This is a genomic window from Streptomyces pseudoechinosporeus (assembly GCF_054783935.1).
The window spans coordinates 1-44,631 of the sequence record NZ_BAAGPS010000026.1; the positions used below are offsets into that span (position 1 = coordinate 1).

Annotated in this window: 41 protein-coding genes; 12 read left to right on the forward strand and 29 right to left on the reverse strand. The window is 67.2% G+C overall.

The features are described from left to right. Positions 1–285: 285 nt before the first annotated feature. The 7 genes from ACYVO6_RS27560 to ACYVO6_RS27590 form a co-directional block, all read right to left on the reverse strand. A complete protein-coding gene (locus tag ACYVO6_RS27560) occupies positions 286–1,344 on the reverse strand; it encodes a hypothetical protein (protein WP_461065696.1) in 1,059 nt (352 codons plus the stop codon). Positions 1,345–1,530: 186 nt separating this feature from the next. Further along, entirely contained in the window at positions 1,531–2,073 is a 543-nt protein-coding gene (locus ACYVO6_RS27565; RefSeq protein ID WP_461065698.1) for a hypothetical protein, read from the reverse strand. Between the two features lie 65 nt (positions 2,074–2,138). Further along, positions 2,139–2,792: a hypothetical protein gene (locus tag ACYVO6_RS27570; protein WP_461065700.1), complete on the reverse strand. Its 654-nt coding sequence runs from the start codon at positions 2,790–2,792 to the stop codon at positions 2,139–2,141. A gap of 57 nt (positions 2,793–2,849) precedes the next feature. After that, the gene (locus tag ACYVO6_RS27575) at positions 2,850–3,443 is read right to left on the reverse strand and encodes a hypothetical protein (protein ID WP_461065702.1); all 594 of its coding nucleotides are present in this window, start codon (positions 3,441–3,443) and stop codon (positions 2,850–2,852) included. 1 nt (position 3,444) lies between these two features. Continuing rightward, positions 3,445–4,044 carry a hypothetical protein gene (locus ACYVO6_RS27580; RefSeq protein WP_461065704.1) on the reverse strand — a complete coding sequence of 200 codons (600 nt, stop codon included), beginning with the start codon at positions 4,042–4,044 and terminating at the stop codon, positions 3,445–3,447. Continuing rightward, positions 4,041–8,579: a DUF6531 domain-containing protein gene (locus ACYVO6_RS27585; protein ID WP_461065706.1), complete on the reverse strand. Its 4,539-nt coding sequence runs from the start codon at positions 8,577–8,579 to the stop codon at positions 4,041–4,043. Before ACYVO6_RS27585 ends, ACYVO6_RS27580 begins: the two co-directional genes overlap by 4 nt. A gap of 130 nt (positions 8,580–8,709) precedes the next feature. Beyond that, positions 8,710–9,357, reverse strand: coding sequence for a hypothetical protein (locus ACYVO6_RS27590; RefSeq protein WP_461065708.1), 648 nt, complete (start codon positions 9,355–9,357; stop codon positions 8,710–8,712). An 86-nt stretch (positions 9,358–9,443) separates the two neighbouring features. Between ACYVO6_RS27590 and ACYVO6_RS27595 the strand changes: the two genes are divergently transcribed. Next, entirely contained in the window at positions 9,444–9,758 is a 315-nt protein-coding gene (locus tag ACYVO6_RS27595) for a plasmid mobilization protein (RefSeq protein ID WP_461065710.1), read from the forward strand. Between the two features lie 60 nt (positions 9,759–9,818). Here ACYVO6_RS27595 and ACYVO6_RS27600 read toward each other — a convergent pair whose 3' ends face one another. After that, a complete protein-coding gene (locus tag ACYVO6_RS27600) occupies positions 9,819–10,106 on the reverse strand; it encodes a GntR family transcriptional regulator (RefSeq protein ID WP_461065712.1) in 288 nt (95 codons plus the stop codon). A 163-nt stretch (positions 10,107–10,269) separates the two neighbouring features. Between ACYVO6_RS27600 and ACYVO6_RS27605 the strand changes: the two genes are divergently transcribed. The 5 genes from ACYVO6_RS27605 (at position 10,270) to ACYVO6_RS27625 (ending at position 16,303) form a co-directional block, all read left to right on the forward strand. Then, positions 10,270–10,566, forward strand: a complete 297-nt coding sequence (locus ACYVO6_RS27605; protein ID WP_461065714.1) for a hypothetical protein — start codon at positions 10,270–10,272, stop codon at positions 10,564–10,566. Between the two features lie 588 nt (positions 10,567–11,154). After that, entirely contained in the window at positions 11,155–11,826 is a 672-nt protein-coding gene (locus tag ACYVO6_RS27610; RefSeq protein ID WP_461065716.1) for a hypothetical protein, read from the forward strand. Next, positions 11,823–12,908 carry a hypothetical protein gene (locus tag ACYVO6_RS27615; protein WP_461065718.1) on the forward strand — a complete coding sequence of 362 codons (1,086 nt, stop codon included), beginning with the start codon at positions 11,823–11,825 and terminating at the stop codon, positions 12,906–12,908. The genes ACYVO6_RS27610 and ACYVO6_RS27615 overlap by 4 nt, the downstream gene beginning before the upstream one ends. Positions 12,909–12,936: 28 nt before the next feature. Beyond that, on the forward strand, positions 12,937–15,030 hold the full coding sequence (locus tag ACYVO6_RS27620; protein WP_461065720.1) for a hypothetical protein: 2,094 nt from the start codon (positions 12,937–12,939) through the stop codon (positions 15,028–15,030). Continuing rightward, entirely contained in the window at positions 15,020–16,303 is a 1,284-nt protein-coding gene (locus tag ACYVO6_RS27625) for a PIN domain-containing protein (RefSeq protein WP_461065722.1), read from the forward strand. Before ACYVO6_RS27620 ends, ACYVO6_RS27625 begins: the two co-directional genes overlap by 11 nt. A 15-nt stretch (positions 16,304–16,318) precedes the next feature. On the opposite strand, the gene ACYVO6_RS27630 is transcribed toward ACYVO6_RS27625, so the two are convergent. The 10 genes from ACYVO6_RS27630 to ACYVO6_RS27675 form a co-directional block, all read right to left on the reverse strand. Beyond that, complete coding sequence (locus ACYVO6_RS27630; RefSeq protein WP_461065724.1) at positions 16,319–16,849, reverse strand: Uma2 family endonuclease; 531 nt, start codon at positions 16,847–16,849, stop codon at positions 16,319–16,321. 210 nt (positions 16,850–17,059) lie between these two features. Beyond that, on the reverse strand, positions 17,060–17,404 hold the full coding sequence (locus tag ACYVO6_RS27635; RefSeq protein ID WP_461065726.1) for a PIN domain-containing protein: 345 nt from the start codon (positions 17,402–17,404) through the stop codon (positions 17,060–17,062). 44 nt (positions 17,405–17,448) lie between these two features. Beyond that, positions 17,449–17,730, reverse strand: a complete 282-nt coding sequence (locus ACYVO6_RS27640; RefSeq protein ID WP_461065728.1) for an Arc family DNA-binding protein — start codon at positions 17,728–17,730, stop codon at positions 17,449–17,451. Between the two features lie 50 nt (positions 17,731–17,780). Then, the gene (locus ACYVO6_RS27645; protein WP_461065730.1) at positions 17,781–18,305 is read right to left on the reverse strand and encodes a hypothetical protein; all 525 of its coding nucleotides are present in this window, start codon (positions 18,303–18,305) and stop codon (positions 17,781–17,783) included. A gap of 1,072 nt (positions 18,306–19,377) precedes the next feature. Further along, the gene (locus ACYVO6_RS27650; protein WP_461065732.1) at positions 19,378–19,623 is read right to left on the reverse strand and encodes a hypothetical protein; all 246 of its coding nucleotides are present in this window, start codon (positions 19,621–19,623) and stop codon (positions 19,378–19,380) included. A gap of 309 nt (positions 19,624–19,932) precedes the next feature. Then, entirely contained in the window at positions 19,933–20,553 is a 621-nt protein-coding gene (locus ACYVO6_RS27655; protein ID WP_461065734.1) for a hypothetical protein, read from the reverse strand. A gap of 12 nt (positions 20,554–20,565) precedes the next feature. Then, a complete protein-coding gene (locus ACYVO6_RS27660; RefSeq protein ID WP_461065736.1) occupies positions 20,566–21,240 on the reverse strand; it encodes a hypothetical protein in 675 nt (224 codons plus the stop codon). Then, on the reverse strand, positions 21,240–22,532 hold the full coding sequence (locus tag ACYVO6_RS27665; RefSeq protein WP_461065738.1) for a hypothetical protein: 1,293 nt from the start codon (positions 22,530–22,532) through the stop codon (positions 21,240–21,242). The genes ACYVO6_RS27660 and ACYVO6_RS27665 overlap by 1 nt, the downstream gene beginning before the upstream one ends. Positions 22,533–22,604: 72 nt before the next feature. Next, positions 22,605–22,994, reverse strand: coding sequence for a hypothetical protein (locus tag ACYVO6_RS27670; RefSeq protein ID WP_461065740.1), 390 nt, complete (start codon positions 22,992–22,994; stop codon positions 22,605–22,607). A gap of 41 nt (positions 22,995–23,035) precedes the next feature. Next, positions 23,036–23,341, reverse strand: coding sequence for a WXG100 family type VII secretion target (locus ACYVO6_RS27675; protein ID WP_461065742.1), 306 nt, complete (start codon positions 23,339–23,341; stop codon positions 23,036–23,038). A 257-nt stretch (positions 23,342–23,598) separates the two neighbouring features. On the opposite strand from ACYVO6_RS27675, the gene ACYVO6_RS27680 reads away from it, so the two are divergent. Next, positions 23,599–28,248: an FtsK/SpoIIIE domain-containing protein gene (locus ACYVO6_RS27680; protein ID WP_461065744.1), complete on the forward strand. Its 4,650-nt coding sequence runs from the start codon at positions 23,599–23,601 to the stop codon at positions 28,246–28,248. A gap of 42 nt (positions 28,249–28,290) precedes the next feature. Here ACYVO6_RS27680 and ACYVO6_RS27685 read toward each other — a convergent pair whose 3' ends face one another. Beyond that, on the reverse strand, positions 28,291–30,627 hold the full coding sequence (locus tag ACYVO6_RS27685; RefSeq protein ID WP_461065746.1) for a serine/threonine-protein kinase: 2,337 nt from the start codon (positions 30,625–30,627) through the stop codon (positions 28,291–28,293). Positions 30,628–30,853: 226 nt separating this feature from the next. On the opposite strand from ACYVO6_RS27685, the gene ACYVO6_RS27690 reads away from it, so the two are divergent. Further along, positions 30,854–31,336: a hypothetical protein gene (locus tag ACYVO6_RS27690; protein WP_461065748.1), complete on the forward strand. Its 483-nt coding sequence runs from the start codon at positions 30,854–30,856 to the stop codon at positions 31,334–31,336. Here the strand turns inward: ACYVO6_RS27690 and ACYVO6_RS27695 are convergent. Continuing rightward, positions 31,329–33,092 (reverse strand): serine/threonine-protein kinase, encoded by a 1,764-nt coding sequence (locus ACYVO6_RS27695; RefSeq protein WP_461065750.1) that lies wholly within the window; start codon positions 33,090–33,092, stop codon positions 31,329–31,331. The genes ACYVO6_RS27690 and ACYVO6_RS27695 overlap by 8 nt on opposite strands. 54 nt (positions 33,093–33,146) lie before the next feature. Next, entirely contained in the window at positions 33,147–33,995 is an 849-nt protein-coding gene (locus ACYVO6_RS27700) for a menaquinone biosynthetic enzyme MqnA/MqnD family protein (RefSeq protein ID WP_461065752.1), read from the reverse strand. A gap of 355 nt (positions 33,996–34,350) precedes the next feature. On the opposite strand from ACYVO6_RS27700, the gene ACYVO6_RS27705 reads away from it, so the two are divergent. Next, entirely contained in the window at positions 34,351–34,554 is a 204-nt protein-coding gene (locus ACYVO6_RS27705; protein WP_033319512.1) for a cold-shock protein, read from the forward strand. 235 nt (positions 34,555–34,789) lie between these two features. Here ACYVO6_RS27705 and ACYVO6_RS27710 read toward each other — a convergent pair whose 3' ends face one another. After that, the gene (locus ACYVO6_RS27710) at positions 34,790–36,691 is read right to left on the reverse strand and encodes an AMP-dependent synthetase/ligase (RefSeq protein ID WP_461065754.1); all 1,902 of its coding nucleotides are present in this window, start codon (positions 36,689–36,691) and stop codon (positions 34,790–34,792) included. Positions 36,692–37,018: 327 nt separating this feature from the next. On the opposite strand from ACYVO6_RS27710, the gene ACYVO6_RS27715 reads away from it, so the two are divergent. Then, entirely contained in the window at positions 37,019–37,918 is a 900-nt protein-coding gene (locus ACYVO6_RS27715; protein WP_461065756.1) for a MaoC/PaaZ C-terminal domain-containing protein, read from the forward strand. A 36-nt stretch (positions 37,919–37,954) separates the two neighbouring features. Here ACYVO6_RS27715 and ACYVO6_RS27720 read toward each other — a convergent pair whose 3' ends face one another. The 4 genes from ACYVO6_RS27720 to ACYVO6_RS27735 all read right to left on the reverse strand — a co-directional run bounded on the left by ACYVO6_RS27720 (position 37,955) and on the right by ACYVO6_RS27735 (position 40,346). Beyond that, on the reverse strand, positions 37,955–38,608 hold the full coding sequence (locus tag ACYVO6_RS27720; protein WP_461065758.1) for a TetR/AcrR family transcriptional regulator: 654 nt from the start codon (positions 38,606–38,608) through the stop codon (positions 37,955–37,957). 45 nt (positions 38,609–38,653) lie between these two features. Beyond that, positions 38,654–38,959 carry a DUF4229 domain-containing protein gene (locus ACYVO6_RS27725; RefSeq protein ID WP_461065760.1) on the reverse strand — a complete coding sequence of 102 codons (306 nt, stop codon included), beginning with the start codon at positions 38,957–38,959 and terminating at the stop codon, positions 38,654–38,656. 105 nt (positions 38,960–39,064) lie between these two features. After that, positions 39,065–39,598 carry a GNAT family N-acetyltransferase gene (locus ACYVO6_RS27730; protein WP_461065762.1) on the reverse strand — a complete coding sequence of 178 codons (534 nt, stop codon included), beginning with the start codon at positions 39,596–39,598 and terminating at the stop codon, positions 39,065–39,067. 112 nt (positions 39,599–39,710) lie between these two features. Further along, positions 39,711–40,346: a UdgX family uracil-DNA binding protein gene (locus ACYVO6_RS27735; RefSeq protein WP_461065983.1), complete on the reverse strand. Its 636-nt coding sequence runs from the start codon at positions 40,344–40,346 to the stop codon at positions 39,711–39,713. A 183-nt stretch (positions 40,347–40,529) separates the two neighbouring features. Here ACYVO6_RS27735 and ACYVO6_RS27740 point away from each other — a divergent pair, with 183 nt between their 5' ends. Next, positions 40,530–41,156 (forward strand): Uma2 family endonuclease, encoded by a 627-nt coding sequence (locus ACYVO6_RS27740; protein ID WP_461065764.1) that lies wholly within the window; start codon positions 40,530–40,532, stop codon positions 41,154–41,156. 82 nt (positions 41,157–41,238) lie between these two features. Here the strand turns inward: ACYVO6_RS27740 and mqnE are convergent, their stop codons facing one another. The 3 genes from mqnE to ACYVO6_RS27755 all read right to left on the reverse strand — a co-directional run bounded on the left by mqnE (position 41,239) and on the right by ACYVO6_RS27755 (position 43,699). Beyond that, complete coding sequence (gene mqnE / locus ACYVO6_RS27745; protein WP_461065766.1) at positions 41,239–42,402, reverse strand: aminofutalosine synthase MqnE; 1,164 nt, start codon at positions 42,400–42,402, stop codon at positions 41,239–41,241. A gap of 93 nt (positions 42,403–42,495) precedes the next feature. Next, a complete protein-coding gene (locus tag ACYVO6_RS27750) occupies positions 42,496–42,951 on the reverse strand; it encodes an Lrp/AsnC family transcriptional regulator (RefSeq protein WP_033319506.1) in 456 nt (151 codons plus the stop codon). Positions 42,952–43,027: 76 nt separating this feature from the next. Beyond that, on the reverse strand, positions 43,028–43,699 hold the full coding sequence (locus ACYVO6_RS27755) for a UbiX family flavin prenyltransferase (protein ID WP_461065769.1): 672 nt from the start codon (positions 43,697–43,699) through the stop codon (positions 43,028–43,030). A gap of 268 nt (positions 43,700–43,967) precedes the next feature. On the opposite strand from ACYVO6_RS27755, the gene ACYVO6_RS27760 reads away from it, so the two are divergent. After that, the gene (locus ACYVO6_RS27760) at positions 43,968–44,591 is read left to right on the forward strand and encodes a rhomboid family intramembrane serine protease (RefSeq protein WP_461065771.1); all 624 of its coding nucleotides are present in this window, start codon (positions 43,968–43,970) and stop codon (positions 44,589–44,591) included. Positions 44,592–44,631 lie beyond the last annotated feature (40 nt).

Here is a 44,631-nt window from a genome sequence, read left to right on the forward strand (position 1 = left end):
AACGCCGAGCGCCGGTCGTAGACCGCCTGGGCGAAGTCCATCCGCCGTCCCGCGGCGCGGTAGGCGGGGTCCTCGCGGTGCTCGGACGGGACCTTCCACCTGATGTGGTATCCGCTGCTCATCAGGCCTCCTCGCCCTACGGTAGACGTCGTGCGCGCCCGCCGGAGGCTGCCCGGTCTTTCTCGCTGCCAGCCTTCCAGGTGTTCTCGAATGACGCCGACGATCACGTGGCCGACGCGGCGAGCGTGAGCCGGGCCCAGCGACCAGGGATCGGAGAGCGAGTGCTCAGTCGTGCGGGACTTCCTCGATCACGGTCTCCCCGAAGCGCCACGAGCCCCGGTTACCTGCCGCCTCCGCGCGCAGGCCCATCTCCCAGGCGATCCGGGCGGCCCGGCGCTGCGACACGTCGGGGTAGTCCTCGGGGTGCACCTTGATGTAGCCGCGACGGTCGGCGGGGTACGTGCGCAGGGCCTCGCGGAGCTTCTCCTCCTGCTCGGCCTGCGTGCTGTGGTTGCGGGTGACGGTCTTGTTGTAGACCTTCCGCATCCCGGCCGACGGTTTCCCGTCGTCCCGCCGCCTTGCGGTGTCCGGCCCTCGCCAGGCCATCCAGCCGACACAGCCGAGTGCGGCGAGAGCGAGTGCTCCTGAGCCGAGCAACTCACCGGTGGAGTCCACTTCGCCCGGCGTCCGGGGCTTGAGCCTGCCCTCGGGGTCCTCGATGACCGTGAGCACCTGGCCGACGTCGTATTTATCGGACGTGGTCTCCATCTCTGGGCCCGGGACCCGAGTACCGTCCTGCTGCTCCAGCGTGTAGTGGGAGTGACGGGCCTTGCGCCCCTGAGGCGGATCGAGCCGTTCCTTCGTGACCGTGGCGGTGACTTTCTCGCCCCGCTGCTGAAGCGTGAGGTCCTCGCGGGCCATGCCGGCGACGTACACGGAGAACAGAGAAGTGCACACGATGAACAGCGCCGCGTAGGTGCTGGAGTCCCCGGCAACCCCCAGCTTCCGGATCAGCATGATGAGCAGCGCCGCGTGCACGATCCACAGGGGCACCAGGAGGGCGAGGCCGAAGTCGTCCGCCAGGAAGAACATCCCCACGATCACGGCGAGCACGTAGCAGCCGATGCCGACCGCCAGCGGGATGCGGTACTGCGTGCGCTTCTCCCGCGCCTGGCCCTCCGTATCATAGGAATCACGGGCGCTGACCTGAAGCAACCGCGCACCGTCCGCGGAGAGCGCGCCGGCAAAGTCGATCCGTGGAGCAGGAGACCAGTGCCATGCATCGGCCATCCCCGAAAGCGGCACCACATTGCGAAAGTCGTTCACTACGGCGCGAATGTCCACGATTCCTCCACGCGGCGGCTGCCCACAGGTAGGCGGTTCTACGAACGTTACAGATCCCCTGGAATGTGTAACATTCGCGGCCGATACCCCCTGACCCGGGATGCTGCCAATACCGGGCGAAGTATCACCTTTCGCCACGGACGCCACCAGACCGTTGTCGCACGTGAGTTGTGAACTCTCCGGCCTTTACCACGAAGCGCGAAGCCCTTGGGCCCCCTTCAACTCATGCTCGAGGAGGCGCAGAAAGCCGACTAGGTCGGACGCGACAACCTCGCACGGAAGCGCTCCCTCCGTGTAGACGCCTCCCTCAACACCAGAAGGAGGAAGCCGGTACACGGTCGCCCCATCGGTGGTACTCAGCGCGAAGAACGCGCCCCCGCCATCGGACCCGAAGACGACAACGGAGTCCTCGCGGGCGCCAACGATCCGCGTCGGGAGATCACCACGCATCCCCGCCACCGTCTGGCCCACCGAATGCACAAAGAAGCCGGAACCCACATCCGGGAGACTCACCCGCCCTACCCGCCGATACAAGACAACCAGGTCCTCGGGCACGCCCCCAACACCCACGAGTTCCTTGACCTCTGCCCCTGATACCCCCGAAGCCGATACCACGTAGTTCTCGCCCGGCGGGTAACCGAACGCGAGTTGGAAGCCCTCGATGAAGGCAGAGGTGAGCGCCTCCACGCGCTTCACCCAATCATCGACCCACTCACCGGTAATAGCCACGAGCCCTCATCGATCGTCCGAGGTGCGCACCGGCCATCGATGAATGATCAGTCCCATCCATATCACTACTGGTCCCAGCCGACCAGCTCAGCCACGACTACAGTGGCCGCCTCGAACTCGTCGCGAATGGGCGCGCAAGATTCACGAAGATTTTCGAGGAAATCCCCACCGAGGCCATTTTCCTCTTGATTTAAAATCAAGGTGCGGATCGATTCGACGAAGGAATTTTGGGCACCTTGCTCCAACTGCTGGAGGCGTCCGACTTCCTCGTCCTCGCCTGCCCGAATCACGGCGCCCTCAGCGCCGCCCAGTTTGAAGTCAAAGCTTCCAAGGGTCGTTTCGAGCGTCTGCCCAGACATCTCGGCTCGCGCCGGATTCGGGTTCATGTAAACGGCGATGGCGTTTACGGCCAGCATCGCGGACTGTGCGATAGAAAACCCTTCGCTGCCCGGATCGTCGGCATCCATTGACGCAGTTCTTGTTTCAAATCCCTCGAGAATCTCGATGAGGTCGCCCTCATCGACTTGCCCAGTTGGGGCCTTCCAGGCAGCGTCGAGGGCATAGGAGAGCCACTCTGCATCTGCCGGTTGGGCCAGCGCAGTAAATATTCCACTCCCACGTTCCGCGCAGGCCAGACAAAATCCTGCCATGAAATCAGCAGGGATCTCATGAAGCGCGGAGTAGGCTTCCACATTGCGAGCCAATTCAGTCTCCTCCAAACCGATCCACTCTGGGCCGCCCTGCTGTCGCAAGCCGACCGTGGTCCGTTCCGTCGCTCATCTCACCGAATGATGGTCCAGGAAGGCGGCGAGCACCTCGGGAGGATTGGCGGCCTCGGTGGCTTCCGTCTCCCAGCCCGGGCGGTCCATGTCGAACAGCACGATCGGTACCGGTCGTTCGAGTACCCGGGCGAGGTGGCCGCCAGCTCGCAGGTGGCGGGCCACATCGATGCACACCTCGTCGAATCGGCGGACAAGCTGGTCGTCGCGGGCATCGCACACCTCGTCGGAGAGGCCGTCCTCGTCCTCGTACCAGAGCCCTTCCGCCTGCGCTTCGGCCAGGTGCAGGCGGCTGCCGGCCGGATCCTCGGGAACATGGCCGAGCCTTTCGAACCCTTCCAGCAACCAGTACGAGTACTCCCAACGGGCGGACCCTTCGTACGCACAGCCCTGATCCAGCACCCGGCGGACCTCGCTCTCGGTGTTGTAGCCGATGGCCGCGTAGGGGTAGCGAGGATCCTGGTCGACGCGCCAGACCTCGAACGAGATGACGTAGATCTCGGGACGGAGTACATCCGGGAAGCCGTGCAGGACGCGTTCGGCACCGCGGCACATATGGTCGTGGAAGGCCGACTTCGGCGCATTGTCCACGTCAGAAACCCCAGGGATTCGGGTGCGGCGTGAGGGACGGATCCTCGGACCAGATCAATCGCGCTTCCAAGTCGCTGCCCAGCAGTTCGGTGAGGCGGTCCACCGCCCAACCGTTCCAGTAGACACCGCCACGGAATTCCGGTACCCGGAACGCCGGTAGGTCAGCGGGCAGGGTGTCCGGCCGGAAGACCGCCTTCTTGATCTCACCGTTTCCCTTCTTCGGTTTTGAAGATCTCCGCAGGTCCACGCAGTCGATCACTTGCTCTACGGTGTAGAGAACGTATTCGTCGGTTTCCGAGTCCGTGATACGTACAGGCAGGAAGCTCCCCGCCGCCAGAAGGTCATCCCGTAGAAGACCTGCGATACGACGGCTCATAACAGGCGCACCAGGATAACCGGACGGGAACTCACCCTTTCGGTCTTTCGGGTCACCACCCCACTCCGCGTTCAGTGCCGTGGGTAGATCCTCCGGAGAGTCCGTGCGCAGCCAGCGAATTACTTTCCTGAGCGAGGACCCTTCGAGCATGAGGAGTCGAAATTCTCCCATACTCGGCAGCAATCGGTACACCGAGCGGGGTTCCAGGGAAGGTTCGGACATCATGGATTCACCGTCCAGTAAGCGCCCGGCCCTGGGGCGCCGGTTGCGAGTTCACCCTCGACAGCTCTGCCGACATCTCGCAGCGCCCGTCGCAGCTGGGTCCGGATGGCTCGCGCCCCCATGCCACGGTCGATTCCCTCCTGCACGACTTGCTGGAGGTGCTGGTCGAGCCGCCCCAGGAAGGCATTGCTATGCGTGAAATTGTGGGGCCTTGGGTGCCCCAATGGAATTCCGTTCGCAGCATCATTGATATCAACTCCGTACCTCTGCAACAGAGCGCGCATCTGCGGGGCTCCCCCGCGATTGAAGCCAGAGGGGACAATATGTGCCGCCGCTTGGCCACGTACCTTCGCACGCCCTTCCCGTGCCATGTTCCTTGCCAGTTGCTCGGCATTCTCCTTGCACGTCAGGAGACCCAAATAGTCTACCCACAGCAAAGGGTTAACCACATAAGCCCGTGGATTCGGCCCGGCGTCCATTCCCAGCGGATCCGGGGTGACGTACGTCGCGGTCGCCGGATCGTAGTGCCGGAAGTAGTTGTAGTGGAATTCGGTTTCGGGGTCGTAGTACTGGCCGGGGAAACGCAGAGGTGTGCTGGTATCCGTGCCCGTGCTCCAAGTGGTGAGCCCCCAGAGAGTGGCATCCCCACGCCAGGCGATGTCGCCGTCCTCCGAGACGAGCTCGGTCGGAGTGCCGACCAGGTCGGTGACGATGGAGAAGAAGCGCTCGTCGACGAGGTGTTGCGGGTCGTCGGCAGCCGTGCGGCGTTCTGTCTGGGCGAGAGGCCGTATGCCGTGGCGGTCCCAGGTGAGCGTGACCTCCTCGGGCAACCGATCAGTACGGGTCGTCTGCTCGACGAGGTCCGGACCGTCCCAAGTGAAGCGGGTCTCCTCGACTACGGTCGAGCCGTCGGGGCCGAGACGCTGTTTGGCTGTACGTCGCCTCAGCGGGTCGTAGAGGTAGCGCCAGACCGTTCCATCGGGCGTGATTACCGAGGTGAGGCAGTCCTCCGCGTCCCAGGTGTATCGCCAGATGTCGGGCTTACGAGACAGCCGGGTCTTGCGGCGCAGGACAACGCGGCCCGCGGCGTCGTACTCGTAGTGGATGGAACCGGCGCGCGTCAGACGATTGCCGTCGTAGGCGCGGTCGCCCCGCGCCTCGCGGACCGGCTGCCGACCGGGCCAGTCAGCCCGCGTCTGGTTGCCGGCCGCGTCGTACGTGTAGGACTCGGTCCAGTCCGCGGCCTGGACCCCAGTGACACGGCCCGCGCCGTCGACATCGAATGTCCGGCGCCCGGTCGCATGGTCATCGAGGGCGACGACGCTGCCATCGGCCCGGTAAGTGAAGGTCTCCTGCTTCAGATGCCTGCCCTGAGCGGTCAGCGTCCGTCCGGTGATGCGGTCCTCGGCGTCCCAGGTCTGGGTGAGGGCAGGTCCCTGGCCGCCGAGCCGACGCAGGATCTCCCGTCCTAGAGCGTCGTACGTGGAAACGAGGGAGCGCCCAGCGGAAATCAGCACGGTGCGGTTGCCCGCCGCATCATAGGAGTACGTCGCGATGGCGCCGGTCGGAGTGGAGCGGCGGACGGGCTGGCTCAGGGCGTCGTACGCCGTGGTGAGCACGCGTCCGTCGACGATTTCCGCAGTGATCCGGCCGATCGAATCGTACTGGTAGGCGAGCGTGACGTCCGGACCGGTGGCCGTCAGAAGACGTCCGGCAGAGTCGTGCGCGAACACAGTCGTGCGGCCGTCGACCGTCTTCTCGATCTGGTTGCCCACAATGTCGTACGAGAAGGCCGTCGTCTGTCCCAAGGGATTGGTACGGCTCAGAAGCTGGCCAGCCATGTCGTAGGTATAGGCGAGCGTCCGTCCGTCGAAGTCCGTCTCCGCCGTGAGGCGACCTGCCGCGTCATACGTGTAATCCCAGGTGAGGCCCCGGACGTCCGTTACCTGGACCAGCCTCAGCTCGGTGTCATGCGTGAATGTGTGGCGGACCCCGTCGGGCGTGGTCCGCGTCGTCAACAGGTCGAAGCCGCCATAGGTGAAGCGGGTTACCTGGCCCAACGCGTCCGTATGGCTGAGGCAGTTGCCCTCACCGTCATACGTCCATGCCTCGGTGGTGCCGTCCGGGTTCGTACGCCTTGCCGGGTGCCCCTCAATGGTCCAACTCAGGTGCGTGGTGGCGCCCAATGGGTCGGTGATGGCGGTGTTCCGCCCGAAGGAGTCGTACGCGATGCTCGTCACCGCCCCGAGCGGATCCGTCGCCGAAACCGGCTGACCGGCGGCGTTGTTGACGAAATGCTGCACCGCGCCCGTCGGATCGGTCAGCGAGGCCAGGGCACCGGTCTCATCGCGTGTGAAGACGATGGTCGCGCCCGCGGGGTCCGTCATGGATATGCAGTTCCCCAGCTCGTCCCACTCCTGCCGCAGAACCGTGCCGTCGTAACCGGTCAGTTCTACCGGCAGATTGAGTTCGTTGAAGAGGCCCGAGGATGTGGATCCGTCGGGGAGGTGGACGGCGATCAGGTTGCCGGCCTCATCCCACTCCATTCGGGTGGTTCGCCCCAACGGGTCGGTGCGGGAGAGAAGTTGGTCCCGATGGTTCCATTCCTGGAGGGTGATATTGCCCAGTGGGTCGGTCTCGGCGATCAGCTGATACGCGTCGTTGAACTGGTAGTGGGTGGCGTACCCGAGCGAATCGGTGGCGATTGTGCGGTGCGCGTCATCGTCATAGACGAAGGTGTAGTCCAGCATTCTGTCGATACCGCGACCCGCAACGCAGCGGTCGGCGTCGTCGTACTCGAAGCGATACCAGATGCCGTTGCGGTCCTCCCAACGGGTCATGCGGTGCCGGTCGTCGTAGGAAAACTTCAGTGGCAGGCCGGAGGAGTTGTAGATCTCGGCGAGATCTCCACGCGCGTTGTAGCCGTAACGAACCAACGTGGGTCGCTCGGGATGGCTGCGCAGGTTCAACTCCGTGATTCGACCGTTCTCGCAGGTCACACCCACGCGGTAGCCACCATGGTGGGCTATCTCTTCAGGGGTGCCGTCGGCGGCGTACGTAACCGAGATCGTGTTGTTGTTGCGGTCACTGATGACCGCGAGCGGCAGTTCGGCCGAGGGCCGGTCAGGCAGCGGACGGAAGCGGAGGGTCTGTCCCGTCTCGGGTCGGTGCACGGTGAGTTCGCCCTCGGCCCAGCCGAGCGGCCAGTGCGGGCCCGCCACCGGGAGCACGGGCACGTCGGGCTCAGGCACGGGGCATGTGAGAACCATGCCGTCATCGACCACGAACCGCACACCGGCCTCGTCGAGCAGCAGCCTCTGATCGAGGGTTGAGCTCCAACTCCGGCCCAGGAAGCGCCCGCTGCGGACGCCGGTACGGTAGTGGCGCTCCAACAGCAGAGGAAGCATGCCGTCCAGGGTCACATCGGTGGCCGACATGACCATCTGGCCGGTGGCCATGTCAATGGGATCGCCGCGAGTAAAGAGCTTCTTCATCTGGCGGCCCATGGCACGGGCGCCCTTGCCGAGGCCCTTGACGCCCATGGCCATGCCCTTGAGGCCGGTCTTACCGAAGGCCTTCAGGCCCTTGGCGAGGCCGCCGAGGGTGGTCAGGCCCTTCATGCCCGGGATGCAGTCCAGCGCCGCGAGCCCCACATCCCATAGCGAGGCTTGGCCCTTCGCGTATTTGTTGAGGGTGTCCGCCAGCACCACCAGGGCGGCGACCAGGACGATCGCACCGAGGATCGGCCCGCCGATGATCATCGCGATGATGCCGACAACGGCGACAACGACCTTGCAGACCTCGACGATGGTGTCCCAGTTGTCGGAGACCCAGTCGCCGACCTCCTCGTACCAGGCACGGTTCTGAATGCCCGCGTCCGAGGCCTCCTCCAGCTTGTTCTTCGCCTCCCGGGCGGCGTCCTCGCGCATCTGCCGCGCGTCCGCGGCCATCTTCTTCGCCGCATCCAGCGCGCTCTGCGCCGCGCTGACGTCCGACTGGGCGGCGGTCTGCGCCGACTTGGCGCTGGTCGCATCCCTCGTTGCGGCCCGCACCTTGGACTCATCCGGCTTCGGCACATCCTTGCCCGCCGACCCGGGATCGTCCTGGTACTTGTCGGCCTCCTTGGTCGCCCGGGTCACCCACGAATCGGCCGTCGACAGCCGCGACTTGGCCGACGCCAGATCCGCCTGCGCCTCCCGCCCCCTGACCAGCGCCCGGTCCGCCAGCGCCTGCGCCCGCTCCAGCTTCGGCCAGTACGCCGCCAAGGCGTCCCCGGCCAGGTCGTAGGACTTCTTCAGCTTCTTCAGGTTCTTCGGGACCCCGGAGAACTCCTCCCGGAACACCTCGGCCGTCTTGCCCACCATCGCCAGGACGGCATCCTCGTCCGCCATCCCCTTCACCAGCCGCAGCGCGTCCTGCACATCGTCGGCGAAGGCGTGCAGCTGCCGGGCCAGCGACCGCACCCGCTCCGGATCCCCCGGCGTCGGGTCCTTGTCCAGGTCCAGCACATGCCAGTCCGTCGGCCGATACCCCACCACGCCGCAACCCCCGTCACATCCACCCCGCCAACCACACATACGCACAAGTGAAGTTAGCGGGTACGAGCGTTCGATGTGAAGGCCGCAAATTTACGCAGGGGCAGGCGAAGCCCCCGCACTCGCCCAGGTCCTACTCCGCGAAGCGGAACGTAGACGTGATCGCGTCGAAGATGTCGAAGAACGAGTCCGCGAGGTCGAGCACCTGGCTGCTGCCTGCGATGAGCGCGACCTTGCCCTCCTGGCCGGGCACGGGGATGAACGTTTGCATGAGTACGGCACGAATCGTGCGGTTGAGGCTGTCGCCGGGGACCGGGATGTCCTCGATGCCGTACGTACGCGCCGCCGGCCCGACGCCGGGGATGTCAACGGTCGTGACCTTCCGCCACGCGTCGCCCTCCTTCTTGGCCTCGCGCACGGCGAGTTGGCCCGCCATGAACTGCGGGTCGGTGGAGAGAGGCTCACCGGCCTGCGTACGCCCGCCGACGAGCGAGACGGTGATCGAGCCGGTGATCGGCGTGTCCCCGCCGAAGCTCTCCGCCATGCAACCGCAGTACAGCGCACCCGACTTCCAGGCGTCGGCCGCGGACTTCTGCAGGAAGGCGGTGTACGTGTCCTTGTACTTCTCCAACTCCGGGCGGGCCCGCACTCGTTCGGCCACCATCCTGCGTATGGAGTCGTCCCGCGACTCGGGCCGCACGTCGAACTCCCACCACGACTCCGGCACCTTGATCCGAAAGCCACCGCGCTCGATGGTGAGCGCCTCCATGTAGCGGGCCATGCCGTTCTCCCCCGGTTCTGATACGAGCTGGTGTGCGTCAAGCGTACGAGGGCACGTACTCCTGGTCGCGGCGGCACACTCTTCTCATGGCCAGGACCAAGACCAGGATCACCATCAGCCTTGAGCAGGAGCAGGCCGAGCACATCAGGCGGCACGCGGAGCGGGCAGGCATGGACGTCTCCGCGTACGTCGTGCACGCTGCGACCCGGCAGGTGGCGGAGACCGAAGCCATCGAGGAACAGTTCTCCGGGCTCGATGCCCTCATTGCGAAGGCGGAGGCAGAAGCGGCAGCCCTTCCGCCCGAACCAGGCGTTGCTGCAAGGGAGTTGGCGGAGGAGGAGCGACGAGACGTCGAAGCCGCTCTCAACCTCTTTTACGGTGAAGAGACGTGGCCGTGCTGAACTCGGACGACGTCCTCGTCGAGGCGGTGCGACGGAGGGACGCCGGGGCGGACGACGCCGTTACTCCTGGCTGTCGTCGGCGGGCTCGTTCGCGTCCGGGTACGCGACGAAGGTGCCCTTCGCGGGGAGCGTGATGACGAGGCCGCGGTCGCGGAGTTCGCGGGTGGCGCGGCGGGCGGTCAAGTGCGCGACCCCGTACTCAGCGGCAAGGTCGCGCTCGCCCGGCAGCCGCGCACCAGGTCGCAGCTCCCCCGAAGCGATGCGGGCCGCGATGTGGTCCGCCATCTGCATGTAGACATAGGCAATCTTCGTCGGGTCGATCGGCGACTGCCCTGACTCTCCTGTCATATCGAACAACGTACGACAGCACGTAACTACATGGCTCCTTGGAGTGCGGATAACCGCTATACACCACCCATGTGCACCCTGTACCGTGCCTGTTACTGAAAGAGACCCCGGCGGCGGGTGCAACCGCCCCGGGGCATGGCCGTCGCTGAATAGGAGCGCCAGCATGTTGGACTTTATCGTCCGCTTCGCCGCCTGGATGCTGAGCATCTGCACCCCACGCCCCCGAGGCCGCCACCGCCTCGGAGATGTACCGCCCCTGCGGTACATCCCGGTCCCACCACCCCGGTTCACCGGACTCCTCGACGGCAGCACGTCCCGTCTCGTACGCCCCTACGTCCTGGACCCCGCCGAACACCGCCGCCAACGCGAACGCCGCTGCGCTCTGTACTTGGCAACCCTGGGCATCGACACCGGCCCGACCCACATCCACGGCATCCGCGTCCCGGCGACCACCCGATGACCCGCCCCGCCGTGCGGATGTGCACCCGCTGCCACCGCACCACGAACACCCCGGTCCTGGTCCACGAAGTCCACGCGGCGACAGGCCCCGGCTTCAACGTCTACGCCTGCCCCGAATGCGCCGACCACTACCCGCCCATGACCGACCCACTCGAACTCCCCGAAACCCCCTCCCCGGTGCTCCCGCCTCACCCTGCGCGTCTACAAGGTCAACGCCCACGGCACTGTGACCGAGGACCGAGGCACAGTCGAAGTCCTGAGCGGCGGCCGAGCCGAGCCCGTACCGCTCACGTGGGCATTCCCACCGTGCGAATGCCCCAACTGCCTCGACCAGCCCGCAACCTGAACGACCTCTTCGCGTCACACAACGCGAATCCCTGCAAACACCCTCAACCCGCGGCCCCGAACGCTCACTCAGCGTTCGGGGCCGCTGTGCACCCAGACACGATCAGGCCACAAGAGCAATCCCGTTGCCCCCATTCATCCCCATCTGCCCAGCCATGCAAGGAAGTTCGCCGTGGCGAAACCGTCCGCCCCACGGATACCGTCATTGCTCTTAGCTGAACCTATGTCTCACGGGGAGCCCACAGTGAACCGCCGCCCTTTGCCCGTTGCTGCCGCGCTCGCCGCAACCGCAGCCCTACTCCTGACAGCCTGCGGCAGCGGGGATGACAGCTCGAAGGAAAACGACAAGATCGCCGGTGCCGACACGGGGGCCGAGACGCCGAAGGAGTCGCCGGAACCCTCGGCAGCACCGGCGGAGGACAAGCCTGACGGCGTGGACGTGTCACTGCCCAAGGACATGAACCTGGTCTTCGACTGGGACAAGCCGGAGAAGGAGAACGAGGCGGCCGCGATGGACGACGCCGCCAACTTCCTCCGCGCCATCTACCGGGGCGTCGACAAGCGCACCAGCAACGACGCAGCCGTGGTCGCCTACGCCACCGGCGACGGACTGCATTACGCCGAGGTGCAGATCAACGAATGGATCAAGGGCGGCTGGACCGCCACCGGCACCCGCCGTCACTACGACGCCACCACACGCTCAGCCCCGAACGGCAAATCCGTGGAGGTCGCGTTCTGCGCGGACACCGGCAAGTTCCTCGGCAAAGAAGTCAAGACAGGGAAGGTCCTCAAGGCCGAGCCCAGTGCCAAGGACTTCGCCTACTACAAGGTCATCATGGTCAAGTCCCCCACAGGCGAGGGACTGTGGCAGGCATCCAAGGTGTTCGTCGAGACGGAGGCGGAGAAGTGCCGGTGAACAGGTCACGGCGTACGGTCCTCGGCACCAGCACTGCTGCCCTGACCCTCGCGATCAGCTCCCTCATCCTCACAGCGCCCAACTCCGCGGCGGAACCGGTGGATACGGGCAAGGGCGGCGACGCGGAAGCGCAAGGGGGCGGCGACGAAACCGGCATCTTCGCCGCCGCGAAGGTCCAATACTCCGGAGCCGTAGCCAAAAACGGCACCACCGGAAACGTATCCTCCACCGACGTCAACTGGACGCCGCCACCCTGCTGGTACGCCCCCTACCTCGGCGCCAAGGACTTCAAGGAGAAGATGTCCAAGGACATCGAGAACCAGAAGAACACCCCGGGCATGGGCGGCACCGCGGGCGCCGCGATCGGCGAGACGCAGCGCCACTACGAGGACGAGTACGGCTGGACCGACACCCCCGGCTACAAGGACTACAACGTCGAGAAGGACGGCGAGGGGATGTTCTGGGCCGGCGTCGAGAACCCCAACGAGCCGGACTACCTCAAGCGGACCTCGTGCAGCGAACTCCCCTTCTGGGTCGACAACGGCGAACCCCCGCCGCCCCAGTACGAAGAGGCCATCACTCCGCAGATGCTCGCCGACCTCGCCTACCAGCACATGCAGCTTCCCGACACCGAGGTCACGCTCGCTCCCGAGGCCAATACCAAGGTGAACCTGCCGACTTGGGCATGGCTCGACGACGCCGTCTTCGACGACGTCCAGGCGACGGCGGCCATCGACGTCCCCGGCTTCAACATCCAGGCGACAACGACGGCCACCCCCGTATCCCTCACCCTCGACCCGGGCACCGAGGACGCCACCACCCTCCCCGCCAACGGCGAATGCCCCATCGTCGACGGCAAGATCGGCGAGCCCTACGCCAAGGGCAAGGCCGAGGAAACCCCTCCCTGCGGCATCATCTACCGCCGCTCCTCAGCCGGCGGCACGTTCCCCCTCCAGGCCACCCTCACCTGGGAGATCAGCTGGACAGGCACCGGCCAGGCAGACCCGGTCGACCTGCCCAACGGCACGATCGAGGCCGTCCAGGACATCACCGTCCAGGAAATCCAGTCCGTCAACCGCTGATCGAGACACGCAGAACACACAGGCAGCCATGACCATCACGCCGCGCCCCAGACACCACGCGCACGCCCTCGCGTTCGTGCTCCTCCTGCTGTCCGCCCTCTTGACGACCACCGCCACCCCCGCAACCGCCGCCGACACCACCCAAGCCGCCCACCTCGCCGACCGCCTCCGCGCCAACCCGGTCTACGTGACCGACCAACTCCCCCGGGAGATCCCCCAGTCCACCGCTCCCGACTTCGCCCGGCTGGCGAAGGACACAGGCGTGCCGACGTACGTACTCGTACTCACCGACTGGAACAACGGCAAGGCGCTGCTCGGCGCGGTGCACGACCGGCTCGGGCGGGACGGGCTGTACGTGCTGGTGAACGACATCGGCGTAACCGACGCGGTGGCATACGGAGTGCGGGCGCCGGCCAACGATGCCGCGACCGTGGCGCAGTTTGAACTGCCTTTTGACGCAGGACCGTTGAGGAATTTCGAGCGGTTCGTCGAAGTCGTCGCGCTGGGCGGCGAGAAGGCGGCTGAGCGGGCGGCGGCGGCGCACGAGAAGTACGGCGGCGGCACCGGCGAGGATCCCGAACGGCTGTACATCAGCCCGACGGACCGCGACAACCAGTCGTTCCTCACCGGGATCCTGCTCACCGGCGCACCTCTGCTGATTCTGCTGATCACACCGTTCGTACGTCGCTGGCGGCGCCACCTGCCCTCGGCGCGCACCGCGACGTCGGGCACAGCCCCAGCCCGCCGCGTACCCCGTGGCACAGTGCCCGGCCTCGCCCTCCTCACCGCCGCCGCGATCGCCCTCGGCGCCTCGCTCACCTTCGACCAGACCACGTCGAGCGCCGCGCAACCGCCCACCGCCGCCGATCTGTCCGCTCGGATCGACCGGGTCGCGGAGGGGCTACGGCAGAACCCGGTCTACGAGGATCCGGAGAGCCCACGCGTCCTCGACGCCGAACAGAAGCGCAAACTCGACGGGAAAATAAGGGAGTTCGAGCGCTCCCAAGACGGCGGCCCGGTCTACCTGTCCATCGTCCCGACGACGTCCGGGGACGAGTCGGACGGTAACGCGGAGGTCTTCACCTCAGCGGTGCACAAGAAGCTGGGCAAGGACGGCGTATACGTCGCGGCCGACCCGCTCGACGGAGACATCAGCGTCCTCAGTTACGGCCTGCGTCTCGACAACAGCCACCTCATCCTCGAGCTGCCGGACTCCATCGGTTACGGCGATCACTCCGCCGACTCGGGCGAATCCGACGGCTACCGGCTCGGCGAACGCCTCGACCAGCTCATGACGTTCCTCGACAAGGCACCGCGTACGGACGAGCCCAGCTCCCCCGACACCATCCCGAGCCGGGAACCCATCGACACACACGCACTCCCCCCGCTCTTCTCCGGCGACTTCTGGCCCGGACTGATCATGGGGGCCGTGGCCGCGCTGCTCGTCTTCGGACTCGTCGCGACGGTGCTCGGGATCACCGGCGCGGTGCTGCGCCGACGCAACCCCGCGCCCGTACCCACGGCGGTGCTGCCCCTGGAGGCGCCGACAGACCCGTCGACCGCGTACCTGCGCCGCACGGCTCGTACCGAACTCGGCACGCTGGCAAGGGAGTTCACCGACGGCAACGGACAACCCGACCCCACCGTCACCGCACCCGACCCCGAGGCGGGCACCCGCGCCTGGGACTGCTTCGACGCCGCGATGCTGCTGGTCGACGGCGATGCCGGAATCGACGACGACGCCGTGGAGCCCGCCTCCCTGGTGGCGGTCATCGTCCTCGCCCGCGCCGGCCGGGCCGCCCTCACCGGCGACACCAACAACCTCTGCTGCGGCCTGAACCCCCTGCACGGCCCGGCGGTCAGCCGCCATCACGTACGCATCTCCGGCCCCGCCGAGCCCGTACGCCGACGCATGCTCCCCGTCTGCGAGGTGTGCCGCGACACGGCCGTCGTCGAGCCGGGCACGGTGCACACGATCCGGATGACGCTGCCGGGTCAGGGGCGGGGGCAGGGGCGCGACGAACGCATACCGTACGAGGAGGCCGAGGGCCCCCTTCCCGCCGTACGCGACGGAATTCCCCAACTCGTCAACCACGTACGGGAGTTCGCCAGTGTCCGCTAAGCGAGGCCCCGCCGTCCTCCTCCTCACCGCACTCGTGACCGCCCTGCTCCTCGCCCTACTCGCCGCTGTCCCGGCGCCGGCCTGGGCGAAGGACCCGAGCCCCGGCGAGCGCATCGCGAACGCCCTGCGCTCGTCGCCCGTGTACGTCGACCCGGCGTACGAGGGCTCGGTCCCACCCGCCCGTCAGCAGGAGCTGACCAACCAGATCGCCCGAACTGGCCTCCCCATCAAGGTAGTTCTAACGCCCCTCACCAAGGGCGACTCCTTCAACGGTGACTCGGACACGCTCGCGGAGATCGTCCACGACCGCCTCGCCCTGCGCGACCTCATCCTCATCACCACGGACGGCGACTTCACCGACTACCTGAACGGTTACGAGTGGCCGGGCGAGGCCCACCAGGCGCAGGACGCGGTGGCCGCGGTCGGCCACCTGGGTGAGATGGAGGACGCGGGCCTGGCGGACCGTACGGCGAAGGCGATCGAGCTGGTGGAGGAGGGGAACGGGGAGAAGGCGTACGAGGAGGCGACGGAGGACTTGCGCGACGGCTCGTACTTGTCGAACTCCCGTGCAGACAAAGGCACTTCAACGCAACCTTCCTGGCTGTGGCCGACCCTGATCGCCGTACTGGCTCTCGCGGCGGTCGCCTTCACCACCTTCCTCTTCGTACGCCGCCGACGCGCGCCCTTCCCGTACCCCCGGACCGTGTTCACCGCGGCCCGCACGGCCGACGAGGCCCAACTCCGCCGCCAGGCCGAGGCAGAGATCCTGTCCCTCGGCGACTCGGTCCAGTCGGCATCCGCGTCAACCCCCGCCCTGCAAAGGGCACTTGACGCCTACGCTGCCGCCGGCACCGTCCTCGACGCATCCCGCGGCGTCCCGGACCTGGCCGGAGTCCTGGCCCTGACCGCCGAGGGCCACGCCGCCCTGACGACCACCACCCCCGCTCCCCTCCCCCTCTGCTTCTTCAACCCCCTCCACGGCCGCGCCACCTCCCGCACCGACTGGCGCCTCCTCGGCCGCCGCGAATCACTCCGCGTGGCCACGTGCACGACCTGCACGGAGGCGCTGCGCGCGCGACGTGCTCCCGAGGTACTCATGGACATGGACGCGGCGGAGGACGACCGACTCGTGCCGTACTTCGAGGTGCCCAACAGCCTTTGGGCGAGGACGGGTTACGGCTCGCTACTGGCGGGGCCGGAGGACAGCTTGGCGGTTCGGGTGGGGCGGGGGGACTTCTCACGGGGCGTCACCGACTCGACCCGAGAGACCTAAGGGTGACGCCGCTCGTCACGCCTCACGCGTAGGGAAGGTGCTGGTGTCGATCTTCACGCGCTCACCGGTGGCCAGGGTAAGACTCACCTGCTCCCCATACGGGATCTCGACGACTCGGTCGTAGCCGGAGGCATGCGGCTCCGACATCAGCGTGACGACCTTCTTGAACGGGTCAGCGATCATGTAGTAGTCGATCCCGAAGCGGCCGTACTTCTGCACGTTCCTGACGTAGTCCTTCTCGTCCTCCGGCTCGGACGGGACCTCGGCCACCATGAGCACATCGAGGCAGGAGTAGCTGTTCTTGCGGCGCTCGGCGTCGAAACCGATGACCGTCAGGTCCGGTGCCGCATCGTTCTCCCCGGGAAAGGTGACGAGGACATCGCCGAATACGCGGTCGCGAGCGATGCCAGCGGCCTTGACCGCATCCCTGACATCCGCCGCGGTCCAGTCCTGCTCCGGACTCCGCGGGGTCATAATCACCCTTCCATCGAACATCTCGACCTTGTACCCCTCCGGGATACCGCCGCGCTCGATCAACTCACTCATCACAGTCACCGCAGCTCACCTCCTATGGGCATCATGACTGGCCGCAGGCCCGTGGGAGCGGCCTTCGGCTTCACGGGGAAGATCCAGGGCATGATGCTCGGCCGAGCTCGGTATTTCCACCCTCCGACGTCGGCCTCGGCGGATGAACCGGACGAGGAAAGCCCATCGTTGCCTGCCCGCTCCCGCAGGGACAGGCAGGCAACGTTCGCGTCAGCGATTCAGATCCATAACGCCGACTCCGAGCCCCTCGTACGGCTCCGGAGCGACGGTTGCGACCAGCGCGCCCTCGGGAACCATCTGGTTCGGCCGCGCTGCGTGCACCGCTGCGGCCACGCCGAAGGAAACACCGTCACGGCACAGTTCGGCGATCGTCACGGCCATCGCGTAGTCATCGTCGATCAGGTGCACCACATCGATCAGCAAGCCGACATGTTCAACGATCCCCGAACGCTCACGCTCCGCCTCCAGGACGCACAGGACAGGCGCCCAGAGACGCACATCACCGCTGGCCGCAGCAGCGTGAATGAGGCCGGATACCTGCTTGTTGCCCCCCAAGGCGAGCAGAGTCGGAGTGTCCAGGACGTAATGCTCAGTCGAGCTCAACGGGTCGCCTCCGCCTCGGCGAGTGCGGCCCGGTGAGCGGCGGTTGCCGCAAGCATCTTGCGCCGCATCTCGGCGGATTCCTCATCCGTCACGTCGTGCCCGAACCGCTCGGCAAGCAGCGCACGGGTGCGATCGGCCCGCTCCTTGATCTGCTCAGGAGTCAGCGTCTGAGCTGCTATGTCCTGCATAAGGGCACGAAGACTCGTCCCTCGCGCCTCGGCCACGGCGGCAAGCTGGTCACGGACTTCGGCGGGCACACGGATCATGACGTCGGACATGGGGCGAGTATACGCGACGTATACGCACTGCGTTCCGGGCAGGACCTGCATCAGGCAGAGCTGGAGCTGCCCTGACCGCGCGAGCCGACGCGCAGCCGTGCCGTGTCCCCCAGCCCGAACTGTTCCCAAGGGATCAGCACCAGAGGCGCCCAGCTGAAGCCGACGAAGGGAACGCTGATCAGCGAGACGACCCTCTCGGGAAGGATCCAGCCGAGCTGAGCGGGAAGCAGCGAGACGACACCCAGGTAGACGCCGAGCAGCACAACGGCGAGCGCCTTGAGCAGCGCCTCGCCCGGCCTGAGCCTGGGCTTCTCCTTGGTCCCCCGGACTGCCGCGAGAAGGAGCAGAGGCAGCATCAGGCTCCCCATGCCGACACCCCCGATGATCACGGCCACCCGTCCGTCATCAGGAACCGCTGACGACAAGAAGGAGTCGTCAGCCAAGCCATGGGTGAGGGCCGCGCCCGCATAGGCGCCGAGCATGATGGTCGCCAGGACCAGCACCGCCGCCGTACCGAACGCGATGTCCCCTGCCAGCGAGCGCCCACGGCCCTGCGGATGTGCGCCCGCTGCCACCGCACCACGAACACCCCGGTCCTCGTCCACGAGGTACACGCGGCAACAGGCCCCGGCTTCAACGTGTACGCGTGCACCGAGTGCGCCGACCACTACCCACCCATGACCGACCCACTGGAACTCCCGCAGACCCCTCCCCGGTGCTCCCGCCTCACCCTGCGCGTCTACAAGGTCAACGCCCAGGGCGCCATGACCGAGGACCGAGGCGAGGTCGAGGTTCTGACTGGCAACCGAGCAGGCCCCGTACCGCTTACATGGGCATTCCCACCGTGCGAATGCCCCCGCTGCCGAACGGAGAACACAGCACGGCTCAGAGGACCTGCTGAACAACGAACGCCGGATCCAGCCCGAGCCCGCCATCGAGGAGTTCCAGATCTGAACGAACGCCTCACGCCACGACGGAACCCTCGTCGCGCAAGCAACGCCTGAATCCCGGCAAATAGCACTCCGCACTCGGCCCCGAACGCACATCCCGCGCTCGGGGCCGCCGCGTATCCAGACACAATCGGGCCACAAGCACTCTTGACTTGCCCCGTTTTCTTCCCATCTGCCCAGCCATGCCAAGGACCTGGCCGGTGTCGCTTTTTGCTCCGACGAGAGCAAAGCATTCAACAAGAACCGAGAGACAAATAAGGTCGACAAGACTCCCGTGAGCGACAACTCGTACGTCCTCTACAGCACCCGCCTGGAGAAGAACGAGCAGGGCGTCTGGCAGACCACGAAGCTCGAATCAAAACGGGGGAACAAGAAGTGCACGCCGTGAATAGTCATCGCAGGTCGTTCATAGTCGGCGCAGTTGCCGGAGTGATCCCCTGACGCCAACCACACGCCAACCACAGCGATGGCGGGATGGGGACCTGGCGTCGCATGCAGTCTGAACGCGTACCTCGGGTCGACCGCCTACAGAAACCGCCAGCAGAGGAAAACGTCATGGCGAACGCCCGAAGGACAAAAGGGCCTCTGCCTGGCCATACCGATTTCGAAGTATGCATTTCACCGGATCCGAATCAACAATGGAGTACCGCGAATCGCCAGGAGAGAAATCCCACTGAAGTACACGGAATCACCGGCACTACCGCTGACGCGCCTCGCGGCTCTTCCCCTTGCCCTTCTTGCGCAGCTTCCGCATCCGCTCCCGCTCACGCGCCTGGCGCTCCTCGGCACGAGCACTCCCCACGCGGTACGCGGCCCAACCGACAAGCATCGCGGTAGCCAGGCAGGCGATGAGTGCGCTGCCCGTCCCAGGGATGTACTCACAACCGTCGTCGTACGACGAACAATTCCGGCCAGGCAGAGAGGCGAAGATGTACATCACCATGGCGAATGCTCCTCCACCACAGACTGCTATGCCGGCGACGCGTCCTGCCCGCTGCGGCCGTGACTCCCCAGGATTGCGGGCAGAAAACCACCAGGCTCCGAGCGAGCCGAACACTACGATCAGCCCAGAGACAGCGCCGAACGACCACGAGCCACCCGGCCAGTCCAGTACCACCGGCGCCGTCTCCCGGACGAACCACTTCCACGTACCGAGGGCCACGACAATCACAGCGCCCAGGGCAATGACCACTCCGGCGAGTGCAAAGCCGTCCCTGGCCCGAAACCCGCTGCTGGACTCACTCATCATCAATCACGCCCAGTGCAGCGTTCCGGCAACTGTGTCGAACAGCTCCACCAGTTGGTCCGCCAGAGGGTCCATGGGTGTGGAGAAGTTCAGCATCAACCACCTCATAGTGGCCGGGATCGGTACGTAGTAAGTAAGCGTCGTGGTGGGGAGCGTATTGCCCATCTGGGTTGCCGGGTCCGCTGCTTGCCTGCGCCGATGGCGAACGGCGCTGCCCGCGGCCTCCAACAACACGACGCTTAGTTCGCCGTCTTCGCCGCCCCTATGACCACGCCGACCGGCCAGGTGCTCGGCCAGTTCCTCGGCATCCGAAATCTGGGGCCATTCGTCGGGTGCGGGGACACTGATCAGCAGTGAGGAAGCGAGCGGCATGGGACCAATGGTCAGGGTGGAAATATAGAGTTCTGTGCCACCGACCTTGTAGGCATCTTTCGCCTTCCGCTGCAGATCCCGCATGAACTCCTTCTTGATATGAGGAGCGTTCTCCACACCGCGGAACTGCCGGTCGGCGAGAGCGATGATGCCACGGTCACGATCTTCGGGATCAAGGGGAATCTGGAACCAGCCGTCAGGGACGATCAGGTTGTAGTCCAGAGGAGGTGAAGTGAAATCGCTGGCTGTCTTCATGCCGGTACAGGCTCACTTTGGAGGATTCGGGATGGAAGTGATCTCGTTGCCATCAGCGTCAAGGGGAACGAGTCGCATGGTGGACACCAACTCATCAGTGAGCTGGGTGAGTTCCTCGGTCTTTTGGACCGCCTCCCAAGTGACCGTGACAACAATGAGGCTGTTGAGCCCGGGAGGGAACACCGCGTACTTGACGAACTCTGAGAGGCGGCGACCGAACCCGAGCAGGCGCTTGGCTTTGAGCATCGCCTGGACCCTCACTGCGGGGCCGACCGGGAGATTGAGGTACGTGATCTCCGGTTCACTCGCCACCTCGGCGTTGGCCCAGTCCAGCAACATTGGCTGGACCTCCGCGGGCGTCGGTCGCGGTACGCCTTCCTCGCCATACGAGTCGACCTTGAGGTTGGCCAGCCCCACACCGTTTTCCGAGTAGTAGGCACCCGCGAGGATCGGACCGTCATCGTTCAGATCGACCGCCCGATCAACCATGTCGTCGAGGACTGCGCTCTTCTCGATCTCCAGGCTCAATGGATTGAGGCGATTCACGGTCTCCGTGGCCAGTTCCTTCGCTGCCGCCTTCGTGGCCTCGGGAAGTGTGAGATCTACCCATCCGGGCTGGAAGTCGAAACGGCATGCGTAGTCGTCGACGGCGCCGTCATCTTCTGGTGTGGTCATCTCGGTTCCCATCACAGGTTGTCTACTGTCAGGCCGACCAGCGTAATACCCGTGCCGATCGCCGACAGCTTCGTCGCCTTCTTGGAGATCTCGTTGACTGCTCCGAAGTTGTCGAGTCCTTTCGATGCCTGCTTGATCGTCTTGAGGTCGGAGGCCACTCCGGGATCAGCCAGCGACAACGACTTTCCAGCGCCGATCATACGGTTCCCTCCACCGCGCGAAGCGATCGTGTTCATCGCTTCGCTGTAGCTTCCGCCGCCCGGCTTCAGCGTCTTGAGGTTGCTGCTCCAGAAACTCTTCGAGAAGGGTTCGGTGAAGGGCTCCTTCAAGGACTGCAGCATATCCTTCTTACTCAGGCTCAGTTTTGTCCCAGCGATCTTGTTGAGCTTCTTCTGGTTACGCCCGATCTGCTTCGAGGTGGTAGCCTTCCCCGCTTTGCCCATGCGAGCGAGCGCGGTCTTCGCAAATTTTCCGGCAACCTTTGAGAATCCCTTGCCAACCCCAATCATGAGGAAGCCAAGGGCTGCAGTTGCCAGATCCGTCCAATCGGCGTTTCCCTGGAAGACTTGAACAAGTGTTGCCAAGGTGTTCACCAGAGTTGCAATCATGGCGATGGCACCCAGGACGCCAGCCAGCGCCTGCCCGATGACCGGAATCCAGCCGACCAGAAGGGACAGGATGCCAGCCCAGGTGGAAATGAAGTCGGTGACATCGGCGATCGTCTGAACCAGAGTGTCCCAGAAACCATCCTTCAATGAGTCATGGTTGATGACCGCATCGATCGACTCGCAGGCGCGCTTTGCAGCTTCGTCCCGGATCCTCTTAGCTTCATTGATCTTTTCCCTGGCTGCCTCGATCTCGTCGCCTGCAGCATCTCGCTGCGCCTCGATCTTCTTACGGTCGGCATCAGCCGACTCACCCTTGTCGGACTTCCTGTCGGAGAAGGCATCCAGGCTCTTCTGCGCAGCGCCCTTGCGCTCATCCGCGTCCCTGGCTTCCTTGAGCGCCGCGTCGGCGATCTCCTGGGCACGGTTCAGGTCGGATGCATAGTTCTTGGATTTAGCATGCAGCTTGTCCTGATAACCACCGCCGACCTCAGTCACCTCGGTGCCTATGGCATCAGCCGCTGTGTCGTACCGTTTGAAGGCAGCTTCAAGCTTCTTGACGTTGCCCTTGGCCTTCTCCCGGAACTCCTTTCCGGACTTGTTGTCCCAGGCATCGACCTCGGCGACGGCTTTGAGGTTTTTGATCTGGCGCTCAAGTTCATCGGCAGTCTTACGCAGCGTCTTACCCAGTGACACCATCCGGTCAGGATCCCCAGGAATAGGATCCCCGTCCGCCACCGGATGCCAATCACGCGGCCGTCCCCCCATGAACTATTTCCCCTTCTTCTTGGAGTCCTGAGCGCCCCGAATCGCCTCGGCCAACTGGTGATCAATATCCTCGTACGCCTGCGCTGCCGCCTTGGCGATCTTGGCCAGAGTATCTACCTCTTCCGTCAACTTCTTGCGACTGATCTCCCAGTTGTCCGCAAAATCTCCAAATTTGTCAGCAAGATCGCCATTGCCGAAATCTTCCTCGTATTTGCCGAGCTTCCCTATCCCATCAAACGCCTTCTTCACGTTGTTGAGACCCGTACCCATACTCCTGATCACTTCAAGGTCAAGCCGGGTGTGCTCGCCCTCGCCAGCCATGGCGCCCCCGTTGTGTCGATTTTTCGGAATCAAGCCAATATCAGTTCGAAGCGGGCCGGCGCGATGGGACACTTAGGCCCCACCGCACCGGAACGCACCTCAAGCCGGAGGCCTCAGCCCCCCTTAACCCCCCGAGCCAGCTCCTCGTCCAAGTTCTGGTAAGCCTCCTTGGCCTTGGTCAGGAACTTGGACATGCCCTCCAGGCCTTCCATGGCCTTCTTCGCACCCTTGGTGAAGTCCTTGAAGGACTCCTCGAAGGCCGCCGAGCCCTTCTGGGTGGTGTAGCCGCCGTTGTCGACCAGGGTCTTGATCCGGTCGTCGATGGAGTCGAGTTCGCCGTGCAGCCGCTCCATATCCCTCAGCAGCTTGCCGGCTTCCTTCTCGAGTTCGGCATATGTGATATCTGCGTCTTTGGCCATGACGGCTCCCTCCCGTTCAGATCGCCGCAGGGCCTTCCCCCGTGGCTCTGTTGTGCGGATCCCTGGGCCGTGCACTGGCCCATCCGCACGAGCAAAGAGCTTACGTGTGGGGCAGTTGGGATCAACAGCCCGGCTGAGCAACAGGTTCGTGACCGTCCTGCGGATCCCGTTGTCGCGGGTAAGGAGCGGGCGGCTATCGTCACTGCCACTGTGTTGTGCGTTCTGGGGGCGGCCTCAGCCCAGCGAGGAGGACGATCGTGCGCCTGAGTCTGACCGTCGTCGATCCGGTCGGCGGCGCCAGTACCGATGTGGTGCTCGATGCCGATCCGGAGTCGTCGATCGGGGACATAGCGCGGGAGTTGGCGCGGCATGTCGGTTTGTCCGAAGGTGCGCAGGTCATCCCCATCGGAGGGCGCCCCATGCCCGGCGGCGGTGGGGCGCCTCAGATGTTCGTCGACGGATACGCCGTGGACCCGAGCGCGAACATCGTCGCTTCGCCGATACGTGAGGGTGCCGTCGTCAGCCTGCACGACCCGGCCGGCTGTCTTCCCGGGGAGCCGACCGGTGTGGTGGAGCTGCGGGTGGTCAGCGGTCCCGCGGCCGGTGCCGTGCACCGGCTCGGGGTCGGGCGGTACGACATCGGCAGCGGCCCGGCCGCACAGCTCCGCGTCGACGATCCCGAACTCGCCCACCGCGCCGCGACGTTGTCGATCGCAATCGACGGCACCTGCAAAGTCACCCTTCATGGCGACAAGGGCGGCAAGGGTGATAACGGGGACAACGGCGACAACCGGCAGGACAGCAACAACAGGGACGACAAAGGCGATAAGAAGGGCGATAAGAAAGGCGGCCCGCGCCTCGACGGCGAAGAGTTCGAAGGCGGCGAATGGCCCCTCGGCGCCCAACTCGCCCTCGGCAATACATTGCTGGAAATTGCCGGATACACCCCACCGAATGCCGCATTGAAGTGGTCGGAAGACGGCGTCGGACTCGACTACAACCGGCCGCCACGCCTGCGCCCGCCCGAGCGCGAGACCAACTTCCGGCTGCCCTCGAAGCCCAGTGATTTCGAGGCGCGCCCGCTGCCCTGGCTGATGGCGCTGTTCCCGCTGGTCGGTGCCGTCGTCGCGGTCATGATCTTCGGCAAGTGGTACTACATGATCATGGCCGCGCTGAGCCCGTTCATGCTCTTCGGCAACTACTTCATGGACAAGAAGCACGGCCGGAAATCGCATGCGAAGCAGGTCAAGGAGTACAAGGAGCACAAGGCCCGTATCGAGAAGGACGCCCAAGAGGCCCTGCTCGCCGAACGGGTGGACCGGCGCCAGGCCATCCCCGACCCCGCCGCGGTGCTGGCCATCGGCACTGGTCCGCGTACCCGGCTGTGGGAACGGCGGCGCACCGACGCCGACCACCTGCTGGTGCGGGTCGGTACGGGACGGGTCCCGTCCGAGGTCGTCCTCGACGATCCGGAGCAGGACGACCACAAGCGTCACGTCACCTGGCACATCGAAGACGCGCCTGTCGCACTGCCGTTGAAGGATCTCGGTGTCATTGGCATCGCCGGGCCCGGTGACTCGACCCACGCTCTGGGACGGTGGGTCGTCGCCCAGACCGCGGTCCTGCACAGCCCGATGGACGTGCAGTTCTACGTACTGACCGAGAACGCGGCGCATCCGCGCTGGGACTGGGTGCGCTGGCTGCCGCATGCGCGTCCGTCGGGCGGCCAGGACATCAACCTGCTGATCGGTACGGACTCCGAGACCGTCGGCGCCCGCGTCGGTGAGCTCACCCAGCTGCTGGACGCGCGCCAGAAGGCCTTGAAGGAGTCCGGGAACCAGGCCGGTTTCAGCGACCCCGACGTCGTCGTCGTATGGGACGGGTCGCGTCGGCTGCGCTCGCTGCCCGGTGTCGTACGGCTGTTGCGTGAGGGTCCGGCCGTTTCGATGTACGCGATCTGCCTGGACGAGGAGGAGCGGTTCCTGCCCGGCGAGTGCCAGGCCGTGGTCGTCGCCGAGCCTCGTCCCACCGAACAGACCGCCGCCGCGGGGGCTATGACCCCGCAGGTCGCCGGGGGCGCAGCCGGTGGGGGCGGCGGGTTCCCGTCCTTCCAGGCCTGGCACCGGGCGGACGAGCAGGGGCAGCAGGGCCAGGAGCAGGCACTCGAGCTGCGACTGCGAGTCGAGCAGAGCGGTGCCCGTCGCATGAGTGACGTACGGCCTGATTTCGTGTCACCGGCCTGGTGCGCGCGGCTGTCCCGCTCGCTGTCTCCCGTGCGTGACATCAGCGGTGAGACCGAGGACTCCGCGCTGCCCGCCTCCAGCCGGCTGCTCGACGTTTTGCAGCTGGAGCCGCCGACGAGTGACGCGATCACGGCCCGCTGGCGGATGGGCGGGCAGTCGACGATGGCCGTCGTCGGTGAGTCGTACGACGGTCCCTTCGGTATCGACATGAGGCGCGACGGTCCGCACGGTCTGATTGCCGGTACGACGGGTTCGGGTAAGTCGGAGCTGCTGCAGACCATCGTCGCGGCGCTCGCCGTCGCCAACACCCCCGAGAACATGACGTTCGTGCTCGTCGACTACAAGGGCGGCTCGGCGTTCAAGGACTGCGTGAAGCTGCCGCACACCGTCGGCATGGTCACCGACCTGGACGCGCACCTCGTCGAGCGCGCCCTGGAATCGCTCGGCGCCGAGCTGAAGCGACGTGAGCACATCCTCGCCGCGGCCGACGCCAAGGACATCGAGGACTACCAGGACCTCGTACGACGCGATCCCTCGCACCCTCCCGTGCCCCGACTGCTCATCGTCATCGACGAGTTCGCGTCCATGGTCCGTGACCTGCCGGACTTCGTCACCGGCCTGGTCAACATCGCCCAGCGAGGCCGCTCCCTCGGCATCCATCTGCTCCTCGCCACACAGCGGCCCAGCGGTGTCGTCTCGCCCGAGATCCGGGCCAACACCAACCTGCGTATCGCACTGCGGGTGACCGACGGCAGCGAGTCCAGCGACGTCATCGACTCGCCCGAGGCCGGGCACATCTCCAAGAGCACACCCGGCCGCGCGTACGTGCGTCTGGGGCACGCCTCCCTCATCCCCTTCCAGTCCGGCCGGGTCGGCGGACGCCGCCCCGGGGCCGCCGACCCGCAGACGCTCGCTCCGTGGGCCGGTCCGCTGACCTGGGAGGACCTGGGACGCGCCGCGCTGCAGAAGCCCAAGGCGGAGGCGCGCGAGGAAGAGGAGATCACCGACCTCAAGGTGCTGGTCGATGCCGTACGGGGCGCCAATCAGACCATGGGCATTCCGGCGCAGCACAGCCCCTGGCTGCCCGCGCTGGAGGAGACCCTGCTCCTGGACGACATTCCGCAGGTCCGGAGCGCGGGTGCGCTGTCGGCCGCCCCGTACGGCGTGGAGGACCTGCCGGGAGAGCAGGCCCGCCGCCCGGTGGCCGTGGACTTCGCGACCTTCGGGCACCTGCTCGTCGGTGGCGCTCCGCGCACCGGACGCTCCCAGCTGCTGCGCACTATCGCGGGTTCACTGGCCCGTACGCACTCGGCGGCCGACGTCCATCTCTACGGGATCGACTGCGGCAACGGCGCCCTCAACGCGCTGACCCGCCTGCCGCACTGCGGTGCCGTCGTCGGACGTAATCAAGTGGAGCGGGTCGTACGGCTCTTCGCGCGGCTGTCCGGTGAACTCACCCGCCGCCAGGACCTGTTCGCCGAGAAGGGGTTCGCCGACATCGGGGAGATGCGGGCCTCCGTCGCGGAGGACGAGCGACTGCCGCACATCGTGCTGCTGCTGGACCGCTGGGAGGGCTGGCTGCCCACGCTCGGCGAGTACGACCACGGTGATCTGACCGACCAACTCATGGCCATGATGCGGGAGGGCGCGAGCGTCGGCATCCACATCGTGATCACCGGTGACCGCCAGATCCTGGCCGGCCGGATCTCCTCCCTGACCGAGGACAAGTACGGTCTGCGGCTGGCGGACCGCGGTGACTTCTCGATGCTGGACATCAACTCCCGCAAGGTTCCCGAAGAGATCCCGCCCGGACGCGCCTTCCGGAACGAGACGGCCACGGAGACGCAGTTCGCCCTGCTCTCCGACGACACGACCGGCCAGGGCCAGGCCGCCGCGCTGGTCGCCATCGGCGAGGCCGCCGCGGCACGGGATGCGGGCCTCCCGCGCTCCCGCCGCCCCTTCCGCGTCGACGTCCTGCCGAGCCGGATCTCCTTCGCCGACGCCTGGGCGATGCGCGATCCGGAGACGACCGGGTCCCCGCTGTGGGCCCTGGTGGGCGTCGGCGGTGACGAGATCACCGCGTTCGGCCCCGACCTCGCTCAGGGGACGCCCGCCTTCGTGATCGGCGGCCCCGCCAAGTCCGGTCGCAGCACGGTGCTGCTGAACTTCGCGCGCTCGTACCTCACTCAGGGCGTACGTCTCGTCGTCGCGGCGCCGCGGCAGTCCCCGCTGCGCGAACTGGACGGCCAGGAAGGCGTCTTGAAGGTCTTCACCGGCAACGACATCGAGACCGACGAGCTGGAGGAGGCCATCGGCTCGGCAACTCCGGAGCAGCCCATCGTCGTCCTCGTCGACGACGCCGAGGTGCTGGACGACTGCGACGCGGAGGACGTCTTCGAGCGCATCGTGAAACGCGGCACGGAGGACGGCGTGGCCGTCGTCATCGCCGGTGACGAGGAGGAGATCTGCGACGGCTTCTCCGGCTGGCAGGTCGACGCGAAGAAGGCCCGCCGCGGGATTCTGCTGTCGCCGCAGGACTCGTCCGCCGGCGAGTTGATCGGCATCCGTACGACCCGGAGCATGGTCGGCGGTCCCATCGCGCCGGGCAAGGGGATGCTGCACCTGGGCAGCGGGGAGCACATGACGGTCACGACGCCCATGTAGGACCGCCGGCTTCCCTTCAGCTGGTCTGCCGGCGGTGGTTCGTCACACCGCCGGCAGCGCGTAGACCTCGTAGCCGTGCGTCGCCAGCAGTCGGTTGCCCGCGTTGGCGAGCTGCCACGGCTCTCCCGGGCTCTTGTTGTCGTTGTAGACCCAGCGGGTCTTGCCGGTCCTGGCGTTCATGGCGAAGATGCCGCCGTCGTCCTCGTCCGAGGCCCCGTAGAGGGTTTCGCCCGCGCGAAGGAACCGCGTCGGGGCCTCGTCGGCGCCCGGCTCCTCGCTCAGCCAGACCTTCTTGCCGGTCTTGACGTTGACGGCCCATACGCCGCCGTCGTGGTCGCCGGCGTAGAGGACACCGTCGATGACGGTCGGATTGTCGAAGCCGCCGCGACCGTTCGGCGGCAGCGTCCAGCGGGTCCTGCCGGTCTCGGTGTCGACCGCTTTCAGGTTGTCGCCGGGGAGGAGGACCAGACCCGCGCCGGGGGCGATCGTGGGCGTCCAGCTCCAGTCGTCGCCGATCTTCTTGGTCCACAGCTGGGTGCCGGTGGCCGTGTCGCGGACGGTGAGGTTGTAGTTGGAGTCCGCGTAGACGAGGTACTTTCCGTCGACGGTGCCCTCGACGTCGTAGTCGTCGGTACCCCAGTCGCGCTTCTGCAGCCACGTCTGCCTGCCCGTGCTGTGGCTGATGGCCGCGACACCGGTGCGGTAGTCGGTGGCGCTGCGGGAGTCGCTGAAGTCGGTCACCGTGACGTACACGTTCTTCGCATCGACGGCGATCGTCTTCTCGACCTTCAGGTCCTTGCCGAGGCGGCTGCGCCAGGCCTCCTTGCCCGTCGTCACGTCGAGCGCCTTGAGTACGCCGCTCGTGTCGGTGTCGGCCATGAAGAGCCTGCCGCCGGCCAGCAGCAGCGGGGCGCCGAACGGCAGCACGTCCTTGCGGGTCCAGCGTGCCTTCCCAGTCTTCACGTCGTACGCCACCAGCGGATCACCGCTGATCAACAGCAGCCCCTTGTGCGTCAGCAGGGGCTTGGTGGTGCTGATGCTGTCCTCCGCCACGGACTCGTGCCACAACGCCTGCGGGGCCGTGCCCGCGGGGGGTGTCGTGAAGTTCTCCGCCGCGGGCTCGGCCGCTCCTCCGTTGCCGTCCGCCGTCGACGCCCCGGTTGCGTCGCCGTCGTCGCGGGTCAGCAACCAGGCCGTGGCCGCACCTGCGGCGGCTACGCCCGCGACGCCGCCGCCGGCCGCGAGGCCGACGAAACGGCGGCGGGACGGGGGCGCGGGTTCGGAGGGCATGGGTGCCGACGGTGGTGTGCCCCCGTTGAGGACGGTCGGGGGCGGGCCGAAGCTCGGCGGAGCCGTGGGGTGGGCAGGGGGTGCGCCAACTGGCATACCAATGCTGGGAGTTGATGGATACCCGTACCCGCCCGGGGTTGACGGATACCCGTAGGCACCCGCGGTCGGAGCCACCGGCGCCACCCCGTCCGATGGCGTCTCCAGGTCCAGGATTCCCGCCGCATGCGTGGCAATCGTCGAGGCCACCGCCGACGGCAGCCAGTCCCTGAACAGTCCGTCGACGCCCTGCGGAGCCAGGGCCCGCACGATCTCCGCCGGAGCCGGCCGCTGAGCTGGGTCCTTCATCAGGCAAGCGCGGAACAACCCGGTCAACGACTGCGGTACGCCCGTCAGGTCCGGCTCGCCATGAACGATCTGGTAGAGCATCGCGGCGTGCGAGGCGGCGCCCTCCCCGAAGACATTGCGGCCCGTTGCCGCGAAGGCAAGCACGGCACCGAGCGAGAAGACGTCTCCAGCGGTCCCGACGTCCTGCCCCAACGCCTGCTCGGGCGGCATGTAGCCGGGCGAGCCGACCACAACTCCCGTCTGCGTCATACGGTTTCCGTCCACCGCGCGGGCGATGCCGAAGTCGATGACGCGGGGGCCGTCCGCCGCCAGCAGGACGTTGGAGGGCTTGAGGTCGCGGTGGATCAGACCCGCAGCGTGGATTTCCTGGAGGGCGGCAGCGAGGCCCGCTCCCAACGCGCGGACCGTGTGCTCCGGGAGAGCGCCGTGTGCCTCCACCACATCGGTGAGGTCGGGGCCGAGGACGTACGAGGTCGCGAGCCACGGCAGCGACGCGTCCGGAGCCGCGTCCACGACCGGTGCCGTATAGCGGCCGGAGACCGCGCGGGCTATCTCCACCTCGTGCTGGAAGCGGCGGCGGAAGTCGACGTCGGCCGCCAGCTCCGGTCGTACGACCTTCACCGCGACCGTGCGGCCGCCCGGCGAACGAGCGAGGTAGACGCGACCCATGCCCCCCACACCGAGCCTCCGCAGCAGCCGATAGCTGCCCAACTCCCGCGGATCGTCCGGCTGCAGTGTCTCCATGGTCGGGCCTTCCCCGTTTCCTCGTCCGCGCGGTGTTTTCGTTCACTTGTTTGCAGACACAGTAGTAATGGGTGTGACTGGTGGGAGTAGTCGGGGACGGCAGGGGAGACGAACGGTGAGCGGATCGGCCAGGCCGAAGCGGAGGCGGGCGGCGGGGGCTGCCTTGCGGTACGAGCCTGTGCGGGGGCGGGTGGCGGTGTCGCGCGGGCCGGAGCGGGAGCCGAAGGTGACGTGGGATGCCGTTCTTCGGTGGCTGGTCCACATCACCCTCTTCCTCGAAATGGCCGGGCTCTGTTTCGTGACGATCTTCTGGGTTCGTAACCATGTCTGGGGCGGTCCCGCCCTCGCCTGGCCCGGAGGCCCGTACGGTCTGGCCGCGACCGCCGGCCTTCTCGTGCCCCTCACCATCGCCGCCCTGGTCGTGACGCTGACGCGGGTGAAGTGGCCGGAGGACAAGGTGGGTTCGCTGAAGTGGATCGCCGCTTCGTTACCCGGGCAGGCCATGGCCGCGCTGCTCGCCGTGGTGCTCTTCACGGCGATGCGGCCCAGGCGCGGTCGCGGTCTCGACTGCTACAGCGAGGGCGGCGCCTGCTGGCTCCGTGAGGAGTATCCGTACGTCTGGGCCATCATCTGGGGCACCGCGCTGCTCTCCGGCGCGGCAGTGCTCGGCGGGCGCTTCCTGCACCGCCGCCGGAAGGCTGCTACTTGACCCTGTTCATCCGAGCCACCGGATCCCCCGCCTCCTCGTTGTCCGTCTCGTACCTCAAGTCGTCGTCCACCGGAATCAGGCGGACCTCGTGGCGGCCCATCACGCACACGGCGTCCTTGGACTTCTTGGCGACGCTGGTGGCGGTGATCTGTTGGGGGGTGGCCTTCTTGAGGATGAGTACGGTGTCGCAGTGGCCGCCGATCAGGTCGGTCTGGCGGAACGTGGCGAACTGTTCGCCCACGCCGGCCTGGCGGACCGTGACGCGGAACTTGCCCATGGGGAGGGTGCCGTTGAGGGCTACGCCGTCGCCTTCCCAGGTGCCGAGGTAGCGCTGGGGGACAGCCGCTCCGGTGGCCGGTGCGGACGTGGGCGCGGCGGACGCGCTCGGCCTCGCCGCCGTGTCGTCGGCCGCGTTCCCGCCGCCCTCCGAAGCTCCGCCCGGCAGCAGGTCGAAGACGAACACCGAGCCGAACGTCACCGCCGCCAGCGCTCCCGCGACCGCCAGCGCCACCGTGCAACTCAGCTTGCGCCCACGGCCGCCCGCACCCGGCACGGACGTCGCGGCCACGGAGACGGACAGCTTCCCCGGAGCGGGAGCGGAAGAGGGACCGGGGCCGGGGCCCAATCCCCCGCGACCGTCAGCCTCGCGCCGCTCCGGAACGTACGTCGGCGCCCCCGCCACCTCCGCGGCCCGCTCAGCCTGCACCGACCGCCCAGCCCCGTCCGCCCCCACCCCGTACGAAGGATCCGGCGGCCCGAACTCCCCAGCGGGAACCGACCCGTTGGCCTCCGCCCCCACCGAAGGACTACCGACCGAAGGACGACTGAACCCCACCACCCCCGAAGCCTCATCCACTCCCGTAGCCTCAAGGTTCAGCAACTGCACCGCACTTCGGCTGACCTGCTCCACCAACGGCCCCGGCAGCCACCCCGCCGCCACCAACCGCGCCGCCCCCTCCGGCGCGAGCCGCGCGGCGAGCGAGGCCGGAGACGGACGCTCGCCCGGGTCCTTGGACAGACAGGCCGCGACCACATTACGCAACTCCCCCTCCAGGGAGCCGAGTTCGGGTTCCTCGTGTACGACCTTGTAGAGAAGGGAGGCCGAGGAGTCGCCGGGAAAGGGGGGCGCCCCGATTGCCGCGTACGCCAGTACCGCCCCCAGCGAGAACACGTCCGCCGCCCCCGTGACCCCCTTGCCGAGGATCTGCTCCGGTGACATGTAACCGGGCGAGCCGACCGACACACCCGTGGACGTCAGGGACGCCGTGCCGTCCGTCGCTCGCGCGATGCCGAAGTCGATGAGCAGCGGGCCGTCCAGCGTCAGGAGTACGTTCGAGGGCTTGACGTCGCGATGTACGAGCTCCAGGCCGTGCACCGCCGACAGCGCCTCCGCCAGGCCCGCCCCCAGGACCCGTACGGAATGTTCCGGCAGTGGACCGGCGTCCGCGACCGCCGCGGCGAGCGAGGGTCCTGCGGCGTACGCGGTCGCCACCCATGGGATCGAGGCGTCCGGGTCTGCGTCGAGGACCGGTGCCGTGTACGCGCCGCCCACCCGCCGCGCCGCGTCGACCTCGCGGCGGAACCGGGCGCGGAACTCCTCGTCGAGCGCGAAGTGCGGATGCACGATCTTGACCGCGACGGTACGGCCGCCCGCGCTGCGGCCCAGATAGACCCGGCCCATCCCTCCCGAGCCGAGCCGGCCGAGCAGCCGGTAGGGCCCCACCGTGGTGGGTTCGCCGACATCGAGCGGCTGCATGGCGTGTGCCTCCCCCGTACGCGCTCCACTCCCACCAGCAGGGTAGGGGCTGTCCTACGGCTCCAGCAGAGCCACCTTCACATCCGCCGGGAAGCCGGTCGTCGGGCCGACCCGGCGGGCGAACTCCGTGACGGCCTCCAACTGCGGCCCGCCGAAACGGAAGTCGAGCGTCGTGAAGTAGTTCTCCAGAACGCTCTCGTCGAAAGCCTCCCAGCGCGCCGCCTGCTCGGCGACCTTGCCGACCTCCTCCAGCGACAGGTCCCTGGACGCGAGAAAGGCCTCGTGGACCTTGCGCGTGACGACCGGCTCGCGTTCCAGGTACTCGCGGCGGGCCGCCCAGACCGCGAAGACGAACGGCAGGCCCGTCCACTCCTTCCACAGCGTGCCCAGGTCGTGCACGGCGAGTCCGTACTGCGGCCCGTCGAGCAGGTTGGCGCGCAGCGCCGCGTCCCCGATGAGTACGGCGGCCTCGGCCTCACGCATCATCAGGGCGAGGTCGGGCGGGCAGGTGTAGTACGAGGGCTGTACGCCGAACCGCTCGGCCAGCAGCAGCTCCGCGAGCCGTACGGACGTGCGCGAGGTCGAGCCGAGGGCGACGCGGGCGCCGTCCAGGTCCTCGAGCGGGACCTGGGAGACGATCACGCACGACATCACCGGGCCGTCGCAGCCGACCGCGATGTCGGGGAAGGCGACCAGGTCGTCGGCGTGCTTGAGGAACTCGACGAGCGTGATGGGCCCGATGTCGAGATCGCCCTGCACCAGCTGCTCGCTGAGCTTCTCCGGGGTGTCCTTGGTGAGCTCGAAGTCGAGAAGCGTCCCCGTACGGGCGAGCCCCCAGTACAGGGGCAGGCAGTTCAGGAACTGGATGTGGCCGACGCGCGGCCGGGTGCGAGAATTGTCCACATCGCGAGGCTAGACCCTTTGGGGTACGGTGCAGGCTTCGGGTCCCGGAGTGGTGCAGAGCGATTCCGGAAACCATCTCGGCCTCTTGTGTCAACCCCCGTGACACCCCGCCGCCTTCCTTACGTCAACCCATCGGGCGAACTGCTCAAACATCCGGGTGACGTGATCTTGCTCCCTATTGCTTCCGGCTGCCCGCGTGCTAGGCTCGGCCGCAAGTTGCAGTTTGGTTTCCCTTGCAGTACAGAGCCTGCGGAGCGCATGTAACCGCGGGCTCTCGTCGTATTCAGACGAATGCAGTTGTTTACACAATCGCTGGTTCTGGAGCAGGGCAACCCTTTGGGCCCAAGGAGGGCTTATGGCTACCGGAACCGTGAAGTGGTTCAACGCCGAAAAGGGCTTTGGCTTCATCGCCCAAGAAGGCGGAGGCCCCGACGTCTTCGTCCACTACTCCGCGATCAACGCGAGCGGCTTCCGCTCCCTCGAAGAGAACCAGGCGGTTACCTTCGACGTCACCCAGGGTCCGAAGGGCCCGCAGGCGGAGAACGTCACCCCCGTCTGATCCTTCGGCTTCAAGAGCGAACGCTCTGATGCTCTGATCTCCGGAACGAGCGCAGTACCCAAGGAGCCCCGCCACCATTTGGTGCCGGGGCTCCTGCCTTTGCCTCCGGCGGCGCCTACCGGGGTGGTGTGTTGGGATCGTGCGCGGCTGCGGGTTCGTTGTGGCTTGTCGCGCAGTTCCCCGCGCCCCTTGGGGGCCTGCGGCCCCCTCGGGCGCAGTGGCGTCTCGCGCCGCCCTACCGCTCGTACAGCCCCTCGATCTCCGCCGCGAAGTCCCGCGCGATCGCATCCCGCCGGAGCTTCATCGTGGGGGTCAGGTGGCCCGCCTCCTCGCTGAAGCGTCCCGGCAGAATGGCGAAGCGGCGTATCGACTCCGGGCGGGAGACCAGCTTGTTGGCCTCGTGGATCGCTCGTTGGAGGATGGTGTTCAACTCCTCGTCTTCGACGAGGAGTTCGGCGGGCACCGCAGGTTTGTGGTTCATCTGGCGCCAGTGGGCGATGCCGTCCTGGTCGAGGGTGATCAGGGCGCTGACATACGGGCGACCGTCGCCGAGGACCATGCACTGGGCGATCAGAGGGTGGGAGCGGAGCCAGTCCTCCAGGGGGGCCGGGGCCACGCTCTTGCCGCCGGCCGTGATCAGGATTTCCTTCTTGCGGCCGGTGATCATGAGGTAGCCCTCGTCGTCCAGAGCGCCGATGTCGCCCGTCGCGAACCAGCCGTCGGGTGCGGCGGGAACGACTCCGCCCGCGTGCGGGTCCCAGTAGCCGCGGAAGACATGGCCGCCGCTCAGCAGGATCTCCCCGTCCGCGGCGATACGGACCCGGGTGCCGGGCATGGGCCAGCCCACCGTGCCCAGGCGGGGTTTGAGGGGTGGGGTGATCGTTGCCGCCGCCGTCGACTCCGTGAGGCCGTAACCCTCGTAGATCTCTATGCCCGCGCCGGCGAAGAACGCCGCGAGGTCGCGGCCGAGCGGGGAGCCGCCGCAGATGGCGTAGCGGACGCGGCCACCCAGGGCGTTGCGAATGCGGCGGTAGACGAGGGGGTCGTAGAGGGAACGGGCCGCGCGGAGGGAGCGGGTCGGACCCGGGCCCATGCCGTGCTGCTGGGCCTCGATCGCCTCCCCGTACGCGCGGGCGACGCGGGCCGCGCGGTCGAAGGACGAGGCACGGCCCATGCGCTCGGCGGTCGCGCGGCCCGTGTTGAAAACCTTCTCCAGGACGTACGGGATGGCCACGAGGAACGTCGGCTTGAACGAGGCCAGGTCGGTGAGCAGTTCCTCGGAACCGATGCCCGGGGCGTGCCCCAGCCGGACGCGGGCGCGCAGACAGCCGACCGCGATCATGCGGCCGAAGACGTGGGAGAGGGGGAGGAAGAGGAGGGTGGCCGCCGGTTCGTCGGTGCGGGACCTGAAGGCCGGGTAGAGGTGTTCGATGGCGTTGTCGACCTCGGCGAAGAAGTTGCCGTGGGAGAGGGCGCAGCCCTTGGGGCGGCCGGTCGTACCCGAGGTGTAGATGATCGTGGCGAGGGTTCCCGGCCCCAACATGCCGCGGCGTACGGCGACTTCCGGGTCCGGCACGTTCCGGCCCGACTCGGCGAGCCGTTCCACGTGCCCCTTCTCGAAGACCCACACATGCCGCAGATCCGGGATCCGTTCCCGCTCCGGGCCCAGCGCGGCGGCCTGCGCGGCGTCCTCGACGGCGAGCGCGACGGCCCCGGAATCCTGGAGGATCCAGCGGGTCTGGAAGAGGGACGAGGTCGGGTAGATCGGCACGGTCACCAGGCCGGCGGCCCAGGCCGCGAAGTCCAGCAGCGTCCACTCGTACGTCGTACGCGCCATGATGGCGATCCGGTCGCCCGGCATCAGCCCCTCGGCGATCAGTCCCTTGGCCAGCGCCAGCACTTCGTCCGCGAACGCGTTCGCCGTCACGTCCACCCAGTCGCCGTCCGGCCCCTTGCGGCTCAGTACGACATCGGCGGGGGCCGCGCTCGCGTTGTCGAACGGGATGTCCGCGAGGGATCCGTGCCTGACCGGAGCGACGAGCGGCGGCACCGCCGCCTCCCGTACGACACCGTCCAGCCGCTTGATGTCCGGCTCGACGAGCGCGGGGGCGGGAGTGGAGGACTTCCTGGCGGACATGGGGCGGCTCCTTGTCGTCATGCCTGTGGGGGAGGGTGTTCCGAGTCGGCTCACTCATCACGCATCACAAGGGGCGGTCCCCCACGGGTCCCATGGGTCCCCATGGGTGCTACGGGGCTGATCAGGCTGGTGTTCATCGGGGGGTGAGCCTTCAACGTACGCATTACGACGTACACGGGTGCCGTCAGCGAACCGTCTTCACCAGCGACGACGCCACCCTCCACAACATTCACAGGCGCCGGGGTACGTCTCGACCTCTTCCTGACCTCTGAGTAATCTTACTCCGGAGTAAGATTCATGATGGTGCCGATCGGGAGCGTGACCCGCATGCACACCCAGACCCTCGCCGCCTCCCCCGCCCTCACTCCCCTCCTCGCCCGTGGCGCCCTCCTCTCCCCCTTCAAGCGGCCCCGGCGCGGCGGTGCGGTCGCGCCCCCGACTCGCCTCGTACTCCCCGGCGTTCGCATCGACCTCGCCAAGCTCGCCGGGTACGAGCGCGTCTGCGGGTACGGCGTGGGCGCCGACGCGCTGCCTGTGACGTATCCGCATGTGCTGGGGTTTCCGCTGGCCATGCGGCTGATGAGTGCGCGGGCGTTTCCGTTGCCGTTGCTCGGGCTGGTGCACACGGCCGTCGAGATCGTCCAGCGGGAGGCGCTGCCGGCCACTGGGGAGTACGAACTCCACGTCTACGTCGAGGGGTTGGCGCCGCATCGGCGCGGGACCGAGGCGACCCTCGTCACCGAGGTTCGGGGCGGCGGCAGCCTCGTATGGGAGTCGAGGAGTACGTATCTCGCGCGGCATCGGACTTCGCAGACTTCGCATCGGACCTCGCAGACCTCGCAGACCTCGCAGACCAAGGCGCACGCCGGGCCGCCCTCGCCGCCGGGCGAGGTCCGCAAAGCCCTTCCCGCCATCGCCGAGTGGCGGCTCGGTGGGGATCTCGGGCAGCGTTACGGGGCGGCTTCCGGGGACCGGAACCCGATCCATCTGTATCCGCTCACGGCACGGCTCTTCGGGTTCCGGGGGCCGATCGCGCACGGTATGTGGAGCGTGGCGCGCTGTCTCGCGGAGCACGGTGTTCCCGAAGTCGTGTGCGTCAAGGCCGAGTTCAGGGCGCCGGTGCTGCTGCCGGGGGTGGTGACGTACGCGGCGAAGGGGGGTGCCTTCGAGTTGCGTGGGGAAGGGGAGCGTGTCCATCTCATGGGCGAGGTACGGCCCCTGGCGTGAGGGGTTCCTGGCGAGGCACACCCCTGGCGTGACGCGTTACGACTTCGGTGGTGTCCAGGCCCGCCCGTCCATCAGGTTCCCGAGGCCTGCCCAGGCGAAGTTCATCAGCGTCGCCGCCGCCTGCTTGGCCGAGACGCCGGGCGTCGTGTTGGCCCAGGCGGCAAGGGACTCGGCCGCACCGACCAGGGCCTCGGCGAGGCCGGCGACCTCGTGCTCGGCACGCTCGGCCGGCGCCGGGTTGCGGTGGGCCTCACGGGCGGCCACCGCTATCAACTGGGTGACGAACGCGACGAGTTCCTCCCGCATCGCGGTGACCTCGGCGGCGAACGGCTCGCCGTGCGTACGGGCCTGGAGGTGCAACACCGCCCAGCCGTCAGGGTTCTGCAAGGTGTGCGCGAAGAACGCCAGCAGGCCTTCCCAGAGCTGGCGGTCGGCGGGCAGGTCGGTCCGCACGCCGGCGCGTACGGCGTCGGTGAGCGCCTTGGCCTCGCGCCGAATACAGGCGGTGAAGAGCTCGTCCTTCGAGTTCAGGTACAGATACACCAACGGCTTGGACACACCCGCGAGTTCAGCGATGTCGTCCATCGACGCGGCCATGTACCCACGCTGCCCGAAGATGTGCACGGCCGCGTCCAGCATCTGCTGTTCACGCACCGCCCGCGGCATCCGCTTGCTCTTCACAGCACCCATGTGGGTTAGCGTACGGTCCCCACGCCGAGGGCGTGTCGCCGTCAGTTACGAAGGCTGGCCCTGCGCCCCGCCGCGTGCCGCGTCGTCGGCGATGTCCTCCTGGGAACGGTTGCGCTCCAGGTTGGCCTTGGTCCGGTCCACCCGCTCGACGATCTTCGCGGAGGCACGGTCGCGTTCCTTGCGCAGGACCACGAAGCTGATCGGGGCCGAGAGCAGGAGGGCGAGCAGGACGATCCACATGCCGTTGGAGTCGCCGAGGCCGCGCGGGGCGATGCCGGAGTAGACGAGGCCCCAGACGACCACGAGGCAGCCCGCGAAGATTCCGAGGCGCATCAGTGTGTAGCGGAGCATCTCAATCCACTCTTCCCGTTCGAACGTTCCCAAAGGGCACCCTCCAGTCAAGCACGTTCTGTCTGTGAGCTTGCAGGGGGCCTCCATGGCCTCAGGGGAGTGGCCTCAGTCGAGGCGGGTGAGCGGCAGCAGCATCGTGATGTCGTCGCGGTCGTCGCCGGGTGCGACGCGGATCGCGCCGGGTACGCGGCCGACCTCCTTGTAGCCGCAGGAGGCGTAGAACCGCTCGAGTCCGAGTCCGCCGCGGCAGGTGAGCCGTATCGCCTCGATGCCCTCGAAGCCGCCGGCCGCCTCCGCGGCAGCTGCGAGCAGGTCGCGCCCGTAGCCCTTGCCCTGGTGCTTCGGGTGCACCATCACGGTGTACAGCCACACCCAGTGCGTCATCAGCCGGTGCGTGTTGAAGGCGAAGAAGGCGGTCGCGGCGACGGCACCCTCCTCGTCCCGGCCGACCAGCAGCCGCATACGGCCCTCGCTCATCGCGGCGAGGTGCTTGATGAGTTCCGGGCGGATCGCGTCGGTGGTCACGGGCGGCACGAAGCCGACGGCGCCGCCCGCGTTGGTGACGTCGGCCCAGAGGTGGAGGAGGCCGTCGCGCAGGGCGGGGTCCACGGAGGGGTCGAGGGTGAACGTAAGGGGCATGGGGCAAGGTTATCTATTACTGCGTACGCGGCTCAAGGGCATTCGGAGGACCGGGCGTCCTGTCCGCTTGGCCTGCGCCCTCTCCGCTTGGCCTGCCCTCGTTGGCCTGCGCTCAGTCCAGTGCCCTTGCCGCCACCTTCAGGTCGGAGACCAGCCCTTGGTACACCGCCTCGCGGTCGTCGGCGCGGAGGGCGGCGGAGGGGTGGATGGTGGCGACCAGGCGGGTCTGGCGGCCGTGGATCTCCTCCTCCAGGAGCGTTCCGCGCTGCTGGGTGACGCGGAACGAGGAGCCGAGCAGCGCCTTGCCCGCGGTGGCGCCGAGTACGACGATCAACTCCGGGTCCACCACGGCCAGTTCGGCGGCGAGCCAGGGGCCGCAGGCCGTCATCTCGCGCAGGGTGGGTGACTTGTGGATACGGCGCTTGCCGGGGCCGGAGGAGGTGAACTTGAAGTGCTTGACGGCGTTCGTGACGTACGTCTGGCCTGGGTCGATGCCCGCCTCGGCCAGGGCCCGGTCGAGCAGGCGGCCCGCGGGGCCGACGAACGGTTTCCCCTGGCGGTCCTCCTGGTCTCCCGGCTGCTCTCCGACGATCAGCACCCGGGCGTCGGTGTCGCCGTTGCCGAACACGGTCTGTGTGGCGTCCCGGTGCAGTGGGCAGCCCCGGCACTCGGCGGCGGCTTTCCGCAGGGCGGGCAGGGTGCGGCGCTCCGGCACGAACGGCTCCGCCGTGTACGCGTCCTCGGGCATCTTGGGCTCTTTGGGCGCCTTGGTGCTGGCCACGCTGCGCGAGTACCCGCCCGTAGGGAGCCTCACACGCGATCTTTCTGAGGCGTCCCACGGAGCCGCGGGAACGTTGCCTCCCCACTCGGGCGAGTGACGCTACCGTCGTAACGGGAACATCTGAGAGCGCCACCCCTCACGATCACTTCCATGGGAGCAGTCATGGCCGCCGAGGCACACACCGGGCAGCACACGCGCGCCACTCCTGAGAACTGGATGTTCCCGCCCGAGGAGGGCTGGACCTGGGACCAGGTCAAGGAGCTGGACGTCCCGTTCGACTGGGAACTCGTGGATGGGAAGATCGTGGTACGTGGGGTTAGCAGCTGGTGGCACGACCAGGTCCGGGACAAGCTGTACTTTTCACTGGAACTCGCCAAGCGGCCGCCGTACGCCGTTAACGTCGAGCGCTGGACGCAGCTCGACGACGGCAACGTCCCCAAGCCGGACATCCTCGTGTACGACAAGACCGGGATCGACATCCGCACCCTGGACTGCACGCCGGTCTCGTGCGTGGTTCTCGCCATTGAAGTGGTGTCCCCCGGCTCGCGCGGAATGGACCGTTTCCACAAGCCCGCCTTGTATACCGAGGCCGGGATCGCCCACTACTGGCGGGTCGAGCGCGGCGAGGACGACATTCCGGTCGTGCACCAGTTCTGGATCGAACTGGACAGCGGGGTCATCGTCCCTCGGCCGGACCGGCCCGTACACACGGACAAGCTCACCACCGAGGTCCCCTTCCCCGTCGACATCGACCTTCGCAAACTGATCGAAGTCTGACCTCCCTGCGCACTGAGCCGCGCAAGGTGGGAGGGGGCGGACCACCCTCCCACCTGAAAGGCGGGTGGGAGGAAAGAAACGATCACACCCGCATCGGCTGAGGCGACTCGCGACGCGACGCGTCCGGCCCCTCGTACTCGCGGATGATCTCGTACCGCGTGTTCCGTTCCACCGGGCGGAAGCCCGCGTCCCTGATCAGGTCCAGCAGGTCCTCGCGGGTCAGCTTGTTGGGCGTGCCGTAGTTGTCGGCGTCGTGGGTGATCTTGTACTCCACCACCGAGCCGTCCATGTCGTCGGCGCCGTGCTGGAGGGCCAGCTGGGCGGTCTGGACGCCGTGCATGACCCAGAAGACCTTGACGTGCGGAACGTTGTCGAAGAGCAGACGGGAGACCGCGAAGGTCTTCAGAGCTTCCGCCCCGGTTGCCATCTGGGTGCGCGCCTGGAGGCGGTTGCGTACCTTGCCGTCCTTCACGTCGACGAAGTCGTGCTGGTAGCGCAGCGGGATGAAGACCTGGAAGCCGCCCGTCTCGTCCTGCAGTTCACGAAGCCTGAGCACGTGATCGACCCGGTGCTTCGGCTCCTCGATGTGGCCGTACAGCATCGTGCAGGGGGTCTTGAGGCCCTTGGAGTGAGCCAACCGATGAATCCGCGACCAGTCCTCCCAGTGCGTACGGTGGTCGACGATGTGCTGGCGTACCTCCCAGTCGAAGATCTCCGCACCGCCGCCGGTCAGCGATTCCAGACCGGCCTCGATCAGCTCGTCCAGGATGTCGGACGCCGACAGGCCCGAGATCGTCTCGAAGTGGTGGATCTCCGTCGCCGTGAAGGCCTTCAGAGAGACGTTCGGGAGCGCCTTCTTCAGCTCGCTCAGCGACCGCGGGTAGTAACGCCACGGCAGATTCGGGTGCAGGCCGTTGACGATGTGCAACTCGGTGAGGTTCTCGCCCTCCATCGCCTTGGCGAGGCGTACGGCCTCCTCGATACGCATCGTGTACGCGTCCTTCTCGCCCGGCTTCCGCTGGAACGAGCAGTACGCACACGACGCCGTGCACACGTTCGTCATGTTGAGGTGCCGGTTGACGTTGAAGTGGACGACGTCACCGTTCTTACGGGTTCGCACCTCGTGGGCGAGCCCGCCCAGCCAGGCCAGGTCGTCCGACTCGTACAGCGCGATGCCGTCCTCACGGGTCAGCCGCTCACCGGCCCGGACCTTCTCCTCCAGCTCGCGCTTGAGCCCGACGTCCATGCTCTACCTCTCCCTGCCCGACAACTCGGTCAACCGTACTCCCCCACCCTTCGGGCGGGAGGTGCCCCCATACGGCGCTCCGCGCCTAACGACTTACGCCTCTTCCGGCAGCTCTCCGACCCGGTTCTCCCACTTCGTGGAGAGCACGATCGTCGTACGCGTACGAGACACGCCCTTCGTCCCCGACAGCCGCCGAATCGTCTTCTCCAGGCCGTCCACGTCCGGCGCCCGGACCTTGAGCATGAACGAGTCGTCGCCCGCGATGAACCAGCAGTCCTCGATCTCGTTCAGGTCCCGCAGTCGGTGCGCGACGTCCTCGTGGTCGGCGGCGTCGGAGAGCGAGATGCCGATCAGGGCGGTGACGCCGAGGCCGAGCGAGGTGGCGTCGACCGTCGCGCGGTAGCCGGTGATGACGCCGGCCGCCTCCAGGCGGTTGATGCGGTCGGTGACGCTGGGTCCCGACAGTCCGACAAGGCGTCCCAGCTCCGCATAGGAGGCCCGGCCGTTCTCCCTGAGGGCCTGGATGAGCTGCCTGTCCACCGCGTCCATGCGATCGATAGCCTTCCGCTGAAGAGTTCCTGAAGTCCTGAAAGTGATGAAGTGCTGCGTGGGTACTGCGAGTTGCTCAGATGGTGCGTGAGCCGCCGAGTTCGCCCTCCCAGCGGCGGTAGAGCGTGTGCTCGACGCCCGCCGCGTCCAGCACCCGCCCGGCGACGAAGTCGACGAGGTCCTGGATGTGGGTGGCGCCCGCGTAGAACGCCGGGGACGCCGGCAGTACGGTCGCGCCCGCGTCGTCCAGGGTCACCAGGTGCCGCAGGGTCTGCCCGTTCAGCGGGGTCTCGCGGACGGCGACGACCAGCTTGCGGCGCTCCTTGAGCGTGACACTCGCGGCGCGTTGCAGCAGGTCCTTCGAGAGGCCGAGCGCGACCCCGGCGACACAGGCCGTGGACGCGGGCACGATGAGCATGCCCTTCGAGGGGTACGAGCCTGAAGACGGCCCCGCTGCCAGGTCACCGGGGCTCCAGTGCCGTACGTCATGGGCCCGGATGTCGAAGGTGCCGGGCTTGCCGTCCGCGCCACGGGCCAGCCATTCGCGCAGGTCCTCGTCCCAGTGGGCGTCCCGGAAGCTGATCCCCGTCTCGTCCAGCAACGTCAGCCGCGAAGCCCTGCTGACGATCAGGTCGACGCTTTCCCCCGCATCCAGAAGCGCACGCAGCACGGCAGCGGCATACGGCGTACCGGACGCACCGGAGACCCCCACGATCCAAGGCGTGCGCTGCGTCTGTCCTGGCTTCATGGTGCCGAGCCTATCCGGCGGCCGGAAGTGGGAATGGACTGGGAACGGAGTCGGGGGCACGGCCGTTAATCTGACAGAGCCGGGCGACTGGTGCGCCAAGCGCTCCGCTGGAAGTGCAGTAGTGAGGCTGCGGGCCGGTGGGGGCTGGTCGCGCCCGCGCGGCGGAGCCGCATATGTCACGGCCCCGCGCCCCTAACGGTGCGCTTAGACGCGACAGATACTTTCAACGGGTGCGGGCGGCGGTACGGGCGGACGATGGGGGACGGCAATGGCTGGTAAGGACGTCAGTTGGACCCGGAGCGACCGGGGTTGGTCGCAGGGCGAGCGGGCGAAGACGGCCGCCAAGTTGATGGTGGGCTGGGTGGCCCTGCTGTGGCTGCTCGAAGTGGTCGACGTGATCACGGGCCACTCGCTGGACAGCCTCGGGATCACTCCGCGCGAGCCGTCGGAGCTGGTCGACATCGTGCCGGCTTCGTTCCTGCACTTCGGCTTCGCCCACCTGGCGGCGAACACCGTTCCGCTGCTGGTCCTCGGTTTTGTCGCGGCCCTCGGCGGGCTGCGCCGTTTCGCCGCCGTGTGCGCACTGATCATCGTCGCCGACGGCCTGGGTGTCTGGCTCATAGCCCCGGCGCACAGCAACACCGCGGGCGCCTCCGGCCTGGTCTTCGGCCTCTTCGGCTACCTGATCGTGACGGGTTTCGTGGAGCGCCGCCCGCTCGGCATCCTGACCGGCCTGCTTGTGGGCGCCGTCTGGGGCACCTCGATCCTGGCGGGCCTGGCCCCGACCCAGACGGGCGTCAGCTGGCAGGGCCACCTGATCGGGCTGATATCGGGGGTGGCGGCGGCGTTCGTGTTCCGGCGGCGGGCGACTCCGGCGGGGCTCGCGTCGTAGGGGCGCGGACAGGGTGCCCTCCGCACGCCGAGGCGGCGCC

Bases quoted from the DNA above. Each gene is read 5' to 3' on its own strand.
- mqnE (WP_461065766.1), bottom strand. From the start codon at position 42,402: ATGGACGTCGGGCTCAAGCGCGAGCTGGAGGAGAAGGTCCGGGCCGGT.
- ACYVO6_RS27660 (WP_461065736.1), bottom strand. From the start codon at position 21,240: ATGGGAACCGAGATGACCACACCAGAAGATGACGGCGCCGTCGACGAC.
- ACYVO6_RS27580 (WP_461065704.1), bottom strand. From the start codon at position 4,044: ATGATGTCCGAACCTTCCCTGGAACCCCGCTCGGTGTACCGATTGCTG.
- ACYVO6_RS27695 (WP_461065750.1), bottom strand. From the start codon at position 33,092: ATGCAGCCGCTCGATGTCGGCGAACCCACCACGGTGGGGCCCTACCGG.
- ACYVO6_RS27710 (WP_461065754.1), bottom strand. From the start codon at position 36,691: ATGTCCGCCAGGAAGTCCTCCACTCCCGCCCCCGCGCTCGTCGAGCCG.
- ACYVO6_RS27725 (WP_461065760.1), bottom strand. From the start codon at position 38,959: ATGCTCCGCTACACACTGATGCGCCTCGGAATCTTCGCGGGCTGCCTC.
- ACYVO6_RS27705 (WP_033319512.1), top strand. From the start codon at position 34,351: ATGGCTACCGGAACCGTGAAGTGGTTCAACGCCGAAAAGGGCTTTGGC.
- ACYVO6_RS27600 (WP_461065712.1), bottom strand. From the start codon at position 10,106: ATGACAGGAGAGTCAGGGCAGTCGCCGATCGACCCGACGAAGATTGCC.
- ACYVO6_RS27595 (WP_461065710.1), top strand. From the start codon at position 9,444: ATGGCCAGGACCAAGACCAGGATCACCATCAGCCTTGAGCAGGAGCAG.
- ACYVO6_RS27760 (WP_461065771.1), top strand. From the start codon at position 43,968: ATGGCTGGTAAGGACGTCAGTTGGACCCGGAGCGACCGGGGTTGGTCG.
- ACYVO6_RS27755 (WP_461065769.1), bottom strand. From the start codon at position 43,699: ATGAAGCCAGGACAGACGCAGCGCACGCCTTGGATCGTGGGGGTCTCC.
- ACYVO6_RS27605 (WP_461065714.1), top strand. From the start codon at position 10,270: ATGTTGGACTTTATCGTCCGCTTCGCCGCCTGGATGCTGAGCATCTGC.
- ACYVO6_RS27685 (WP_461065746.1), bottom strand. From the start codon at position 30,627: ATGGAGACACTGCAGCCGGACGATCCGCGGGAGTTGGGCAGCTATCGG.
- ACYVO6_RS27740 (WP_461065764.1), top strand. From the start codon at position 40,530: ATGGGAGCAGTCATGGCCGCCGAGGCACACACCGGGCAGCACACGCGC.
- ACYVO6_RS27630 (WP_461065724.1), bottom strand. From the start codon at position 16,849: ATGAGTGAGTTGATCGAGCGCGGCGGTATCCCGGAGGGGTACAAGGTC.
- ACYVO6_RS27735 (WP_461065983.1), bottom strand. From the start codon at position 40,346: ATGCCCGAGGACGCGTACACGGCGGAGCCGTTCGTGCCGGAGCGCCGC.
- ACYVO6_RS27715 (WP_461065756.1), top strand. From the start codon at position 37,019: ATGCACACCCAGACCCTCGCCGCCTCCCCCGCCCTCACTCCCCTCCTC.
- ACYVO6_RS27650 (WP_461065732.1), bottom strand. From the start codon at position 19,623: ATGGTGATGTACATCTTCGCCTCTCTGCCTGGCCGGAATTGTTCGTCG.
- ACYVO6_RS27665 (WP_461065738.1), bottom strand. From the start codon at position 22,532: ATGGTGTCACTGGGTAAGACGCTGCGTAAGACTGCCGATGAACTTGAG.
- ACYVO6_RS27620 (WP_461065720.1), top strand. From the start codon at position 12,937: ATGACCATCACGCCGCGCCCCAGACACCACGCGCACGCCCTCGCGTTC.
- ACYVO6_RS27720 (WP_461065758.1), bottom strand. From the start codon at position 38,608: ATGGGTGCTGTGAAGAGCAAGCGGATGCCGCGGGCGGTGCGTGAACAG.
- ACYVO6_RS27590 (WP_461065708.1), bottom strand. From the start codon at position 9,357: ATGGCCCGCTACATGGAGGCGCTCACCATCGAGCGCGGTGGCTTTCGG.
- ACYVO6_RS27750 (WP_033319506.1), bottom strand. From the start codon at position 42,951: ATGGACGCGGTGGACAGGCAGCTCATCCAGGCCCTCAGGGAGAACGGC.
- ACYVO6_RS27640 (WP_461065728.1), bottom strand. From the start codon at position 17,730: ATGTCCGACGTCATGATCCGTGTGCCCGCCGAAGTCCGTGACCAGCTT.
- ACYVO6_RS27730 (WP_461065762.1), bottom strand. From the start codon at position 39,598: ATGCCCCTTACGTTCACCCTCGACCCCTCCGTGGACCCCGCCCTGCGC.
- ACYVO6_RS27655 (WP_461065734.1), bottom strand. From the start codon at position 20,553: ATGAAGACAGCCAGCGATTTCACTTCACCTCCTCTGGACTACAACCTG.
- ACYVO6_RS27675 (WP_461065742.1), bottom strand. From the start codon at position 23,341: ATGGCCAAAGACGCAGATATCACATATGCCGAACTCGAGAAGGAAGCC.